58 protein-coding genes (1 of these 58 running past the window's edge) are annotated in these 57,326 nt (G+C 44.3%); 21 read left to right on the top strand and 37 right to left on the bottom strand.

All coding sequences use genetic code 11. The annotated features are described in order from the left end of the window. Together ABHN01_RS09655 and ABHN01_RS09650 are read right to left on the bottom strand one after the other, a co-directional pair. Positions 1-701: the 5' portion of an ABC transporter permease gene (locus ABHN01_RS09655; RefSeq protein WP_290401348.1), read on the bottom strand. It extends 91 nt beyond the left edge of the window; only the first 701 of its 792 coding nucleotides appear in the window; the start codon lies at positions 699-701; its stop codon lies beyond the left edge, outside the window. Beyond that, a complete protein-coding gene (locus tag ABHN01_RS09650; RefSeq protein WP_429875363.1) occupies positions 694-1,710 on the bottom strand; it encodes an ABC transporter ATP-binding protein in 1,017 nt (338 codons plus the stop codon). The genes ABHN01_RS09655 and ABHN01_RS09650 overlap by 8 nt, the downstream gene beginning before the upstream one ends. Before the next feature lie 179 nt (positions 1,711-1,889). On the opposite strand from ABHN01_RS09650, the gene ABHN01_RS09645 reads away from it, so the two are divergent. From ABHN01_RS09645 to ABHN01_RS09635, 3 genes are all read left to right on the top strand, one after another. Next, a complete protein-coding gene (locus ABHN01_RS09645; protein WP_429875362.1) occupies positions 1,890-3,185 on the top strand; it encodes a glutamate-1-semialdehyde 2,1-aminomutase in 1,296 nt (431 codons plus the stop codon). Positions 3,186-3,455: 270 nt separating this feature from the next. Continuing rightward, positions 3,456-7,916, top strand: coding sequence for a glutamate synthase-related protein (locus tag ABHN01_RS09640; protein ID WP_429875361.1), 4,461 nt, complete (start codon positions 3,456-3,458; stop codon positions 7,914-7,916). A gap of 149 nt (positions 7,917-8,065) precedes the next feature. Beyond that, positions 8,066-9,142 (top strand): FUSC family protein, encoded by a 1,077-nt coding sequence (locus ABHN01_RS09635; RefSeq protein WP_429875360.1) that lies wholly within the window; start codon positions 8,066-8,068, stop codon positions 9,140-9,142. Positions 9,143-9,187: 45 nt separating this feature from the next. Here the strand turns inward: ABHN01_RS09635 and ABHN01_RS09630 are convergent, their stop codons facing one another. From ABHN01_RS09630 to ABHN01_RS09595, 8 genes are all read right to left on the bottom strand, one after another. Continuing rightward, positions 9,188-10,099: an ABC transporter permease gene (locus ABHN01_RS09630; protein ID WP_290401343.1), complete on the bottom strand. Its 912-nt coding sequence runs from the start codon at positions 10,097-10,099 to the stop codon at positions 9,188-9,190. Positions 10,100-10,114: 15 nt separating this feature from the next. Then, a complete protein-coding gene (locus ABHN01_RS09625; RefSeq protein ID WP_429875359.1) occupies positions 10,115-11,116 on the bottom strand; it encodes an ABC transporter permease in 1,002 nt (333 codons plus the stop codon). A 98-nt stretch (positions 11,117-11,214) separates the two neighbouring features. Then, complete coding sequence (locus ABHN01_RS09620) at positions 11,215-12,819, bottom strand: ABC transporter substrate-binding protein (RefSeq protein WP_429875358.1); 1,605 nt, start codon at positions 12,817-12,819, stop codon at positions 11,215-11,217. A gap of 57 nt (positions 12,820-12,876) precedes the next feature. Next, on the bottom strand, positions 12,877-13,842 hold the full coding sequence (locus ABHN01_RS09615; protein ID WP_429875357.1) for an ABC transporter ATP-binding protein: 966 nt from the start codon (positions 13,840-13,842) through the stop codon (positions 12,877-12,879). Further along, complete coding sequence (locus ABHN01_RS09610; RefSeq protein ID WP_429875366.1) at positions 13,823-14,830, bottom strand: ABC transporter ATP-binding protein; 1,008 nt, start codon at positions 14,828-14,830, stop codon at positions 13,823-13,825. The genes ABHN01_RS09615 and ABHN01_RS09610 overlap by 20 nt, the downstream gene beginning before the upstream one ends. Before the next feature lie 243 nt (positions 14,831-15,073). Then, a complete protein-coding gene (locus ABHN01_RS09605) occupies positions 15,074-16,822 on the bottom strand; it encodes an ABC transporter ATP-binding protein (protein ID WP_429875356.1) in 1,749 nt (582 codons plus the stop codon). A 308-nt stretch (positions 16,823-17,130) separates the two neighbouring features. Further along, on the bottom strand, positions 17,131-17,658 hold the full coding sequence (gene ntdP, locus ABHN01_RS09600) for a nucleoside tri-diphosphate phosphatase (RefSeq protein ID WP_290401337.1): 528 nt from the start codon (positions 17,656-17,658) through the stop codon (positions 17,131-17,133). A 394-nt stretch (positions 17,659-18,052) separates the two neighbouring features. Beyond that, positions 18,053-18,259, bottom strand: coding sequence for a gamma-type small acid-soluble spore protein (locus ABHN01_RS09595; protein ID WP_429875355.1), 207 nt, complete (start codon positions 18,257-18,259; stop codon positions 18,053-18,055). Between the two features lie 193 nt (positions 18,260-18,452). On the opposite strand from ABHN01_RS09595, the gene ABHN01_RS09590 reads away from it, so the two are divergent. After that, positions 18,453-18,677 (top strand): cytosolic protein, encoded by a 225-nt coding sequence (locus ABHN01_RS09590; protein ID WP_429875354.1) that lies wholly within the window; start codon positions 18,453-18,455, stop codon positions 18,675-18,677. A 44-nt stretch (positions 18,678-18,721) separates the two neighbouring features. On the opposite strand, the gene ABHN01_RS09585 is transcribed toward ABHN01_RS09590, so the two are convergent. From ABHN01_RS09585 to ABHN01_RS09575, 3 genes are read right to left on the bottom strand one after another with little or no spacing between them, the layout of a single operon-like run. After that, entirely contained in the window at positions 18,722-19,483 is a 762-nt protein-coding gene (locus ABHN01_RS09585; protein WP_429875353.1) for an SDR family NAD(P)-dependent oxidoreductase, read from the bottom strand. Beyond that, the gene (gene mutY, locus ABHN01_RS09580) at positions 19,480-20,577 is read right to left on the bottom strand and encodes an A/G-specific adenine glycosylase (RefSeq protein ID WP_429875352.1); all 1,098 of its coding nucleotides are present in this window, start codon (positions 20,575-20,577) and stop codon (positions 19,480-19,482) included. The genes ABHN01_RS09585 and mutY overlap by 4 nt, the downstream gene beginning before the upstream one ends. A 4-nt stretch (positions 20,578-20,581) precedes the next feature. Beyond that, positions 20,582-20,893, bottom strand: coding sequence for a hypothetical protein (locus ABHN01_RS09575; protein ID WP_429875351.1), 312 nt, complete (start codon positions 20,891-20,893; stop codon positions 20,582-20,584). A 63-nt stretch (positions 20,894-20,956) separates the two neighbouring features. Between ABHN01_RS09575 and ABHN01_RS09570 the strand changes: the two genes are divergently transcribed. Continuing rightward, positions 20,957-21,955: a metal-dependent hydrolase gene (locus tag ABHN01_RS09570; RefSeq protein WP_290401331.1), complete on the top strand. Its 999-nt coding sequence runs from the start codon at positions 20,957-20,959 to the stop codon at positions 21,953-21,955. A 29-nt stretch (positions 21,956-21,984) separates the two neighbouring features. Here the strand turns inward: ABHN01_RS09570 and ABHN01_RS09565 are convergent, their stop codons facing one another. Next, on the bottom strand, positions 21,985-22,239 hold the full coding sequence (locus ABHN01_RS09565) for a YfhJ family protein (RefSeq protein WP_429875350.1): 255 nt from the start codon (positions 22,237-22,239) through the stop codon (positions 21,985-21,987). 101 nt (positions 22,240-22,340) lie between these two features. Between ABHN01_RS09565 and sspK the strand changes: the two genes are divergently transcribed. After that, positions 22,341-22,496, top strand: a complete 156-nt coding sequence (gene sspK, locus ABHN01_RS09560) for a small, acid-soluble spore protein K (RefSeq protein WP_053355666.1) — start codon at positions 22,341-22,343, stop codon at positions 22,494-22,496. Between the two features lie 118 nt (positions 22,497-22,614). Here the strand turns inward: sspK and ABHN01_RS09555 are convergent, their stop codons facing one another. After that, positions 22,615-22,926 carry a YfhH family protein gene (locus tag ABHN01_RS09555; RefSeq protein WP_429875349.1) on the bottom strand — a complete coding sequence of 104 codons (312 nt, stop codon included), beginning with the start codon at positions 22,924-22,926 and terminating at the stop codon, positions 22,615-22,617. Positions 22,927-23,003: 77 nt separating this feature from the next. Here ABHN01_RS09555 and ABHN01_RS09550 point away from each other — a divergent pair, with 77 nt between their 5' ends. Further along, on the top strand, positions 23,004-23,672 hold the full coding sequence (locus ABHN01_RS09550; RefSeq protein ID WP_429875348.1) for an SDR family NAD(P)-dependent oxidoreductase: 669 nt from the start codon (positions 23,004-23,006) through the stop codon (positions 23,670-23,672). Here the strand turns inward: ABHN01_RS09550 and recX are convergent. From recX to ABHN01_RS09535, 3 genes are all read right to left on the bottom strand, one after another. Beyond that, the gene (recX, locus tag ABHN01_RS09545) at positions 23,659-24,471 is read right to left on the bottom strand and encodes a recombination regulator RecX (protein WP_429875347.1); all 813 of its coding nucleotides are present in this window, start codon (positions 24,469-24,471) and stop codon (positions 23,659-23,661) included. The two genes, ABHN01_RS09550 and recX, sit on opposite strands and share 14 nt — an antisense overlap. Before the next feature lie 104 nt (positions 24,472-24,575). Next, on the bottom strand, positions 24,576-24,785 hold the full coding sequence (locus ABHN01_RS09540) for a YbdD/YjiX family protein (protein ID WP_290401326.1): 210 nt from the start codon (positions 24,783-24,785) through the stop codon (positions 24,576-24,578). Beyond that, positions 24,785-26,887: a carbon starvation CstA family protein gene (locus tag ABHN01_RS09535; protein ID WP_429875346.1), complete on the bottom strand. Its 2,103-nt coding sequence runs from the start codon at positions 26,885-26,887 to the stop codon at positions 24,785-24,787. The genes ABHN01_RS09540 and ABHN01_RS09535 overlap by 1 nt, the downstream gene beginning before the upstream one ends. A gap of 102 nt (positions 26,888-26,989) precedes the next feature. Here ABHN01_RS09535 and ABHN01_RS09530 point away from each other — a divergent pair, with 102 nt between their 5' ends. The 5 genes from ABHN01_RS09530 to ABHN01_RS09510 all read left to right on the top strand — a co-directional run bounded on the left by ABHN01_RS09530 (position 26,990) and on the right by ABHN01_RS09510 (position 30,308). Next, on the top strand, positions 26,990-27,886 hold the full coding sequence (locus tag ABHN01_RS09530) for a TIGR01777 family oxidoreductase (RefSeq protein WP_429875345.1): 897 nt from the start codon (positions 26,990-26,992) through the stop codon (positions 27,884-27,886). Between the two features lie 45 nt (positions 27,887-27,931). Further along, positions 27,932-29,074, top strand: a complete 1,143-nt coding sequence (locus ABHN01_RS09525) for an amidohydrolase (RefSeq protein WP_429875344.1) — start codon at positions 27,932-27,934, stop codon at positions 29,072-29,074. A gap of 189 nt (positions 29,075-29,263) precedes the next feature. Further along, positions 29,264-29,830: a GNAT family N-acetyltransferase gene (locus tag ABHN01_RS09520; protein ID WP_429875343.1), complete on the top strand. Its 567-nt coding sequence runs from the start codon at positions 29,264-29,266 to the stop codon at positions 29,828-29,830. Between the two features lie 103 nt (positions 29,831-29,933). Beyond that, entirely contained in the window at positions 29,934-30,077 is a 144-nt protein-coding gene (locus ABHN01_RS09515) for a YfhE family protein (protein WP_429875342.1), read from the top strand. Positions 30,078-30,137: 60 nt separating this feature from the next. Then, positions 30,138-30,308, top strand: a complete 171-nt coding sequence (locus ABHN01_RS09510; RefSeq protein WP_429875341.1) for a YfhD family protein — start codon at positions 30,138-30,140, stop codon at positions 30,306-30,308. Positions 30,309-30,680: 372 nt separating this feature from the next. Here ABHN01_RS09510 and rlmD read toward each other — a convergent pair whose 3' ends face one another. The 4 genes from rlmD to ABHN01_RS09490 form a co-directional block, all read right to left on the bottom strand. Beyond that, entirely contained in the window at positions 30,681-32,084 is a 1,404-nt protein-coding gene (rlmD, locus tag ABHN01_RS09505) for a 23S rRNA (uracil(1939)-C(5))-methyltransferase RlmD (protein ID WP_429875340.1), read from the bottom strand. Between the two features lie 95 nt (positions 32,085-32,179). After that, positions 32,180-33,001: a delta-lactam-biosynthetic de-N-acetylase gene (gene pdaA / locus ABHN01_RS09500; RefSeq protein WP_429875339.1), complete on the bottom strand. Its 822-nt coding sequence runs from the start codon at positions 32,999-33,001 to the stop codon at positions 32,180-32,182. A 156-nt stretch (positions 33,002-33,157) separates the two neighbouring features. Further along, positions 33,158-34,702 carry a fumarate hydratase gene (locus tag ABHN01_RS09495; protein ID WP_429875338.1) on the bottom strand — a complete coding sequence of 515 codons (1,545 nt, stop codon included), beginning with the start codon at positions 34,700-34,702 and terminating at the stop codon, positions 33,158-33,160. A 95-nt stretch (positions 34,703-34,797) separates the two neighbouring features. Then, complete coding sequence (locus ABHN01_RS09490; protein WP_290401317.1) at positions 34,798-34,995, bottom strand: SE1561 family protein; 198 nt, start codon at positions 34,993-34,995, stop codon at positions 34,798-34,800. A 170-nt stretch (positions 34,996-35,165) separates the two neighbouring features. Between ABHN01_RS09490 and yfkAB the strand changes: the two genes are divergently transcribed. Then, on the top strand, positions 35,166-36,275 hold the full coding sequence (gene yfkAB, locus ABHN01_RS09485) for a radical SAM/CxCxxxxC motif protein YfkAB (protein WP_429875337.1): 1,110 nt from the start codon (positions 35,166-35,168) through the stop codon (positions 36,273-36,275). A gap of 119 nt (positions 36,276-36,394) precedes the next feature. Continuing rightward, a complete protein-coding gene (locus ABHN01_RS09480; RefSeq protein WP_429875336.1) occupies positions 36,395-36,724 on the top strand; it encodes a winged helix-turn-helix transcriptional regulator in 330 nt (109 codons plus the stop codon). Between the two features lie 27 nt (positions 36,725-36,751). Here ABHN01_RS09480 and ABHN01_RS09475 read toward each other — a convergent pair whose 3' ends face one another. Continuing rightward, on the bottom strand, positions 36,752-37,534 hold the full coding sequence (locus ABHN01_RS09475) for a YfkD family protein (protein WP_429875335.1): 783 nt from the start codon (positions 37,532-37,534) through the stop codon (positions 36,752-36,754). Between the two features lie 202 nt (positions 37,535-37,736). On the opposite strand from ABHN01_RS09475, the gene ABHN01_RS09470 reads away from it, so the two are divergent. Next, a complete protein-coding gene (locus ABHN01_RS09470; protein ID WP_429875334.1) occupies positions 37,737-38,921 on the top strand; it encodes an MFS transporter in 1,185 nt (394 codons plus the stop codon). A 139-nt stretch (positions 38,922-39,060) separates the two neighbouring features. Then, positions 39,061-39,510, top strand: a complete 450-nt coding sequence (locus tag ABHN01_RS09465; protein WP_290401313.1) for a TlpA family protein disulfide reductase — start codon at positions 39,061-39,063, stop codon at positions 39,508-39,510. Positions 39,511-39,603: 93 nt separating this feature from the next. Here ABHN01_RS09465 and ABHN01_RS09460 read toward each other — a convergent pair whose 3' ends face one another. From ABHN01_RS09460 to ABHN01_RS09450, 3 genes are all read right to left on the bottom strand, one after another. Next, entirely contained in the window at positions 39,604-40,086 is a 483-nt protein-coding gene (locus ABHN01_RS09460) for a VanZ family protein (RefSeq protein WP_429875333.1), read from the bottom strand. A gap of 167 nt (positions 40,087-40,253) precedes the next feature. Then, positions 40,254-41,129 carry a YihY/virulence factor BrkB family protein gene (locus tag ABHN01_RS09455; protein ID WP_290401311.1) on the bottom strand — a complete coding sequence of 292 codons (876 nt, stop codon included), beginning with the start codon at positions 41,127-41,129 and terminating at the stop codon, positions 40,254-40,256. Positions 41,130-41,182: 53 nt separating this feature from the next. Beyond that, positions 41,183-41,692 (bottom strand): hypothetical protein, encoded by a 510-nt coding sequence (locus ABHN01_RS09450; protein ID WP_429875332.1) that lies wholly within the window; start codon positions 41,690-41,692, stop codon positions 41,183-41,185. Between the two features lie 166 nt (positions 41,693-41,858). Between ABHN01_RS09450 and ABHN01_RS09445 the strand changes: the two genes are divergently transcribed. Beyond that, positions 41,859-42,113, top strand: coding sequence for a GlsB/YeaQ/YmgE family stress response membrane protein (locus ABHN01_RS09445; protein ID WP_290401309.1), 255 nt, complete (start codon positions 41,859-41,861; stop codon positions 42,111-42,113). A 41-nt stretch (positions 42,114-42,154) separates the two neighbouring features. On the opposite strand, the gene ABHN01_RS09440 is transcribed toward ABHN01_RS09445, so the two are convergent. Both ABHN01_RS09440 and ABHN01_RS09435 read right to left on the bottom strand, forming a co-directional pair. Continuing rightward, positions 42,155-42,586, bottom strand: coding sequence for a GNAT family N-acetyltransferase (locus tag ABHN01_RS09440; protein WP_290401308.1), 432 nt, complete (start codon positions 42,584-42,586; stop codon positions 42,155-42,157). A gap of 13 nt (positions 42,587-42,599) precedes the next feature. Next, positions 42,600-43,070, bottom strand: a complete 471-nt coding sequence (locus ABHN01_RS09435) for a low molecular weight protein-tyrosine-phosphatase (protein ID WP_290401307.1) — start codon at positions 43,068-43,070, stop codon at positions 42,600-42,602. A 116-nt stretch (positions 43,071-43,186) separates the two neighbouring features. On the opposite strand from ABHN01_RS09435, the gene ABHN01_RS09430 reads away from it, so the two are divergent. Continuing rightward, positions 43,187-43,909 carry an SIR2 family NAD-dependent protein deacylase gene (locus ABHN01_RS09430; RefSeq protein ID WP_429875331.1) on the top strand — a complete coding sequence of 241 codons (723 nt, stop codon included), beginning with the start codon at positions 43,187-43,189 and terminating at the stop codon, positions 43,907-43,909. Between the two features lie 53 nt (positions 43,910-43,962). On the opposite strand, the gene ABHN01_RS09425 is transcribed toward ABHN01_RS09430, so the two are convergent. From ABHN01_RS09425 to ABHN01_RS09400, 6 genes are all read right to left on the bottom strand, one after another. Further along, complete coding sequence (locus ABHN01_RS09425) at positions 43,963-44,364, bottom strand: secondary thiamine-phosphate synthase enzyme YjbQ (RefSeq protein ID WP_429875330.1); 402 nt, start codon at positions 44,362-44,364, stop codon at positions 43,963-43,965. 141 nt (positions 44,365-44,505) lie between these two features. After that, positions 44,506-45,567 (bottom strand): ribosome small subunit-dependent GTPase A, encoded by a 1,062-nt coding sequence (gene rsgA / locus ABHN01_RS09420; protein WP_429875329.1) that lies wholly within the window; start codon positions 45,565-45,567, stop codon positions 44,506-44,508. Positions 45,568-45,937: 370 nt separating this feature from the next. Beyond that, positions 45,938-48,382, bottom strand: a complete 2,445-nt coding sequence (locus tag ABHN01_RS09415) for an immune inhibitor A domain-containing protein (protein WP_429875328.1) — start codon at positions 48,380-48,382, stop codon at positions 45,938-45,940. A gap of 162 nt (positions 48,383-48,544) precedes the next feature. Then, positions 48,545-50,944 carry an immune inhibitor A domain-containing protein gene (locus ABHN01_RS09410; RefSeq protein ID WP_429875327.1) on the bottom strand — a complete coding sequence of 800 codons (2,400 nt, stop codon included), beginning with the start codon at positions 50,942-50,944 and terminating at the stop codon, positions 48,545-48,547. Between the two features lie 235 nt (positions 50,945-51,179). Further along, on the bottom strand, positions 51,180-51,962 hold the full coding sequence (locus tag ABHN01_RS09405; RefSeq protein ID WP_429875326.1) for a hypothetical protein: 783 nt from the start codon (positions 51,960-51,962) through the stop codon (positions 51,180-51,182). Positions 51,963-51,996: 34 nt separating this feature from the next. After that, positions 51,997-52,854, bottom strand: a complete 858-nt coding sequence (locus ABHN01_RS09400; protein ID WP_429875325.1) for a hypothetical protein — start codon at positions 52,852-52,854, stop codon at positions 51,997-51,999. A gap of 160 nt (positions 52,855-53,014) precedes the next feature. On the opposite strand from ABHN01_RS09400, the gene ABHN01_RS09395 reads away from it, so the two are divergent. Then, positions 53,015-53,323, top strand: coding sequence for an Mpo1-like protein (locus ABHN01_RS09395; RefSeq protein WP_429875324.1), 309 nt, complete (start codon positions 53,015-53,017; stop codon positions 53,321-53,323). A gap of 21 nt (positions 53,324-53,344) precedes the next feature. On the opposite strand, the gene ABHN01_RS09390 is transcribed toward ABHN01_RS09395, so the two are convergent. Then, positions 53,345-55,243: an ABC-F family ATP-binding cassette domain-containing protein gene (locus ABHN01_RS09390; protein ID WP_429875365.1), complete on the bottom strand. Its 1,899-nt coding sequence runs from the start codon at positions 55,241-55,243 to the stop codon at positions 53,345-53,347. A 177-nt stretch (positions 55,244-55,420) separates the two neighbouring features. On the opposite strand from ABHN01_RS09390, the gene ABHN01_RS09385 reads away from it, so the two are divergent. Next, complete coding sequence (locus ABHN01_RS09385; protein ID WP_429875323.1) at positions 55,421-55,651, top strand: hypothetical protein; 231 nt, start codon at positions 55,421-55,423, stop codon at positions 55,649-55,651. Between the two features lie 162 nt (positions 55,652-55,813). On the opposite strand, the gene ABHN01_RS09380 is transcribed toward ABHN01_RS09385, so the two are convergent. Both ABHN01_RS09380 and ABHN01_RS09375 read right to left on the bottom strand, forming a co-directional pair. After that, positions 55,814-56,593, bottom strand: coding sequence for a TIGR00266 family protein (locus ABHN01_RS09380; protein ID WP_429875322.1), 780 nt, complete (start codon positions 56,591-56,593; stop codon positions 55,814-55,816). A gap of 169 nt (positions 56,594-56,762) precedes the next feature. Next, on the bottom strand, positions 56,763-56,927 hold the full coding sequence (locus ABHN01_RS09375; RefSeq protein ID WP_156316262.1) for a hypothetical protein: 165 nt from the start codon (positions 56,925-56,927) through the stop codon (positions 56,763-56,765). Between the two features lie 117 nt (positions 56,928-57,044). Between ABHN01_RS09375 and ABHN01_RS09370 the strand changes: the two genes are divergently transcribed. Then, the gene (locus ABHN01_RS09370; RefSeq protein WP_053355702.1) at positions 57,045-57,230 is read left to right on the top strand and encodes a hypothetical protein; all 186 of its coding nucleotides are present in this window, start codon (positions 57,045-57,047) and stop codon (positions 57,228-57,230) included. Positions 57,231-57,326: the final 96 nt, after the last annotated feature.

Genomic DNA, 57,326 nt, shown 5'->3' with positions numbered 1-57,326 from the left:
AACAGCCCGTGGATGACTCCACTTCCCTGGAATCCTTCCGTAAAGATCATGCTCGGGATATAACTGATTCCCTGAAACGGCAGATAGCCCATAATACTTTGTGCCCAGCCGGGAAAGAAGCTGATCGGAAGGATAAGCCCGGAGAACAGATCGATTACGACACGCTTCGCCCGGATCAAGCCATCATTATTAAATAGGAAGAAGGTTGCAATTCCTGTCAGCAAATTGATCTGAGTATTTATAACGAAGCTTAAAATAATAGATACCAGGAAATACAGCCATGTAGCCGGATGGCTAGTAAACTGGATCGGAAAGATAAAATAGACGATGACCATGCCAGGTACTGAGAAAAAGAGAATCCGAAATATGCCTTCTCCCAAGCCCTGCATCATTTTCATACTAAGGTAGTTATAAGGCCGGATCATTTCGATGGCTACTTTTCCTTCCTTGATCTCAAGGGCAATCTCCCGGTCGATATTATTAAAGTAGAAGGCCCTTGCCATCCAGGCGACTGCGATGTATGTTGTCATCTGGACAATAGAGAGGTGCTGGATCGATGGTTTGTCCCCATAGATTGCACTCCACAAAAAGTAGTACGCTCCGATATTGATGCTATAGATCAGAATACCGCTGTAATAGTTTGTCCGGTAGGCCAGCATCATCAAGAAGCGGATGCGGATCATTTCTAAATATTTACCCATTCCGGACTGCTCCCTCTTCGTAAATATTGCGAATAATTTCTTCTGTCGTAATCTCTACAATCTTTAAATCTGCAATTCTCTTTGCAGCAACCACCTTGCCGATCACCGCAGAAATGATTTCTTCATCATTTTCCACACTCGCCGTCCAAGTACTGGCGTTGGTGACCTGCTCCCACACAACAAGGTGTTCCTTCGTTAATTCCTGAAGTTCATTCATAAATACATCTTCAGTGAAAAGGAATTGAATCTGCTTGCCCTCTCCCCAGTTTTCACGAAGCTGCTGAAGGGCGCCATCATAGATGATTTTACCTTCATCGAGCATGATAACCCGTTCACACAGCGCTTCGATGTCTGATAAATCATGGGTAGTTAGTAGAATGGTCGTACCGTATTTTGCATTAATTTCTTTTAAAAACTCACGGATCTTCAGCTTCACCAGAACATCCAGCCCAATGGTAGGTTCGTCGAGGAACAGCAGCGGCGGGTTGTGGATAAGGGCTGCTGCAAGTTCACACCTCATACGCTGCCCTAAAGACAGCTTCCTCACCGGCTTATCAAGCAGCGGCTCAATTGCCAGCGTTTTTATCACATCCGCCATATGCGTATTGTAAAATTCATCCGGTACATTATAAACCTTCTTCAGCAGACGGAAGGATTCCTGAACGGCAATATCCCACCATAACTGAGACCTCTGGCCGAACACCACCCCGATGCTTCGCACAAATTTCTCTCGGTCTTTATGCGGGTTCATTCCATTTACCCTGACTTCTCCTGAAGTAGGAGTCAGGATGCCTGTCAGCATTTTAATGGTCGTAGACTTACCGGCGCCGTTCTCCCCGATGTAGCCAACCATTTCGCCTTTGCGGATCTGCAGAGAAATATCGTCCACCGCTGTCTTAATCGTGTAGTTTCTTGTAAAAAGATCACGAAATGCACCTTTAAGCCCCGAACGGCTGGAGTGAGACGTGAATTCTTTGCGCAAATCTTTTACATCTATAATATAGTCCATTTTGTTTCTCCTCCGAAACTTTCTTCATGGTGCCAGGCACACCAGTTTTTCACCAGCATGAACTAGTTTATCCTAAGTCTCTCTGTACCTCAATCTATTTAGCCTGCCTAAGTGCATCGTCCTTCATCCACTCCAAAAACATGCTACAATATATGAGGAATTTCATAAGGAGGATTGCAATGAATCATCAACAGTCAGAGTTATTATATAAAGAAGCTCAAGAACATATTGTCGGCGGTGTGAACAGCCCTTCCCGCTCTTTTAAGGCAGTGGGCGGCGGGGCGCCAGTATTCATGGAGAGGGCACAGGGAGCCTACTTTTGGGATGTGGACGGCAACCGCTACATCGATTACTTGGCAGCTTACGGGCCCATCATAACCGGCCACGCACATCCGCATATTACAAAAGCGATTACGGAAGCAGCGGAAAACGGTGTGCTCTACGGTACACCCACGAGCCTTGAAGTAAAACTTGCTAAAATGCTGAAGGAAGCCATGCCTGCTATGGAAAAGGTAAGGTTTGTCAACTCCGGTACGGAAGCCGTCATGACGACGATCCGTGTAGCCCGCGCTTATACGGGGCGAGACAAAATCATTAAGTTTGCCGGCTGTTATCATGGCCATTCAGACCTTGTGCTCGTGGCTGCAGGTTCTGGCCCATCAACACTCGGTACACCAGATTCCGCAGGCGTACCAAAAAGTATCGCTCAAGAGGTTATTACAGTTCCGTTTAATGATATTGATTCTTATCGTGAGGCGTTAGACCGCTGGGGTGACCAGATTGCCGCGGTTCTCGTTGAACCCATCGTCGGGAACTTCGGTATCGTTGAACCGAAAGAGGGCTTTTTGGAAGCAGTAAATGACTTGACTCATAAGGCAGGCGCTCTTGTCATCTACGATGAAGTTATCACAGCTTTCCGTTTTATGTATGGCGGGGCACAAGATCTTCTTAACGTAAAACCGGATATGACTGCCCTTGGAAAAATCATTGGCGGCGGTCTTCCGATCGGTGCATACGGCGGCAGGAAAGATATTATGGAAAAAGTAGCGCCATTAGGACCTGCATATCAGGCGGGAACGATGGCTGGAAACCCGGCTTCCATCTCTGCGGGCATCGCGTGCCTTGAAGTTCTTCAAGAAGAAGGCGTATATGAAAGAATGGATGAACTCGGCAAAATGCTGGAAGATGGAATTCTCAAGCACGCCAAAGCCTATGGTGTTCCTATTACGATCAACCGCTTAAAAGGGGCGCTTACCGTCTACTTTACGGATGAGAGGATCGTGAACTACGAACAGGCGGAAAATACGGATGGCGAGCGGTTCGGAAAGTACTTTAAAGCCATGCTCGCCGAAGGAATCAACCTCGCACCGTCTAAATATGAAGCGATGTTCCTCACGACCGCGCATAGCGTAAATGACATTAATGAAACGCTTGAAGCGGTTGAACGTTCGTTTAAGAAAATCACTTCTATGTAAATTTATTAAACAGAGTGCATATGACACTCTGTTTTTTTACCTCTTCATGTAAGCGCTTACTTATTCGTCGGTCCTGCATATCCTCTTCCCCAACCTCACTCCTTATGCATCAAGTTGAATAAAAATAATTGACTGACTATTCTAACGATGATACTATTTAAATATATTGCTAATTTCTTTAAAACATCACATCGGTAAAGAGATAAAACCATTTCTCGCGATTTGGTTTTTTTATGTCTTATAAATAATTGGAGTAAGGGAGGCTTTCAGATGAGTAATTCATGGAGTCCTGCTTTGTTTAAAGATTATCGCAAGCAGGAGTTTGACAGCTGTGGAATCGTATCAGTAATCGAGAAAGAAAATGTGGCCACCAAGAAAAACGTGGATGACGCCATTCATGCACTAATTACCATGAACCATAGGGCGGGCTTCATCGAAAATGAAGGAGACGGGATCGGGATAAACATTGATATCCCCCGCCTTCTTTGGAAGGAAAAGCTGACAAGTAAAAGCCTTCCTTGTTCCGCTGTGGATTCTGAGCACTTTGTTGTCGGCCATTTCTTCATCGACAAAAAAGCCGACAGCACCGCGGAAATGGAAACGATTAAAGCTTGGTTTGATAAACACCATCTTGAGCTGTTATATGAAACAACAGATGTGACGAATTCTGCCGCTTTAGGCCCAATCGCCCGCGGTGAAGAGCCTGTCTTCTGGCAGGCGGCGCTTCTTCCGAAAAGGAATCATGAGGAGCTTGACCGGACATTGTACCACCTGCTGATTGATATCGAAACGTCGCCTTCAGTCCATGTAGCCTCTCTCAGCAATCATCATGCTGTCTATAAAGTGATGGGCTCAGGCGAAACGCTTCCAGCCTACTATGAAGACCTGACCCATCCTCTTATCGCATCAACCGTGACGTTAGGGCACAACCGCTATTCTACCAATACATTATCGACCTTTTTCAGAGTTCAGCCGTTCAGCGTTCTCGGACATAACGGCGAATTGAATACGATTGCCAAGCTCCGTGAAGAAGCGGAGATTATCGGAATACCGGTTACTGACGGAGGAAGTGATTCACAGGATCTAAACCGGGTGATCGAAACCTTAATTCTTCGTGAAGGATTTTCTTTGTTCGAAGCAATGGACGTACTGTTCCCTCCCATCATTCATGAAATTAAAGGTTATCCATCTCACTTGAAGGATTTGTATACCTATATACGAGAGGCTTGGGGGCACTATGCTCAAGGGCCAGCAGGAATCATCTCAAGATTCGGGAACGAAGCGGTATTCAGTGTGGATGCACTTGGACTCCGTCCAATCTGGCAGCTTGAAACCGAAACATCTCTCTACTTCTCCTCTGAGCAAGGAATTCTGTCCAACCATGATTTTACAGCAGAGCCGAAAAGCTTTGCTCCCGGTGAAAAGGTCGGATTGAAACGGGAATATGACGGCAGCCTTACTTATTACAATCACAACGATTACCAAGAGCAGGTCTATCTAAAGATGCAGGCAAGAATCTGCGTTGACGGGGCCAGACACCGATTGGAAACTCCTTCTCTTGAGACAGGGCAAGTGCGTGCTCCGCTGAAAAAGCACAACGGATGGTATGCCGCCTATGGCTGGGACCGTGAACAGATTCATCAGCTTGAACAGATGGCGGAAAAAGGAGTCGAACCGATTCAATCGCTTGGTCACGATTCACCACTGGCGGCTCTTCACCCTGAACGCCAGAATATTGCTGATTTTATTAAAGAAAGTGTGGCCGTTGTTACCAACCCTGCCATTGACAGAGATAGAGAGACCGAGCATTTTTCAACCCGGACAGTTCTGGGGAAGCGCCCTTCCCTCTTTAAAAAAGAAAAGGAACTAAAAACCATTGAACTGCTGACCCCGCTGCTCGTTGAAGGGATCGATGGGAAAAACCTGTCAGAGCAATTCAACCATCCTTCTTATGAGCAAGTGGCAGCTTACTTTGAAGCGAGAAGCGAAAAATATGTTCTTCACACGGTCATGCTCGCTAGTGAGACCGTAGAAGAAGCCTTAACCCGGCTTTCTGCTGAAGCAGCAGAAGCCACAGAAAATGGAGCTGCAGTCATCATTCTGGACGACAACCAGGCGCACAGAAAGCATCTTTGGCTGGATCCTCACCTCGTTTTGTCGGCGGTGGATCAAAGCCTTAGAAAGAAGTATCTAAGACGCAGTGTTTCATTGGTCCTCAGATCTGCTGCCATCCGTTCGCTGCATGATATCATTCTTGCTGTTGGCCTTGGTGCTGATGCTGTCAGTCCATATCTCCTGTTTGAGACTGTTGCCGAGCCTGGAAACCTGATCCCTGCAGCCAAGTTGTTTGAAGCCTTAAACAAAGGGCTTGAGAAAGTAATCTCCACCATCGGGATCCATGAACTAAGAGGCTATGACCGTCTCTTTTCAAGCATCGGGCTGAGCAGCGAAATTGCGGAAACATTGAATATCGTAAACTTCTTCGGCTCAGAATCGCTAGGATATAATTTTTCCAAATTAAAAGAAGACAGTATCGCAAGAAATGAAGTGTTCAGACAAAATGATGCAAGGGCAAGCAAAAGCTTCCGGCTCTTTCCAAGAATATGGAAATCGATCGGCGATATCGCCAGCGGGAAGTCCGATTACAGAACCTATGCAGAGAAACTGGAAGACCAAGAGAAGAGTAATCCGATCGCCATCCGTCATCTGACTGACCTGGCTTCTTCTGAAACGCCGGTTAATCCTGCTCATGTTGATATCGGTGTAAAAGATCATAGTCTTCCTTTCGTCATCAGCTCCATGTCTTTCGGTTCACAGAACGAGACTGCATTCCGTGCCTATGCTGAAGCGGCTGACGTACTGAATATGATCAGCCTAAACGGCGAGGGCGGGGAAATTAAAGACATGATCGGTAAATATCCCAAGACGCGAGGACAGCAAATTGCATCCGGACGCTTTGGTGTAAACATTGAACTGCTGAATTCTTCCAACTTATTGGAAATTAAAATCGGCCAGGGGGCTAAGCCTGGTGAGGGTGGCCATCTCCCTGGTTCGAAGGTTACCGATAAAATTGCAGAGGCCCGTAATGCTACCGTTGGATCAGACCTGATCTCGCCTTCCAACAACCATGATATTTACTCAATTGAAGATCTCGCACAAATGATCACAGAACTGAAGACGGCCAACGACCAGGCAAAAGTATCGGTTAAAGTACCTGTTGTTCCTAACATCGGCACCATCTCCGTCGGTATCGCGAAAGCGGGGGCAAATATCATTACGCTGAGCGGCTTTGATGGCGGTACAGGAGCAGCCAGGGTGCACGCTCTTCAACATGTTGGATTGCCTGCCGAGATCGGAGTGAAAGCCGCCCATACAGCTTTGCTTGAAGCTGGATTAAGGCATAAAGTGGAGATTTGGGCTGACGGAGGAATCCGCAGTGCGCTCGATGGCGTGAAGATGATGCTTTTAGGAGCAAACCGTATTGGGTTCGGCACACTTTCCATGGTGGCGATCGGCTGTACGACATGCCGCGGCTGCCACCTGGACACCTGCCATGTAGGGATTGCCACTCAGATTGATACCGAGCAAAAAGCAAAAGACCATGGACTCCGCAGGTTTGTTCCAAGGCAATTTGATCCTGCTGTCCAAGGCCTTGTCAGAATGTTTTCCGCATTTGGTGATGAACTGCGGCAGCTAACGGCCTCTCTTGGATTTACATCTGCACAGGAACTTGTCGGACGTTCCGACCTGCTCGTGCAGAACCGCGGCTTTGATCAGCTGGATCTCTCTGCCTTGCTGGAGAAATCGAGTGTAGAAGAGGTCATCCCAATGCCGCAAGTGCAGGAATCGCTCCTGGCTGCGGTCACAATGGCAGCCGGTGCAGAATATTTGGATGAGGATGTCGCCCAGCTCTCTCATTCAAGAGACTTTCAGTTTGTCACGGCTGAACAGCGTGTCTTGGGAAGCCGCGTTTCCGGACATAAGACTCGTTCACGCCGAACCGGGAAACAGCCGGATATCCACCTCCATTTTAAAAATGGCTCGATCCCTGGAAACGGTCTAGGGGCATACACTTCAAAAGGGATTAAAATCAAAGTAGATGGCGGAGCACAGGATGGCCTGGCAAAAACCGCATTCGGCGGATCCATCACCATCCTAAAATCAAAAGCGAAAAACGGCCAGTATTACAATGGTTCTGTTGGAAAGGGATTCGCTTATGGGGCTCAAAAAGGACTCTTTATGATTCAGGGGAATGCTGATGCAAGAGCCGGCATCCGTTTATCAGGAGCAGACCTCGTCATCGGCGGCAAGCTTGCTGCTCCGGTCATTTCCAACAGGGGGAATATCGGTACAAATGCTAATATAAAAGGATTTGCCTTTGAATATATGACCAATGGGAGAGGGATCGTACTTGGTGATCCCGGCCCATGGATCTGTGCCGGGATGACTGGGGGCGTCGTCTATCTCCGCCTGCAGCCGGAGATGGGACTCACGATAGAAGTATTGAAGACAAGAATTGCAAAAGGAGCCAAAGTTTCATTGGAACCGATAGGCTTTAAAGGCGCTGAAGACATCAACGAACTGCTGTCCAAATATACAGCGGCACTTGTAAAATCCGAGCAGTTTGAAGAAGCCGCTGAAATTAAATATCTGATGGAGCATCCGCTTGAACACTTCGTTCAAGTCATTCCTGTAAAAGAACAGGCGGATCCTGATGTTTCTACAGAATAAAAAGCCTTACGTTTAGAAAAGATCTCTGTTATAGAGATCTTTTTTTTCGTTCATATTTTTGTTATAAATGAATACTTGATTATTAGAGGGAATCATTGTATAGTTGTCAAGATTATTATCTTACTTATAGAAGGGAAAACCTATTTAAGATGAAATTTGGAGCCCGAATGATAAAAACGGGATTAGCCATCACCATGGCGATTTATCTAGCCATGTTCTTTCACCTGAGCACGCCTGTCTTCGCTGCGATCGCAGCCACATTTGCGATACAGCCATCCATATACAGATCTTATCAAACCATTATTGAACAGGCCCAGGGGAATATAATCGGTGCTTTTTTTGCCATCGTCTCTGTACTTTTGCTGGGGAACAACCCGTTTGTCATCGGTTTTGTCGTCATTATCGTCATTGCAGTCAATTTAAAGATGAAAAATGAAAAGACCATCCCCCTTGCGATTGTGACGGTTATCGTCATTATGGAAAGCCAGACACCGAATTTTGTATCGTTTGCGATGGGGCGTTTTTTACTCATCATGCTCGGCGTCGTATCTGCTTTTCTCGTAAACCTGATCTTTATGCCGCCAAAACATGAAACCAAGCTTTACTTCAGCATCGCTAATCTGACAGACGATATCATCAAATGGATTCGTATGATCATCCGTCATGCCTCAGATTATTCCGCCATAAAAGATGATATCGGAACGATGAAGGAAGACAGCATTAAAATGGATCAGCTTTATCTATTATACAGAGAAGACCGCACTTATTTTAAAAACAATCAGTTTACGAAAGGCCGGAAACTTGTACTCTACCGCCAGATGATTTTTACGACGAAAAAATCTCTTGAACTTCTTAGAAGTCTTCATCGCCATGAGAATGAAATGCTCTGCATGCCCGAAGACCTTCAGCAGCTGATCACTGAACAGCTTGACTGCCTGACCAACTATCATGAACAGATCCTGCTGAAATATACAGGAAAAATTCGTTCCCAGCATTCTGTAGGCATGCTTGACGAGCTCTGTGAGAATAAGAGTTCATTAATGAAATCGTTCATGAGCTATTATACGACTCCTGACGATGACCAATGGATGCAGCTGTTTCCTGTTTTCGCCTTGATCATTGATTACAGTGACCAGCTGGAACACTTGAATCGCCTTGTTGAAAGTTTTAAGAACCATCATATGGACGACAACGAGCTAACGATAAAAGAAGAAAAAACAGATTAGTTTTCAATAAAAAGGCCTGACATTTTCATGTCAGGCTTTTTCCTATTAGTTTTTCATTCTAGGATCAAGAGCGTCACGAAGGCCATCACCCATCAGGTTAAAACCTAGTACAGTAAGCATTATTGCTATCCCCGGGAAGATGACGGTCCACGGTGCCTGTATAATAAAGTCCCTGGAGTCCGCAAGCATTTTCCCCCATTCAGGTGTAGGAGGCTGTGCTCCAAGACCTAAGAATCCGAGGGCCGCTGCCTCAATGATTGCGGTTGCGACCGCCAAAGTGCCTTGAACGATGATAGGCGCCATGCTGTTTGGGAGCACATGGTGGATCAATATCCTGGAATCCTTCATACCGATGGCTTTAGCCGCTGTAATGTACTCCTCTTCCTTCACACTCAGAACCCTGGAACGTACAAGACGTCCAAATATCGGTACATTGATGATGGCAATCGCTATAAGCGCATTTCTTAAGGATGGCCCCAATACAGAAACGACCGCAATAGCGAGAAGTATGCTGGGAAATGCCAGCAGGATATCAAAGATTCTTGAGATGATCCCATCGATCACCTTGCCATAGTAACCTGCGATGATTCCAAGTGCAGAGCCAACAATAACGGAACCAGCTACAGAAACGAAACCGACCCACAATGAGATCCGTGCTCCGTATAGTACCCTGGTAAAAATATCGCGTCCGAATTCATCCGTTCCAAACCAATGCTCACCAGACGGCGCCAGATGCTTGTCCGCCAGGCGCTGGTCCGAAAAACTGTATGGCGCCAAAACCGGAGCCAGAATGGCGATTAGGATGAAGAAAATAACAATTCCGAGTCCAACCATCGCTAATTTATTCTTCTTGAAAGAACGCCACGCATCTTTCCAGGGAGAGATGACTTTGTCGTCACCTTGCTCCACTGCGGGCGGGTTTGATAACGGTGGTGTAGTTCTTGCTAATTCAGCCATAATAAACTCCCCCTATCAGTATTTGATGCGCGGATCGATGGCCGCATACAGAATATCCACAAAAAGATTAATAAGTACAAAAAGTGTAGCCACTACTAAAATTCCAGATTGGATGACTGGATAGTCCCGGGACTGAATGGCTTCATAGATATAGGTGCCGACTCCAGGCCATCCAAAGATGGTCTCTGTCAGAATAGCACCGCCTAGAAGCAGTCCCGTCTGAAGACCGATAACTGTGATAACAGGGATCATGGCATTTTTCAAAGAATGCTTGTACACGACCCAGAACATCTTTAACCCTTTCGCCTTGGCAGTACGGATGTAATCCGAACGCATCACTTCAAGCATGCTTGACCTTGTCATCCTCGCGATGATTGCCATTGGAATAGTGCCGAGGGCAATTCCTGGAAGGATTAAATGCTTAACGACTTCTATGAACTGGTCAAACCTTCCCTCCAATAGCGTATCCAGCAAGTAGAGATGAGTGATGGCCTCAACCGGCATCCTGATATTGTCCCTGCCTGTTGTCGGCAGCAAGTCCCATTTGATGGAGACAAAATACTGTTCCATTAAACCCAGCCAGAAAATAGGCATTGATACCCCGATTAATGCAATGAGCATCACTGCATAATCGAACCATGAATTTTGGAACCATGCGGAGATGATGCCGGCGTTGACGCCGACTACCACCGCAATCAAAATCGCAACCAGTGAAAGTTCGATTGTTGCCGCCAAATACGGCCATAGTTCATCACTGATCGGTGTTCTAGTTTTCAGTGACGTTCCAAGATCTCCTTGAAAAAGGCCTGTCAAATAATGCACAAATTGGGAGTACCATGGCTGATCCAGCCCCAACTGCTTCGTTAACGTTTCAATAGCCTCTTTGGTTGCCTGCTGGCCAAGAATCAATTGAGCAGGATTCCCCGGAATCGCCCGGATCATCATGAAAACGATAAACGTCATTCCGAGGAGCACAGGGATGAGCAAACCAATCCTTCTAATGGTATAAGAAAACATGTCCACACCTCATTTACGCGTAGTTGTCGTTACAGCACCCTGATGTTTTTTTATCCAAAACAAAAGGGGAGCATGCAAGATACTCCCCACTTTCTTCATCACTTCATGGAAACATCAACAAATGACTGAGAGCCTTTTGGATGCGGGTAGAAATCTTTAATGGAATTTACACCTGCAAGCTGCGGCTTAGCATGTACAAGAGGAACCCATGGTGCATCTTCATGGATAATCTCCTGTGCTTTTTTGTAAAGCTCTTCACGTTTTCCTTCATCGGCTGTGGATTGTGCTTCAATCAATAGCTTATGGACCGGTTCACTCTTATAGCGTGCATAGTTGTTAGAATCAATCGTGTCTTTATCAAGAAGAGCATATAGGAAGTTATCCGCGTCTCCATTATCTCCTGTCCAACCGATCAAGAAGGCAGGTGATTCACCTTTGCGGAGTTTTTCCAGATACGTACCCCACTCAAATGTAACGATGTTCGCTTTGATTCCAACCTTAGCAAGGTTTGCCTGGATGGCTTCAGCAATTTTTTGTCCATTTGGCATGTATGGACGTGATACCGGCATCGCCCAAAGATCCATTTTGAAACCATTTGGATATCCAGCTTTTTTCAGTAATTCTTTAGCTTTTGCTTCGTCATACCCATAATCCTGGATGTCCTTGTTTTGTCCTGCGATGGAAGAAGGAAGCGGCGTTGCAGCCGGTTCAGCTGTTCCGTTATAGAAGTTTTTGACCAGTTCGTCTTTGTTTACAAGATGGCTGATCGCCTGCCGTACTTCTTTTTTATTAAACGGCGCTTTTTCAACGTTAAAGCCGAAATAAGCAACGTTCATAGAAGGACGCTCAAAGATTTGAAGATTTTTATCGGATTTAATCTTATCCAGATCACTTGGGTTTACTCCGTCAATCAAGTCCACTTCACCTTTTGTGAGTGCATTTAAGCGTGATGAGTTATCTTTGATGACTTTAAAGGTTACGCCATCTAATTTAGGAAGGCCCTTTTGCCAATATTTTTCGTTTTTCACAACTGAGATGGTATCTCCGCGTTTCCACTCTTTAAACTTGAACGGCCCTGTTCCTACAGGATGCTCACCGTATTTGTCGCCGTACTGGTCAATCGCAGCAGGGCTGGAGATCGCAAATGGGCTCATTGCAAGGTTTTTCAGGAATGGGGCCTGCGGGCGCTTCAAAGTAAATTCAACTGTGTTTTCATCAACGGCTTTCACTTCTTTAATGACGTGCCCAGGATCATTTTTATAACCGCCGAACATGGATGCATAATAAGGGAACTTCGCAGCATCACCGTTCATCCATCGGTCAAAGTTCTTAACAACCGCATCTGCGTTGAAGTCAGTGCCGTCATGGAACTTAACGCCTTTTTCCAAAGTGAACGTGTACGTCTTGCCGTCGTCTGAAATCTTCCAGCTCTTCGCAAGTTCAGGAACGACATCTGTGTTCTCTTTTTTGTAGCCCGTTAGTGTTTCCATCACTTGCTCAGTAACGATGAACGATTCACCGTCTGTTTCATGCGCAGGGTCCAATCCGACGGCATCACCTCCGCGTCCGTAGATCATGACGCCGCCTCCGTCTCCGCCGGAGCTTCCTTTCCCGCCTGTGCTTTCGCTTGAGGATTTACAGCCCGCCAGCCCTAATGAAAGGACCAGGATTAACGCTAGAGCCGTGAGTATACTTCTCTTCATGTTCTTTCCCCCGTTTTCATATGAATTTTTGCCTCTATTTATGTGTACGAGCTGCCATCAATAAAGATGACAGGCAACGTAATGGCCCTTCTCAGCTTCCTTAAAATCCGGACGCTCTGCGGCACATACATCCATTGCTTGAGGACAGCGAGTGTGGAACGCGCAGCCTTTTGGCGGGTTGGACGGGCTTGGGACATCACCTTTCAAGATGATGCGCTCCTTTGTAACTTCCACATCCGGAACCGGTACGGCAGAAAGCAACGCTTGTGTGTAGGGATGCAGCGGATTGTCATAAAGCTGTTCGCTGTCTGAAAGTTCTACAATCCTCCCAAGATACATGACACCGACCCTGTCGCTGATGTGCCTGACGACCCCAAGATCATGGGCGATAAAAAGATAGGTAAGTCCGAATTCTTCCTGCAGATCCTGCAGAAGGTTCAGCACCTGGGATTGAATCGATACATCCAAAGCTGATACCGGTTCATCTGCAATGATTAGCTTGGGATTAACCGCCAACGCCCGGGCGATTCCAATCCTCTGCCTTTGTCCTCCGCTGAACTGATGCGGATAGCGCTTCGCATGATAACTGCTGAGCCCAACAACTTCAAGAAGCTCCTTAACCCGTTTCTTTCGCTCCTTCGAATCCTTTACACCATGGACAATGAGCGGCTCTTCTAATATTTTTTCAACGGTATGCCTCGGATTGAGCGATGCAAAAGGATCCTGAAATACCATTTGCATTTCTCTTCGCATTTTGCGCATTTCGTTGGGAGAAAGTTTGGTCACATCCTGCCCTTCGAAATAGACTTTGCCGTCACTTGGTTCGAGGAGCCTGAGGAGCATCCGGCCGGTGGTGGATTTTCCGCAACCGCTTTCCCCGACAAGTCCGAGTGTCTCGCCTTTTTGAATGGTAAATGACACACCGTCAACCGCTTTTACTTCCCCGACGGTTTTGCCGAATACACCGCCTCTAATCGGAAAATGCTTTTTTAAGTTCTCAACTTTAACTAATGGTTCTGCCAACGATGTTTACCCCCTTCTGATCCTCATACAGCCAGCATCTTACCTTTTGGCCGCCTTCCAAGGTATCCAGCGATGGTGTCTCGCTCAGACAGCGCTCATAGGCGTGTGCACATCTCGGGGCAAACTGGCATCCCTCTTTCACAGATCCGGGTTTCGGCACGTTTCCTGGTATGGAATAAAGACGGTCTTTTTTCTCCCTCATATCGGGGACGGATTGAATCAAGCCGACCGTGTAGGGGTGTTTCGGATTTGTGAAAATCGTTTTTACATCCGCTTCTTCAACGACTTTACCCGCGTACATGACGACGACGCGCTGACACATTTCTGCCACTACGCCCAAGTCATGGGTTATCATCATGATGGCGGTATCCGTCTCGTTATTCAGCTTTTTCATGAGCTCGAGAATCTGAGCTTGAATGGTCACATCAAGTGCGGTGGTCGGTTCATCGGCGATCAGAAGTTTTGGGGAACAGATCATCGCCATCGCAATCATGACACGCTGGCGCATCCCCCCTGACAACTGATGCGGAAAGTCCTTCATCAGTTCTTCTGCCCGTGGAAGCCCAACCATCTTCAGCATATCAATGGCATGTGCCCAGGCCTTCTTTTTTGGCCATTTCTTATGTATTTGCAAAGCTTCGATCAACTGGCTGCCGATAGTAAATACCGGGTTCAGGCTGGTCATCGGCTCCTGAAAAATCATGGCTATTTCATTTCCGCGGATTTCACGCATCCTTTTTTCAGATACTGAAGTAAGATTTTCGCCTTTAAATAATATATCTCCTTCAACTTTTCCCGCAGGTGAAGGAACGAGTCCCATGACAGATAATGATGTAACACTTTTGCCGCAACCGGATTCTCCTACAATTCCAAGCACTTCCCCGGAATTGACTTGAAAATCGATGTGATTGACAACTGTTACTTCTCCATCATCCGTCTGAAAAGAAGTCCTTAATCCTTTTACTTCCAAGACTGGACTGCTCACTATCCCACCCCTTTCTTCATGATGACATTTACTTGCAGCGTGAACAATTTGTAGGACACTCTATTGAAATTATGACACTAGTCTGATTATTTGACAATATTAAAATTTCTAAAAACTTTAAATAATAATGTCGATTCCTAGGTTTTGCAGGTCTTTTTTAACACAAAAAAGAACGGAGACGCATCAATGCTCCCGTTCTTTTTTCATATTCTTTGATTGGCTTTGCAACTTTCTGCCTATCCACATTCAATCTCCAAGCTGCTGAACTGTAAACAGGTTATAGTATACTGCCCTTTTTTCCATTAGCTCCAAGTGGGTACCGCTTTCTGCAATCTCACCATTATCGACAACTACGATACAGTCAGCATGAGTGATGGTCGCCAGCCGGTGTGCAACAATAAATGTCGTACGGTCTTTCGCGAGTTTTTCAAGAGATTCCTGAATCAGGTGCTCACTTTCCAGATCAAGAGCAGAGGTAGCCTCATCAAGGATCAAAATCGGCGGATTCTTCAAAAAGACTCGCGCAATCGCCACCCGCTGTTTTTGTCCTCCTGAAAGTTTAACTCCCCGCTCACCGATTTTCGTATCGTATCCTTCAGGCAGATTCATAATAAACTCATGCGCATTTGCGGCTCTGGCCGCTGCCATCACTTCTTCGTCCGTTGCTTCAGGGTTTCCCATCAAGATATTGGCTTTGACAGATTCACTAAATAAAATGTTATCCTGTAATACCATTCCGATTTTATCCCTGAGTGACCGCACCTTGTAGCTGCGTATATCCTCGCCGTCAAGCAGGATACTGCCCTTCGACACATCATAAAACCTCGGAATAAGACTGACCAGGGATGATTTCCCGCCTCCGCTCATCCCGACAAGCGCGATGGTCTGCCCTTGTTCAACATGAAGGTTGATTCCTTTCAATACGTGGGGTTCATCCTCATTGTACCGGAAGTACACTTCGTTAAAAGAGAGCTCTCCCTTAACATACTTAAGTTCCCTTGCCTCAGGCTGATCTTTAATATCATATTCCTCATCCATAAATTCGAATACCCTGTCCATGGACGCGAGCGATTGTGTAAGTGTTGTCGATGAATTGACAAGCCTTCTGAGCGGATTATAAAGCCTGTCCATATAGCCGGCAAACGCTACAACTTCCCCAACCGATATATGTCCTCCGATCGCCCTGTAGGCAGCAAAACCGATAACAAGAAGAGGCGCGATGTCTGTAATCGTATTGACCACAGCAAACGTTTTAGCGTTCCAATTGGTCTGATCCATCGCTTTGTTGAGAAAATGAGAGTTCCTTTTATCAAACTGAACTTGTTCATAATCCTCCAGAGCAAAGCTTCTGATAACGGACATCCCCTGAACCCGTTCGTGAAGATGACCCTGCACTTCAGCGAGCGCCTGGGAACGCTGTTTCGTCAGCCCTCTAAGCCTTGTATAAAAGAATTTGACGGAGAGTCCATAAAACGGAAGCATCGCCAAAGCAACGATCGTCAGCCACCCATCCATCGTTGCCATGATCACAATCGCTATCACGATCGTAAACATATCAAGCCATACGTTCATCAGACCGGTAATAACAAAATCCTTGGTCTGCTCAACATCATTGATGACTCTTGAAATGATTTCCCCCGACTTATTATTGGAGTAAAATCGTAAGGAGAGCCGCTGAATATGCCCGTAGAGCCTGTCCCTGATATCGTAAAGGATTTTGCTTCCGACCCACTGGGCATAAAATTGCCGGTAGTATTCGATCGGCGGCCGGAGCACTCCAAAAATAACGAAGGAGCCTCCCATCAGCCAAAGAAGCTTTCCAAGTTTTTCCCCGCTCGTCAAACCATGGCCATTTATAATGTTATCGACAACATATTTTAAAATCAGCGGGATGAGCAATGGTATGCCAAACTTTAAGATCCCTATGACAATCGTCCATCCAATTTGTTTTTTATACGGCTTTACAAAGCCCAGATACCTTCTGATACTATCCAAAATTACACCCTCTTATATGAAATGCTGAAGGAGCTGTTTATCTCCGAAAGCGGTGGAAACCCTGAAGAACAACACGCTTTTTGTGTTGTATTGAAGGAGGGAAGCGCTCGAGGAGGGACGAAAATCGACCCTTTTTTCGTCCTAGATAGCTCCTGAAGCTGGATCAAGCAATCTTGAAGGAACCTTTAAACGCTTAAAACGCCTCTTATAGGGACGATTTAAGACTTTCCCGTGCAGGCGTTTTATCGGCTCACTTTATATTATTTGCAGAAAAACCTGTTGAACTCCATTATTCAACAGGTTCCTTCTTATCTAAACTCCAAATACCGCTCGTACCATTGCTCGATAAAGCCTGGTTCGAATGGGCCTTTTCTTTGATTAATCATAGATATTAACTCATTCAAATTCTTTTTTATAATGTAATCGAGTTCATGGGGATAATTCATTATCTGCCTATGCAGGCTGTATTCATCTTCATCTAATAAAATATATGACATGTCTGGAAAAACCTTTATATCCAGATCATAATCGATATATTTAAGGGCTTCATTATCCCAGATATAGGGTGTGCCTAGATTGCAGTAATAATAAAATCCATCCTGACGAATCATGCCGATTACATTAAACCATTGCTTAGAGTTGAAATAGCAGATCGCAGGCTCTCTCGTTCGCCATTGCCTGCCATCTGATTCCGTTACAAGGATACGATCATTTCCTGCTATAACTACAGACGAACTCCCCTTGAGGATAACCGTATCTTCCCAGGTGCGATGGAGTGATCCGTTATGTTTATAGCTTTGTATATCGATAATACTTCCGGGTGTGGGAAAACTCATATGCCTCTCCTTTCCTTCGCATTTCCGGAAGCCAATGGGTTACCAGGTATGTGCGAAACTCCTTTCCAATTAAAATAAGATCATTTAGGTAATTCACCAGCTTCGTTGTACAAAAAAACGTTCATTGTATCGTCTCATCACTATTCTAGCCCTGCCCGGCCTTCATCATCCCCAAGAAACAGTTACTTTACGTTATTTTCTCTCCTATATTATATCGTTTTAAGAATAGTTTGGAAATGATAGTTACCCTGTTTATTGAAAAAAAGCTCGCCCATTTTTTCAATTTCCATAGTCCTTCTTCTTTTTCCCTTAGTATGTATCCTGGAAACCTTGTTGAATTTGCGCAAACCAAAAATGCCCCCTGCGTAGAGCAGGGAGCATTTCGGATAGAGGGTTACTGTTGGTTTTGGCTACCTTGGCCTTTTCTTTGCTGAGATTGAGCGTTTTGTTGACGAACTTGCTGAACGTTCGTTTCGCTTGCAAACTCAGTCCCGAATTGGCCAGATTGACCAGATTGTCCAGCTTGTCCAGCTTGAGAAGCTTGAGACTGTTGGTTTTGGCGTCTAACTTGTTGTGCGTTAGTTTTTGACTGGTTGTCCATGTGTATCACCTCCACAAAAATTAATTTAACCCGCTGCATATGGTTTTATGTGAACAAAAAATAATTTTTTTTTGCATATTTTCAATGGTTGCCGGCTCATAAGACAGGGTATAGGATTGCAAATGGTTTCAGAAACTAAAAACGATTCTTTTTCGGTGCCTGGCACCTATACACGCAATGGGAGGTCGATCTGATGTACGTAGGAAGAGATATGACTAAGTTGGATATGATTGCAAAAAACGAATGGAAAGACAGTGAGTTGGCATATTTTCACCAGTCTTTCCAGCAAATTGCGCCTTACCTTAATGAAGAAGGTACAACCATACATCGTGAAATTATTCAGGAAATTGAAGCCAGAGGCGGGCTATCCAGGGATGAAGCCAGCTGGGCAAAAGGAACGACCCCGAAAGCGGATTAAAAAAGCTGAGCCTTTAATTGAGGCTCAGCTTTTGTATTTTTCCATTAAAAATTACTATAGGATTGTCCGCCATCAACGTTTAGTGTGGCTCCCACGACCCACGATGCCCGTTCTGAGGAGAGAAACACCACCGTGTTTGCGATTTCTTCGACCGTTCCGAACCGCTGTGCAGGGATGTTTTGCTGGACATACTGGTTGATCTGATCCGGGTTTTCCTGCAACCGCTTCTGCCAATTTCCTGTAGGATGAAGAACTGACCCAGGGGCAACTCCGCTTACCCGGACGCCATGCCGGATCATCTCATCGGCAAACGACTTCGTAAAGGAAATGAGCGCAGCTTTGCTGGCATTGTAGGTTGGCTTACCCCCAGACTCCCTTCCAAAGATAGAAGAAATATTAATGATGGTTCCCTTCTCATTTTTCATCATATGTTCAGCTGCAAGCTTGCTCATTCCGACAGCTGATAGGTAATTCAAGTGAACGGCCACCTCAAACTCCTCCATACTCGTTTCCAATACTGCCGATCCATTGCTGCCGCCAGCATTATTTACCAATATGTCAATGCCGCCATATTCCTCCGTGAATTCTCGGAGGATCCGCTCCCTGTCCTCCCGGGAAGTAACATCTCCTTGAAGAATGAGAAGTTCGCTGCCCAACTCACCTCTCGTATGTTCAAGGGCTTCCTGGCTGCGTCCGCAGATGCCTACAGAAGCACCTTCTTCCATAAACAGCTTGGCGATGCCCTTGCCCAAACCTTTAGAACCTCCAGTTATCAGTACTCGTTTATTTTCCATATATAAATTCATGCTGTCACCTCTTTTGCCAATTTTTTGATTTTCTGGTGAGATACAGGGAAAGGATAGGTTTCCATTTCTTCAAGCGTCACCCACTTTAAATCACATGCCTCTATTGTTTTATTGCTGCAGTGTCCTTCAAAAAGCTGTATGTCCCATTTTAAATGAGAAAATACATGTTCAATGTTACTTACATGATCGCCGACAGCAGCTGAAATACCCCATTCGGCTTGAAGAAAAACCTTCAGGTCTTCTTTTTCACTTACTCCCCTTTTTTTGACCGGGATGTTCGGAAATTCCCATAGGTTAGCAAGGAGCCCTTCTTTTGGTCTTTTATGAATTAAAAACTTTCCTTCATGATTGCGTAAAATAACAGCAGCCATATCAACGTGTTTCACCTTTGTCTTTTTTTCTTTTACTGGAAGTTCTTTCTGTCTGCCTTGATCAAAAGCCCTGCAGTGATCCTGGACAGGGCAGATCAGGCATGCTGGTGATTTTGGTGTGCAGATAAGAGCCCCCAGCTCCATCATCGCTTGATTAAACGAAGAAGGATCTTCTTTTGATATCAAAGTCCGTACGGCATCTTCAAACAATGTTCTAGTTTTGGCTTTTCCAATATCTTCATAGATGAGCAGTACCCTGGAGAGGACGCGCATGACATTTCCATCAACCGCTGGCTCAGGCACTCCATAAGCAATACTTAATATGGCTCCCGCCGTATAAGGGCCTACCCCTTTTAGCTTTGATATTTCCTCGGCTGTATCGGGCACGATTCCGCCGTATTGCTCAGCCACTTCTTTTACTGCGGTTTGCAAATTACGAACGCGGGAATAATAACCTAAACCCTCCCATGCCTTTAATACCTTTTCTTCCTCTGCTTCAGCCAGATCTTTAAGGGTGGGAAATAACGACAGGAACCGGTTAAAATATGGAATGACCGTATCTACGCGGGTTTGCTGCAGCATGATTTCAGAAACCCATACTCTATAGGGATCTTGATTCAACCTCCACGGGAGATCACGCTGATTCTCTATGTACCAGTTAATCAGATCCTGCTGAAAGCCTTGAATGGGAAAGTCTTGAATATAATCTTCAGAATGATTCAACGTGCTACTCACCTTTCTTTTCAAATGCCCAGCAATGGAGTTTGGCCATTCCGCCCGAAATGAACTTCTCAAGCGGGCCATAAACCGGATGGCTTTCTGAGAGCCTGAGCTGCTTTAATGAATGATAGGAATCACGACTGCCAACATCAAAGCTTTCAACATAGAGAGCGTCTTGATCCAATGCTTTTAGCCAGGAGATATTGCCGGCTCCGTCTTTCTTTAATTCAACTAGCACATTTTGCATTTGATGTTCATATTGTTCAATTATGCCCGGTTTTACTTTATACTCAATGAAAACCGTTAATTTTTGATTCATGATTGATCCTCCAAATTAGAAAATTTTGGTCATCATTTTAATAAAAGTTAGGAGGTGTGTGTATTGGATACTGGAACCCATGTCGTAATGGGATTAGGACTCGGCGGATTAGCCATGCTCGATCCGGCTGTTTCAGCAGATCCAATAACCGCCCATGCAGTACTGCTCGGTACATTGGTTGGTTCACAAGCACCCGATTTTGATACTATTTTAAAATTAAGAAACAATGCCGTCTATATTCGAAACCACAGAGGAATAACTCATTCTGTTCCAGCCCTTTTTATATGGCCGGCCTTGGTCTCACTGATTATTTATATGTTTGTCCCATCCGCAAACGGTCTTCACTTATGGCTGTGGACATCCTTGGCCGTATTTTTACATGTCTTTGTTGATATATTCAATGCTTACGGCACGCAAGCTCTTTATCCCTTCTCCAAAAAATGGGTAGCACTTGGCGTGATCAGCATTTTTGATCCATTTATTTTTTTTATTCATATTGCGGGACTGCTGTTCTGGTATGTCGGCTTTGATCCCGGAAACGCATTTGCCGCTGTATATATCATTATGGCAGGCTACTACCTTCTCAGGATCTGGAACAGGTACAGAATCGCGCAGATCGTACGGAGGAATATCCCGGAAACGATTGAAGTCATCGCTTCACCCACATTAAAATGGAGCCAATATCATCTTGCCATAAAAACAAAGCATCAATTTTTCGTCGCCAATATTAAACAAGGCCGGCTGAAGGTTCTTGACACGTTTGACCGGGTAGAAGTTCCTGAAACTGATGTGATTCACGCTGCGAAAAAGGACAAAAATATTTCAGCGTTTCTCTCCTTCTCTCCGGTTTACAGGTGGGAAGTAGAAAAGAACAATCACGGCCATGAAGTGCGATTTATCGACCTCCGCTATAGGAGCAAGGGACATTATCCATTCGTTGCCCTGGTCCAGCTGGATGAGGATCTAGAAATCATAACCTCCTATACCGGCTGGGTGTACAGTGAGGATCGGCTTCGGAAAAAGATGGACTTCACTCCATCCAAGCTGCTAAAAAATGAGTGATGAAGGAATAAATACCTTCATCACTTTTTTTATCGCTTTTTCTTCAAGTGTTGGAATTTCGGATTCATCGTTTCGTATTCATGCAGTTTGGGTCCGTAGCTCTTGATCCACTGAACGACCATTTCTTCTGTCCGGTTTTTGCCCCCATATTCATACCCCGCTTTAGCTCTTGTTGCCTCAAAGTCCTCCCAGAGCCCTTCGATCCAGCCTCTCGCTTCCTCATAGGTTAAGTTTTGATTCTTCTCTAATAAATTACGGGAAAGCCGGCCAAATCTATCCTCCATTTTTACTTCCTCCTTATCCATTATTTTGCCGTTTCCGGTTCACATTAAAGCGTTTTTTTCAAACCATACTAGGTGGGAACCGATTTTAAGGAGGGTAATCCATGCGAAACAAAGCTAAGAATTTCCCTAATCGGATCTCCTTCTCAGGTGAGCCGAGAGCCAAAGAAGAGTTTTCTTCCAAACGGCCAGATGGATCCATTCAAGACCGACCTCAGGAACGAATGTTTTTATCCAATCGACACCGAGATGATCAATAATTCTTGCGGTTATGATGGACGCCATTCAAACGGCAAAGCCGATCAGGCTTACCTTCAAACACGCAAGCATTATTAGTGCCGGAAAAAGAAGCGGCTCTTGCCGCTTCTTTTTTCATTACTATTGGTGTGTCAGCATTGCAATAGGAAACGCCTCTAGTTCATGGGATCCATTCCGATAACCCCAGGCGAAAATTCCGTTCATATACAATATTTTAAACGTCGATCCCGGATCTCCCTGGATAGGATACGTTTCACCGGCTTCAAAGTCAGATGGATCGAGCAGATACGATTTTGCCATCGTGATTTTTCGTTCATAGACAGAGAACTCACTGACCATCCCCATCTGTTCTGCTTTTTGGGCTTTCGCATGAAGATCCGCTATTTCGGCTGTCAGTTCTGTTTTTGTCATTTCGCTATATCTTTTTTCCATGGTGCGCCTCCGTTCTACTGTGCCTTTAGTATAATAAACATTGGTTAAGAATCCAAACGTATCGGAGTGGTGAATTTATGAAATCAGTGGTTATAACAGGAGGCGGTTCAGGTCTTGGAGCTGCACTAGCCGAAGAATATGGAAAACAATATAAAGTCATCTTGATCGGACGTTCAATCACGAAGCTCAATTCTGTAGCTGACAGGTTGAATTCTAAAGGCTATAAAGCAGATTGCTTCGCTTGTGACATTACCTCGATCGATGAGGTTCAGCATGTTTTCGGACAGCTGCTTCAGCGTGAAGATGTACATATGCTCATCAATAATGCTGGTTCCGGCAAATTTGGTCCATTGGAGGAACTGAGTGTGGATGAGATAGAGGCCATGCTGGATACAAACGTCAAAGGAACGATTTTTACGACAAAAATTTCCTTGCCTTACTTTAAAGATCGGCAAGAAGGAAAGATCATGAACATTATTTCCACTGCCGGACTTAGAGGAAAAGTAAATGAATCAGTATATTGCGCCAGCAAGTTCGCGGTTAAGGGGTTCACCGAAAGTCTCGTTAAAGAACTGGAGGGCACAGGCATTCAAGTAACCGCCGTCTATATGGGAGGAATCGATACACCGTTCTGGGATCACTCGGAACATATAAAGGACAAATCCCGCTTCAAAACACCAGAGCAGGTTGCATTTCAAATCGCTGAAGAAGATCAGGGGCAGCCGGAAATTTTCATTGATCGGTAAGGCCGGACTCTAATAGTTCATCGATCATACCAACCGGAAAGCCTTTGCTGTATAAATGCTGCTTCATCTTGTTTTTGTATTGTACGCCGGAAAATTTTTTATAGCGTCTGTGGGCTTTATTGGCATGCTTTAGCAAAGCCTCCCTCTCCTCCTCATCAGAGCTCTCAAGATCGACCGTTCGAAAAGCCTCTTCTATCACTTCCCAGGAGTATCCTTTTTGCAGGAGCTGCTGGGAAATTTTGTTTTTCCTTTCGTTGTTCGAAATCCCTTTGCTTTGGGTTGATTTCTTTGCAGCAAATTTAATGGCCGACTCGACTTGTTCTTCATATGGAAATTCTTTTAAGGCTGCTTCCGTGTGTCCAGAAGAAATCCCTTTTTGAACGAGTTCCCTCGCTATAACACCTGTTCCCTTGGATGTCGTGTTCTTTCTTGTCCTGACAAACATCCTGGCAAATTCAGCATCATCCAAATAGTTATATTCTTTAAGCCGTTTAATCACTTCTTGAATGACATTTTCCTCATACTCGTTCTTCTTCAAATAATCGTTTACTTCTTTTTCTGACCTCATTCGAAAAGACAGAAACTTCAAAGCCTTGTTAAATCCTTTTTTGATCTCATCATCATATAAAACAGAGCTTAATTCCTCTGTATTGATTTCCAATCCCTTTTTCAGCTTATATTTTATGAGTATGTCAGTATCCACACTGAAACCGAACTCTTCCCCATTTCCATGATCAATGAAAACATTGAAACGGTCGCTGTTCTTTTTTTGCGTCGTAATCTTTGTTATTAAAGCCATTTGGCTCTTCACCTCATTTTCTATAGTTTAGCATAGCCCCTGCGATCCTTACATTTATAGAGCTCTGTAAAAAAAGCCCGCATCAATCTATGCGGGCTTCCCTCCTAACAGCATCTCTTGGCCGATGCTCCGTATTTTTTATTAAGAAAATCATTAAAGAACTCAGCCTCTGTCGGCGGCACAACCTCTGGATGATGCTGCCGAATGTGCTCCACATAAGAATCGTAATCGGGCAGGTTGGAGATTCCTCTTCCGATCTTACGAATGGCCGCCGCCACGCCGTTGATCTTCCTTAGTATGGAGAACTGATTCATCAGGACACCTCGCTGATCGTTGTTTCTTTAAACGGCTCCTCACTTGTTGGGAGTTCTTGTTTTTTAAACCACACTTTGCCCCAAATCCTCATTGCATCAATCAATACTCCAAGAATAAGAAGCATAAAGATACCTGTCAGCACGGCATTCAGCTGATTGTTGAAAATAATCTGCTTGGCCGCTTCAACAGTTGGAATCGTTGGCGGCAGTTTTCCTGCATCCAAAGCCTGCTGAGTGACTTCAGCTTGTTTTAAAAAGCCGATCTTCGGCAGTGCAGAGAAAATTTTCTGCCAGCCAGCGGTTACCGTGACAATCATCAGCCAAGCAAGCGGAGCCAGTGTTACCCAACAATACTTTGTTTTCCCCATTTTTATGATAACTGTCGTTGCAACGATTAAAGCAATGGCTGCAAGCATCTGGTTCGTAATTCCGAATAGCGGCCAAAGCGTATTGATACCTCCCAGCGGATCGGTTACACCTACAACCAGGAAGTAACCCCATCCCGCAACAACAAGTGCGCTGGTTATATATACTGCCGGCATCCAGTCTGTCCGGCCCAAAGGCTTCCAGATGTTGCCCAGCAGATCCTGAAGCATGAATCTGCCTACCCTCGTTCCGGCATCAATGGTGGTTAATATGAAGACGGCCTCAAAAAGAATCGCAAAATGGTACCAGAACGCCATCAGTTCAGGCCCTCCTACAATTTTAGAGAATATATGAGCCATCCCTACAGCCAGCGATGGCGCGCCTCCTGTCCTTGAAAGGATTGAATCTTCATCTACCTGCTGGGCGACCGTATTAATCTCGTCAGCACTCACCGAAAAGCCCCACGAAGAGATAGTTGTTGCTGCGGCGCTAACTTCTGGCCCGATGGCAGCTGCAGGTGAGTTGATCGCAAAATAGATCCCTGGCGATAGAAGCGTTGCTGCGACAAGTGCCATCACTGCAACAAATGATTCCGTAAGCATGCCTCCGTAGCCGATCATGTTGGCATGCCTTTCATTAGCGATCAGCTTAGGAGTCGTCCCGGATGAGATTAAAGAATGGAATCCGGAAACCGCTCCACAGGCAATGGTAATGAATAAGAACGGAAATAGATTGCCTGAAAATACAGGCCCTGTGCCATCAACAAATTTCGTGAGTGCAGGCATTTTAATTTCTGGCATAACAATAAAGATGCCGATAGCAAGCATAGCAATAACGCCCACTTTTAAGAAGGTGCTTAAGTAATCCCTTGGAGCAAGGAGAAGCCAGACTGGAAGTACGGAAGCAAGAAAACCGTAGACAATCATCATGATAGCGATCGTTTTGCCTCCAAATGTGAACATCGGAGCGAGGGTCGCTGAATCTGCTACCCATTGTCCGCTCAGCAAAGCGATCAGCAGAAGGACAAACCCGATGATCGATGCTTCTCCTACTCTTCCCGGCCGGAAAAATTTCATATAGATCCCCATAAACAGCGCGATGGGTATCGTCATGGCGATTGTGAACATGCCCCAGGGACTAGCTTTTAAAGCGTTTACAACAACAAGCCCCAAAACAGCAATCAAGATGATCATAATGGCAAATACGCCGATAAGAGCAAGATATCCGCCGACAGGCCCGATCTCTTCTCTTGCTATTTCTCCGATTGACTTTCCTTTTCGGCGCATAGAGATGATGAGAATAACAAAATCCTGGACACAGCCCGCAAGCACTGCTCCTGCTATAATCCAGATTGTTCCTGGCAGATAGCCCATCTGAGCAGCAAGCGTCGGCCCAACAAGCGGCCCTGCACCAGCAATTGCTGCAAAATGGTGCCCGTACAGCACCCATTTGTTAGTAGGAACATAATCCTTACCATCACTGTATCTTTCAGCTGGTGTAGCCCGTTTTTTGTCCAATCCAAAGATTTTATTTGAGATAAAACGGGAATAAAACCGGTATGCAACAGCGTACGTTGCCAGTGATGCCACAACAAACCATATGGCGTTGATGTGCTCGTCCCTCTGCAGGGCAATTACAGATAAACTTAATCCTCCCGCCAGGGCAATCGCAATCCAAATCATTGTCTTTGTGATTGGATTGCTTCTCTTTTTAATCGTACTCGGCTGTGTTTCCATTAGGCTCCCCCTTAAAAGATTGATATAATTACAAAGTAATTATACCAAATATTCTTAATATTTAAATAAAATAACGGGAAATTAGGAAATGGAGGATATGGCATGAAAATCGCGATTACAGGAGGCACAGGGCTGATCGGTTCAGCAGTAACGGATCTTCTGCTCTCAGATCATAATGAAGTGTACATCTTAACACGTTCAAGAAAAGTGACTGATGACGATAATCTTCATTATGTGGAGTGGCTAGGCTCCTCCAGCTCTCCCGAAAAAGAACTGGATGGTATGGATGCCTTTATTAATCTTGCGGGTGAAAGCATCCACGGCCGATGGACGGAGGAAAAAAAGAAAAACATAATGGAAAGCCGCCTGCAAGCAACAGAAGAAGTCTTGCGCATTCTTGGTAAACTTCCCGAAAAACCATCCGTCCTTGTCAACGCTTCAGCTGTTGGCTATTATGGGAGCGCTGAACAAGAGCGCTTTACCGAACGATCATCACCTAAGAATGAAAATTTCTTATCTGCCGTCGCACAAAAGTGGGAACAAAAAGCGAGTGAAGCAAAAGAACTGGGAATCAGAACAGTCTTCACACGATTCGGGGTAGTCTTAAGCAAAAAAGGCGGTGCTCTTTCTCAAATGGAGATGCCGTATAAGTTATTCGCCGGCGGAAGGATCGGATCTGGACGGCAGTGGATCTCATGGGTTCATCTGGAAGACGCTGCAAGGCTTATTGCATATGCTATAGAATCAGAAATCGAGGGTCCTTTAAACGTCACTTCCCCCTTTCCTGTTCAAAATAACGATTTCGGAAAAGAACTGGGAGAAATCATCCGAAGGCCTCATTGGCTGCCCGCTCCTGCCTTTGCCATAAAAACCGTACTTGGTGAGATGAGTGTACTCATTCTTGAAGGTCAGCATGCCTACCCAGAAAAAGCACTTCAGAGTGGATTTAAATTTCGTTTTCCCAGGCTTCAGGAAGCATTAAAAGATTTACTGAAATAAGTTACAATAGAACTAGAAAAAAATAGAAAATTAGGTGAATGCAGATTGAAAATACTGATTAAAGGAGCTCAGATTTACCCGATTGCCTCTCCCGTTTTGCAAAGGGGGGATCTCTTTATACAAAACGGTAAAATCGTCCGGCTTGCACCCTTCATTGAAGCAGCCTCGGATATGGAGATCATCCAGGCTGAAGGAACTCACCTTATGCCAGGTCTCATCGACGTCCACACACATTTGGGTCTTTATGATGAGGGCACGGGTTGGGCCGGGAACGACGCAAATGAAACAAATGAAGTACTCACTCCTCATATCCGGGCAATCGACGGCTGCCATCCTCTGGACAGCGGCTTTCAGGATGCCATCAAGCATGGCATAACAGCGGTCCATATAATGCCGGGAAGCGCCAATGTAATCGGCGGAACAACATCCGTTATCAAGACTGTTGGAAAAGATATTCGAAAAATGCTGATCAAGGAGCTGGCTGGCCTAAAGCTTGCACTCGGCGAAAACCCAAAAAGAATTCACAGCGGCAGAGAAAACAATTCCATCACTCGAATGGGAATCATGGGAATGCTCCGAGAAGCTTTTTATCACGCCAGAAGCTCTTCTTTTTCAGGAGATTTAAGGATTGTTCCCCTGATCGCTGCCTTAAACCGTGAAATTCCTGTGCGAATACACGCCCACCGAGCGGATGATATCCTCTCTGCTGTCAGGCTGGCCGATGAGTTCAATCTTGATCTCCGTATTGAACATTGTACAGAAGGCCATCTAGTAGCCGAAGAGCTGTCTGGACGGGGGCTCCAGGTTTCAGTCGGCCCAACCCTTACGAGACGATCAAAGATTGAATTGAAGAACAAAACATGGGATACGTATAGAATTCTCACAGACCATGGTATAGAAGTATCGATTACAACCGATCATCCCTATACACCGATCCATTATTTAAATGTGTGTGCAGCTCTTGCCGTCCGCGAGGGCCTGAGTGAAGAGAATGCATTGCGGGGAATTACAATCAATCCAGCAAAAAATCTTGGTGTTGCTGATCGAATCGGCAGCCTGGAGCCCGGTAAAGACGCAGATATCACTATCTGGACAGCGCATCCTTTTCATTTTTATTCTCTTCCGGTGATGACCATGATTGAAGGAAAAATCGTGTATAAAAATAACCAATATTTTCACAAAAAATAAACAAAAAACCTATTTTCTTTTTATAAAAAATAGCATATGATTCAAGTATAAATGAATACGCAAAACCTTAGGGAAGGCAATTGGTGCGCCACCAGAATATCTGGTCCTAGTGGGTTCGATTCCCACCCCGAATTAATTTTTATTCTTAATTCGAGGGTGGGATTTTTCTGCCCTCTAGGAGGGGTTAAATTGTTAAAAAAGCGTGATTTAAACGACTGTCATGTTCTTTTCAATTTAATGGCACACCCTGATGTCTTTCCTTTTGTTCGTCAAAAAGCGGACTCCCTTGAGGAGTTTATGTTTTTGACCAAGCAGACGATCGAAGAAGAAGAACGAGGGGAAACGATTTCCAGAACCATTCTGGATGAGTGGTACAACCCGATCGGAGCCATAAGCTTGTATGACGTTCAGGATGGCTGTGGATTTCTGGGCACCTGGTTAGGACAGCCTTATTTTGGCAAGGGCTACAATAAGCTTGCGAAAGAAAGTTTTCTTTCCGAATTATTTTACGAAAAAGATATTCAGACGGTTTTTATGCGAATACGCAAAAACAATATCCGGTCTCAGAAAGCCGCAGAGAAAATTCCGTATGTCACTTTGGCCAATGAGTCACGGGCCGACATCTATGAGCAGCTGAACCGTGAACGGGATCTTTATAACCTGTATCAGATTGAAAAAGATAACTACATGCTTCATCAGTTAAGGAATCAAAATCATGTGGAAGGTTATGAAGAAGATCAATTGAAAGAAGCTTAATAATTGACGCTGTTTAAGCCAAACTATAAAGGGGATGACTCAGTACAGAACGTTTAACTTGCTGGGTTATCTTCTTTTTTATTATCCAAAAGGGGGAACGGCCTTGAAAAGCAAAAAACGACAGGCTGAAGAACGGAACGCAGACCTTACCAAGACACAGGAGATCCTCTACAAAGAGGAGTTTAAGGCCGCAGACGGCAGGGAAAAAAATGAATACAATAACCATTTATCTTCCCAAACAAAGTAGATGAGTCTTCAATAGGGGCCAGTCAAGTTTCTGCGAAAACTTGCGAAGGAGGAATTTACTGTGGAAAACGAAAAGAACCGATTAACTAATGAAAAGGACGGTCTGACAGAAGCTGATCAACAGCAGCCAGAAGGTGTAGATGTACAGTATTCATCCGAGGTAGCTGACCAGGATGACCGTGAAGCATTAGAGCGTGCAGAAGAAGCCGATCGCCGCCAGCTTAATCGATAAAGAAGAAAAAGCCCTTCTCTATAGAGAACGGGCTTTTTCTGAAAAAATATTATGACTAACTTTATTTCTTGTGGGTAACTTTATCCACAGTCTGTTAATATCGTGGATAACTTTTGTCCTTTTTATAGACTTTGTAAATTTTCAGTCAAATAAATTGGTCTTTATAAAATTTTTATTATTTTGTATATTCACAAGCAGTGGATAACATTGTGGATTGTGTGAATATGTCAGAAAATATCGATTAATAAAATACTTTTCAACAATCATTGTGGATAGATAAAGTTTTTTTCTGTATTGAAGGAAGGAGGTTGATTCTTGATGCAACATAGGGTATCCACATGAAAAAGAAAGGGAAATGGCTCCCTTTCTTTTTTATTTGTCACGAACAAGTGAACATACCACTTCGACATGAGCCGTATGTGGAAACATATCCACAGGAGTAAGGCTTTCCACTTTAAACCCTTCACTTATCAACATGTGGACATCTTTCGCTAACGTGGATGGGTTGCATGAAACATAGACCATTCTTTTCGGCTTGATTTTTCCTACTGTTTTTAAGAAGGCCTGATCACAGCCCGTTCTCGGGGGATCAACCACGATGACGTCCGGCTGCCATCCTTCCTTCAGCCATTTAGGAAGAATTTCCTCTGCTTTGCCTGTCTCATAATGTGTATTAGCAAATCCATGCCGTTTCGCGTTTTCTTTAGCGTTTCTTATAGACTCAGCGAGGACGTCCATCCCTCTGACTTCACGTGCGTCTGGAGCAAGCCAGAGGCCGATTGTTCCAGCACCGCAATACGCGTCCACTACTTTTTCAGTTCCGCTTAACTTCGCCGCTTTCTTCGCTTCATCATACAATTTTACCGTTTGCTTAGGATTCAGCTGAAAGAAGGCGCGAGCCGACAGATCAAAGGACAGTTCTCCTAATTTCTCACCGATGGTTTCCGGCCCTTCCAATGGAAGAGTTTTATCACCGAAAATAATGGATGTTTTCTTATCATTAACGTTTTGAACAATGGATGTAATATAGGGAAGACGTTTCTTGATTTCGGAAACCAGTAATTCTTTACGTGGAATCTTTTGTTGGGCGGTCACTAATACCAACTGTGTTTCCTCTGTTTCAAAGCCTGTCCTGACTACGATCGTTCTGATAATCCCCGTACGTTTTTTCTCATGATAAATGGGGATGTTAAGGTCCTCAAGATTTTTTTTGACAGCATTTGTTACGCGAACCGTCTCAGGGTGCTGTACCATGCACTGATCCAGGTCGATGATGCGGTGTGAATTTAATCCATAGAGCCCCGCAATCACTTTTTCTTTATCTTTGGCTGTTTGAAGCTGGCTCTTGTTGCGGTATTCCCAAGGATGTTCCATTCCGATCGTTGTTTTTAGGGGCAGATTTTCCGGCTTTATCTTCGTATACCGCTCAAAAGCCTGACGGACAACGTCCTGCTTCTCTTTCAGCTGTCCTTCATAGCTCAGGTGCTGTAGCTGGCAGCCTCCGCACTGTTCGTAGATCGGACAGGGCGGAACCACCCGGTCTTTTGATTTTTTGCGGATGCTTTTTACTTTTGCTTCCGCACGGTTGGGATATACTTTTTCTATCTGCGCAGTTATTTCTTCACCAGGAAGAGCACCTGGAACAAAAACAACCGTCCGTTTATAAAAACCAACTCCCTCCCCATTAATGCCAAGGCGTTTAATTTTGAGCGGGATCGTTTTTCCTTTATTTAGTGCGTTTTGTTTGTGGTTGGCTGTTTCTTTTGCCATAGCCATTCACTTCTCTCAAAATAATTTTTTCGATCCATTATAGCATTGTTTACACTCCTGTTCCCACTAACATGTCCAATAACGATGAAAAAAAGCCTTGATCAAGGCTTTTTGGGTGATTCCTTCACTTGTTCATTCTGGATGCTTGAAGCCGGGTCATCCAGGCTTTTGAAAGTATATCCTCGCTTCTTAAGATCATCTATTGCTTTTCCGAGGGCTTCCGCATTATCTCGTGATACGGTGTGCAGTAACAGAATACACCCAGGATGAATTTGTTTCATGATGTGGTTATAGGAGTATTGCCATCCTTGCTGACGGTCAACCTGCCAATCAACAAATGCGAGCGACCAAAACACATGGGTATATCCCAATTGCTTAGATATAGCGATGGACCGTTCACTGAAGACGCCTCTTGGCGGACGAAGATAATGCATCTCTTGTTTTCCAGTGATTTGTGTATATTTCTCTTTGACTGCCGTCAGTTCTTCTTTCATCCGCTGCTCGCTGATCGTCGTCATATCTGGATGATGATTCGTATGGTTCCCAACAGTGTGGCCTTCATTTGCCATTCGTTTAATCAAATCAGGGTGTGTGTTGATAAAGTGCCCCGTAACAAAAAATGCCGCCGGAACTTTTCTGCTTTTTAATGTATCAAGGACATCGTCCGTAAAGCCATGCTCATAGCCGTTATCAAATGTCAAATAAATATCTTTTCGTTTGGGGTCACCAAGAAACAGGCCATCATACTTTTTTAACAGCTGCAAATAGCGCTGATCCGTTGTCGGCGGCATTTCATTTCCTCTCTTCTGGAAATACCATTCGTACCTTGTATTAGACGAAATGACGGGTCCCGCTTGTACTGAATTGGTGGAGATCATGAAAAAAACTGCCGCAATGATTAGACGGATTTTCCATTTTTTCATGTCGTTCACTCCTTTCCATGCTTTATATATATCATGTACTTTTAGTTTCTTTATCTGATATAAACGCATACGAGGGAGTATCTGCCATAAGGAATGTTGAAGCGCCCAATAACGAAAAAAAATGGAGCCGGCCGTACGAGCCAGCTTCCACCACCTTTACTTGAATACAGGTTCTTTAAACTGAGAAAGACGTTCGAGTGATGAGGCCTCGACATCCTGATGCAGGCTGTTTCCATGTGAATCCATTGTAACAACCGCCGTAAAACCTTTAACGTTAATATGCCACATCGCTTCAGGAATACCGAATTCCATCAAGTCTACGCCTTCTACCTTCTGCATACATTCAGCATAGTATTGGGCGGCTCCACCGATGGCGTTCAAGTAAACGCCGCCATGCTCGCCCAGTGCTTGAAGGGTCTTCTTGCCCATTCCGCCTTTACCGATAACCGCACGGATGCCAAATTTTTTCATGATGTCGCCTTGATATGGTTCTTCACGAATGGAGGTTGTAGGGCCTGCTGCTTTCACGACCCAATTTCCTTCTCCATCCTTGGCCATCACCGGACCGCAATGGTAAATGATCTGGCCGTTCAAATCAACCGGTGCATCATGGTCCGTTAAATATTTATGGATCGCGTCACGGCCAGTGTGCATCATTCCATTGATGGTAACCACATCACCGACGCGAAGTTGACGGATTTGTTCTTCCGTAATCGGTGCTTCAAGCGTAACCTGGCGAACCTCGGATTTTTCTTCAAGTGCAGCTGCCGCTTCCTCTTTCATTTTTTCAAAATCGACTTCTTCGCCTTCTTGGTAGAGCCATTCTTGAATCTCACCGCAAACCGGATCAATTTTTACGCCCAAGCGGCGGTAAGCCCAGCAATTATAGGCAACAGACACGAAAAAGCTTGCCGGGATCCGATTGATCACTCCCACTTTACAGCCCAGAAGCGTTGTTTCTCCGCCAAAGCCCATCGTTCCAATCCCAAGCTTGTTGGCGTTTTCCATAACGTATTCTTCAAGTTTGCGAAGATTTTCGTTAGGGTTCACATCATCCGCTGAGCGGAAAAGCATTTCTTTGGCGAGTTCATATCCACTCGTGCGGTCTCCGCCGATGCCGACACCGATGAAGCCTGCACTGCAGCCTTGTCCCTGTGCCTGGTAAACGGAATGCATGATGCACTTTCTAATGCCATCAAGGTCGCGCCCGGCACGTCCAAGTCCCTCGAGCTCAGCAGGAAGGCTGTATTGAATATTTTTGTTTTCACAGCCGCCTCCCTTTAGGATCAAGCGGACATCAATGTAGTCTTCTTCCCACTGTTCAAATTTAATAACGGGAGTCCCTTCACCCAGGTTGTCACCACTGTTATCCCCAGTAATGGAGTCTACGGAATTGGGACGAAGCTTAGCATCACCGGTAGCTTCAGCTACCGCCTTTTTGATTGCCTTTTTCATTTCAATCTGATTAACGTTAACTGGAACTTTAATCTTAAACGTCGGTAGCCCAGTATCCTGACAGATCGGTGAGACATTGTCGTCGGCCATTTTAATGTTCTTCGTAATCGTATCTAAGGACATTGCCGCACGAGTCCCTGAATTCTCCCTTATTTTTGCTGCTGCTATTGCTCTCCGTACATCTTTTGGCAAGTTTGTGGATGTTTCCACGATCAGCTTATACATGCTCTCCTGAAACTTTTCCATGCTCTAACCCCTTTTATTATAGAAGAATAATTTTATCTCATTAAAACCATCTCCATTATAACAAAAAGGATAAAACAGCGCTTACTTTTGGTTCTTTATCTATTTTTTTCTTCCCAATTATTGCGGAACTGTTTGCACTTCAACTCAAGGTCATCCAGCATGCCGATGATCCGGTCGATCTCTTCGACACCCGCCGTTTCAGCATCAATGGAATCCAGTACCTGTAGCAGCATATCCACCCGCTGCACAATATACTCTTTCTGAGATGATCTATCTTCAATGGATTTACCCACGGTAACCTCTCCTTTCCTTCATACTGTAACAAAGGATCATTTGTCTGCCAATTTAAACTTGAAATATAGGCTCTTTTTCTTTGCCTCGGATTGAGTTATCATATGGTGTATTTATAGGTTATCGTAACCCTTGATTTTTACCCGTTTATTTAAAAAGGAGTTTTTCAATAATGATGGTAAAACAACCAATTTCCGTTCAATATGACCCTTGGGAAGCCTACATGGATGTGGAACAGTACGGAGCGATGAAACTTACCAATATCGAGGTAACGACCACTACCCTTTGCAACATGAGATGCGCCCATTGTGCTGTCGGATATACCCTGAATGTGAAGGACCCTGAACCGCTTCCGCTCGAACTTCTCATTCGCCGTCTTGATGAAATCCCCGATTTGCGTGCTTTTTCAATTACAGGCGGAGAGCCGATGATGTCCAAAAAATCAGTAGATCAGTATGTGGTGCCTCTTCTTCAATACGCTTCAGCACGAGGAGCACGAACACAGATCAATTCAAATCTAACACTCGATCTCAACCGGTATGAGCCTATCCTTCCATACTTGGATGTTCTTCATATTTCTCACAACTGGGGAACTCCAGAAGATTTTGCTGAGATCGGCTTTGCGGTGATGGAGCGCAAACCCTCCATGGAACAGAGAACCGCTCTTTTTGACCGGATGGTCCATAACGCGCGGGAACTCACAAAAAGAGGTGTCATCGTTTCGGCAGAGACCATGCTGAACAAGACGACACTCCCGTATCTGGAAAAAATTCATGAACATATCCAGGAAATGGGATGTCAACGCCACGAAATCCACCCGATGTATCCCAGCGACTTTGCTAGCTCTCTCCAAGTCCTTTCCCTGGCTGAGACACGCACTGCGATCCATCGGCTACTGGATGTGCGCAATGAGGACGTCTGGATGCTGTTTGGAACACTGCCTTTCTATGCATGCTCTGCCTCCCTTGAAGATCAAGAGCTCCTAAAGCGGTTGTATGCGGAAAAGAACGTTACGGTGCGCAATGATCCGGATGGAAGGTCCCGGCTCAACGTCAACCTGTTTGATGGAGACATCATCGTCACTGACTTTGGCGACACCCCTTCACTCGGAAACATTAAAGACACAACTTTTTTAGAGGCCTATAACAAATGGAACAGAACTGAAACGGCGAAATCACTGAGCTGTCACTGTCCTGCCGTAAAATGCCTCGGTCCTAACCTGCTTGTGAAGGATACGTACTATAAAGATTGGGATTTCCCTCTACTTTCTTCCAAAATATAACTATTTAAAAAGTTATAAACTTTACATTAGTAAGTTTTGAGAGTATTATCAAAGGAAAGACTATATCTAACAGGCTTTTTCAGTCACAAAAAGATCAATGCAATGAGGTGAATGATTGTATGGATTACAATACCATGTGTCCCAAATATGAAGTGACCATAGATATTATCGGAAAAAAATGGACGGGTTTGATCATCCGTGTCTTATTGGGAGGATCGCGAAGGTTCAAAGATATAAAAAAGCAGATTCCTGAGATGAGTGACCGAATGCTCACCGAACGGATGAAAGAACTCGAAGCAGTAGGGATCGTTGCCCGCCACGTCTATCCCGAAACACCTGTTCGGATCGAATATGATTTGACCGAAAAAGGAAAATCCCTTCGTTCTGTCATTGATGCGATTCAATGCTGGAGTGAAGAGTGGGTTGAGGATTGCGAACTGCAAAAATAAAACAGCTCCTTAAAAGGAGCTGTTTTTTTACATATTGGAAGAATGAAATTTGAACGATACATGTTCTTGAACCGGAATCCAAGCCCCAATTCCCTGCTGGGTAACATTTTGCACTTCAAGCTTTCTTTTGCTGCCTTGCAATACAATGTATACTTCCCCATACGTCACTCTTCCTCTTTCATTTACAGCCGGTACATAGCTTGCCAAGTATCCGACCTGCTTAGGAGCAATGTTATACACATTGCCTTTTCTTGTTCCAGCCCCCACATTTGTCTGGAAAGACAGGGGGAGTTTTGTTTTATCTCCTGCCGTAATCAGCATCATTTTCTTCACTGCATCACTGTTCGGTATTTCAGCCGTCAAACCTCCCGTTACCCGCTTATGGGCCTGCTGCTGATACCGGAGTTGTGCCAGCGATTTTCCGCCGCGGTTATCAACACGGTTTAAATTAATCTGCTGATACTCCCAGTTCACCGTTGTTTCAGTTGACTGATAGGACAACGGCCATTGACCAAGGAAAATTCTCGCTCTGTACCCGATTGCCAATTTGGATGGATGAATCACAGATTCGTTTAAAATGCGAATTAAATCTGGATTGGTAATAGCTACATTCGAGGTTTTCAGCATGGACTTAGCCAGCTTGCTCGGCTCTAAATAAGGCAGATCCTGAGCGGAATTGGGATACGTATTTTCTTTTGAGATGCTGACAACAGAGTTAGGTATTCGGGCTGGGGACGCTGCAGCGGCATCCGTTTGGGCCAGCAAGGAAAAAAACATGATTATAACAAGAAATGTGCGGTTCCATTTCATAAGATTTGCCTCCTTTTATACCCCTATTTTTTTCTTGTTGAAGAAATTTATCCATACACGAGGAATAGCAATTTTTTACAACAAAAAAGAAACCTGGAAACGGGATTACAGGCTGTTTTTTACAAAATTCACAGTTTAAAAAGGCATAAAAAGGATATTCATTGTAGAATAGGAGTACATTTGAAAAAAAGGATGTATTGCTATGGCTGTTTTAACAAGATCGAAATTCTCTGTGTTGGTAAGTATCGTTTTCATCTCAGGGTTTTCGCAGGGGATGCTCCTCCCCTTAATTGCGATTCTTCTGGAGGAATCAGGAACGTCTTCTACGTTGAATGGATTAAATGCAACCGCCCTCTATATCGGTATTGTTCTTGCCTCGCCATTTATTGAAAAACCGATGAGGACATTCGGGTATAAAAAAATTATTGTAACGGGTCTGATCTTGGTTACTGTTTCTTTATTTTTATTTCCATGGTGGAAAACGTTCTGGTTCTGGTTCGCGCTGCGCATGATCATCGGAGTGGGCGACCATATGCTCCATTTTTCTACCCAGGTATGGGTGACCTCCAACAGCCCTGCCGATAAAAGAGGCCGGAACATCGCACTTTACGGGATCGCATTTGGTGCTGGATTCGGGATCGGTCCATTGATGACACGTTTAGCGGATTCAAGTGAAGCTTTTCCTTTTTTGGTTTCGGGAGGTTTCTGCCTGGTCTCCCTCTTCGTTATGTCCTTTATCCACAATGAATACCCGGTATCAGCCAGTTCTAAAGAAGCTGGCATGAATACGGTGAGCCGCTACCGGGAAGTCATCCGCTTATCATGGGTTGCTTTGCTTCCGGCATTTGGCTACGGGTTTCTTGAAGCCACACTAAACGGTTCCTTTCCTGTTTATGCACTAAGGCATGGAATTCCCATTGATTGGGTATCCATCTTGCTGCCTTCTTTTATTATCGGAAGTCTCGTGTTTCAGCTTCCACTCGGATTATGGAGCGACCGATTTGGCAGAAGGAATGTTCTGCTCGTCTGCCTTCTCATCGGATTTGCCGCATTCACTGCAACCTTGTTTGCCGGAGGGAGTATGCCGGTATTCCTGATGCTGTTCTTTATCGCCGGTATGTTTGTCGGATCCTTATTTTCTTTAGGCATTACCTATATGAGCGATTTGCTCCCTATGCATCTTCTTCCGGCAGGCAATATTCTAGCAGGTATTGCGTTCAGTGCAGGAAGTATGAGCGGCCCTCCCATCGGTGGATACTTCATAGAAATATTTGAATCCGGTGCGTTTGTCTACGCTATCAGCGGCATGCTGCTCACCTTATTGGTCGTCACCTCTATTCACAAGGGATCCGGCATTCGTTCCGCTTCTGAAAAAAACGTGTCCTGAAAGGCCAATAATTAAAGCGCTGGGAATACATACTATAGAAAGCAATATTTTTGCATTCTCGGCGAAAATTCCTTATACTATAATTGAAATCAAATAATAATTATTATAAATAATTTTGATAAAAAAGGAGCTATTATTCATGAGATTACGTGATGAAATGCCTGAACTGAATGGTGCAACTGAATGGTTAAATGGAGAAGTAACCAAATCCGACCTGATCGGCAACAAACCTACACTCATTCATTTTTGGTCTGTAAGCTGCGGACTCTGTAAAGAAGCAATGCCAAACATCAATCAATTCCGTGATGATTACAAAGACGAACTAAACGTAGTAGCTGTTCATATGCCTCGTTCCGAAAAAGATCTGGACCTCGAGCAAGTAAAAGAAGTTGCAAAGGAACACGATATCACTCAGCCGATCTTTGTCGATAATCAGCACAAGCTCACCGACGCATTTGAAAACCAATACGTACCTGCTTATTATGTATTCGATAACGAAGGCAAACTCCGCCACTTCCAAGCTGGCGGCGATGGCATGAAAATGCTAACTAAACGTGTGAACCGTGTACTCGGAAAAGAAACAAAATAAGCGTTTAAGATACCCTCTTGCTGGTCCTTCGAGCAAGAGGGTATTCTTTTTGCCCATATGAGCCCTATTAAAAAAGGCAGCCGTCTTTCCCGGCTACCTTTTTCTTTTCAGTATGTTATTTTCAATAATTCGGTAGATCAGCGCACATAGCTTAAACACAGCGAGTCCGACCATTGTTCCAAACCCGTTCAACAGAATATCATCAATATCGAAAATTCGATGAGCGTAATTATATTGAATGACTTCAATTATAGAGCTTGTCCCAAACCCAATCACAAACATGAGTCCCCACTTAGACAGCGACCGGTTGATCAGCGGCGGCAGAAAGCCTAATGGGAAGAATAGAATAACGTTGCCGATTATATTTTTAAAAATCAGCCAGTAATCCCGGCTTTTCCACATTAATCGGATGCTGTCAAAAAGCACAAGGTTCATGGATTTCCCGTACACGTAATGGTTGTAAGTAAACAGGGTCGCATAGATCAGAATCGCCAAATACCCGATGAACATAAGCCAGCCGATATTTCTCCATTTTATCCTGGCTCTTCTCTTGTTGAGCTTTTTGTTCTTCTTCATCATCATTCTCCATTCACGTGCTTAATGCCGGCCAATGGCATGACAAATGTTGAGTCAGCTCAAAAAGCCCCGTCCATTATACCATATGATATCAATAAGTATTCATGCATGAAGGTGTCTTTTTGTCCAACAAAAAAACCGCCAAATGGCGGTATCCTTCTCAATCCTTATTTGGTTTTCGTCAATAGGCCTCTTTCATACGCCCGGTCGATCTTGAACTTATGAACCGTTGCATTGATTACTCCTCCTAGGATAATGACAAGTCCGGTTAAATAAAACCAAAGCATGAGAACGATGATGGCTCCAAGGCTTCCGTATGTTGCGGAATAGTTGCCGAAGCTGTCTACGTAGAAGGCGAAGCAAAGTGACACAATGAGCCAGGCAACTGTGGAAAATATGGCGCCATACCATACTTCACTATATTTAAGCCGCTTGCATGGCCCCATAAAATACAAGACTGAAAAAACAAGAGCGATAACGACAAAACTGATCAGCCACCTGAGCAGCGCCCACATGCTTAAAAAGAATTGATCTAATCCAAGGTAAGAGAAGATAAACTCTCCGAGCATTTTTCCGAAAACAGGAAGAATCAAGGAGACAACGATCGAGATGATCAATCCAATGGTAAGAAAAATTGCTAAAGTTCTTGCCATAACAAATGAGCGGCATTCTTCGACTCCATAAGCTTCATTTAATGCTTTAATCACCGCGTTGACTCCATTGGATGCTGACCATAGGGTAGCGATGATCCCAAAAGATAGCAGTCCGCCTTTTTTTGATTCCATCACTGTTTTAAGATTTTCTCTGATTAAATCCATCGATTCACCAGGTACGACGTTATTCAGAACTTTAACAGCCTCTTCCGGAGAAATAAAGATTCCTCCCAGGGTTATTAAAAAAATCAGAAAAGGAAAAAGCGACAGCAAAAAATAATAGGCAAGCTGCGCAGCCAGATCGGGAACATTACTCTTTTTAAAACTGTGCAAAAATTCAATGCCGAATGACTTTGGGGATATATACTTAAGTTCATGGAACAATTTCATCCGTTTCACCTCGCTGCATCAAACGATCCATATACTGAAAAAATAAGGGCAACTTAATAGCTGCCCTCGTTTGGAGTAACGACATGCGGTTTGTTTTGAAGGTCGGAATAAGATGGGGCTGTATTTGCATCCGTATCACTTACTTCACCCACCACATCTTTTCCATGCTCTTTAACATCCTGGCCCGCATCCTTCAATTTACTTCCTATTTTTACCAGCTCGCTGCTGGCTCCTCTTACTTGCTGCATAGCTTCAATAGAGGTATTTTTCACTTCTTCCATTGTCGACATGAGCTGTTTAATATCATCCATCACATCGCTTACGGCTGAAGATGCGGATTGGAAAGTTTCTTTTACCCCTCCAGCGAGCGATTGAGGATTTTCCCTCACATTTTTTGCGATCGTCACTGTCTGGTCTTTTACATCCAATGTTTTACGTTTTACCGTTTGCCGTGTAGGACGGTCAAGCATAGCAATTGCCGCTCCCACTGCTGCTCCAATGAGGAGCCCCTTTACAAGTTTACTGTCGTTTCTTTCATACGTATCAAATGTTTTGTACGCCATAAAAACATCTCTCCCTTATATTAAAGTACCTTTTAGTATGTTTTACATTCCCTGTGGTTGGAACAAAAAAACATTTTTTTGTTTTTGTTTATTTTTTTAAAGGGATGGGTATCTTAACGGTACAACACAATACCAAAACAAAATTTTCAAAGGAGGAACACACGAAATGAGTTTTCTTTGGGCACTTATTATAGGTGGTATCATTGGTTGGTTAGCAGGAGTGATTACAGGACGTGACGTTCCTGGCGGAATCATTGGAAACATTATCGCTGGTTTTGTCGGTGCGTGGCTTGGAGGATTAATCCTGGGAGATTGGGGTCCTGATGTAGCAGGTTTCGCCATTGTTCCAGCCATTATTGGTGCAATCGTCGTAGTATTGATCGTCAGTGCCATCCTTCGTGGTATGAGACGAAACGCATAACTATAAAAAGAAACGGTACGCCCTATGGGCGCACCGTTTTTTTATTTGCCGAAATCCTTTTTAAATACAAAACTCACCCGTCGGTATTCCATTTTGTCTTCATAAAAGCGATGGGCATCTTCCCTCGCCAAACCTGAGGATAGCGCTACACAGTTACAGTTGTTGTGAACAGCAAAAGACTCGATGAACGAAAGAAGTTCTTTTCCATGGCCTTTTGATCGAATATGTTCATCTGTCACCAGATCATAGACCCATACATGCTTGCCATAATAAAGGTTTGTCTGAATAGCAAATCCTGCAACTGCTGCCAGTTTTTCATCATCAAAACAGCCAAACAACGTATATCCGTTGGTCTGCATCTCCTCATACAGAGAAACAAATAATGGCTCAGTTAAATGCGGACGAAGCTGCTTCATCACAGAAAAGGCTTCCTTAACTTCTGTTTCCGTCGAAAGCTGGCGTATGATCCCCATTCTTCCCTCTCCTCTACAATTTTTCGCGGGCTTCAATATCTTCAAGTAATTTACGGCAGCCCTCTGACACCAAGTCATAAACCTCATCAAAGTTTCCGGTAAAATAAGGATCTGGGACATCTTGCATTTTACTGTCAGAAACATAATCCATCAGCCTTGCCACATGGTTCACCGGTACATTGCCAGCCATCCGCTGAAGATCTCCAATGTTTTTAGCATCCATCCCGATAACATAGTCATATTCCGTAAGATCTCCAGCAACAACCTGCCTTGCTTTTAATCCTTCAAAGGATATGTTCTTCTCCGTCAATAAATTTCGTGTACCTTCATGCGGAGGTTCTCCGACGTGCCAGTTACCCGTTCCAGCTGAGTCTACTGAAATCTTTCCATCCAAGCCCTTTTTTTGTACCATATCCTTGAATATCGCTTCAGCCATAGGCGAGCGGCATATATTGCCAAGACAAACAAATAATACTTTAACCATAGATAATCCCCCATCTCTTTAGTTCTGCTACATTCAAGTATACCGTTAATAATGTAAAAAAATAAGGAGAACTCATCCGGCAGTACTATAATGAAATAAAAAAGGAGATGAGCGACATGGCAAAGCGACAAGTACTTGAACAGCTTGCTGAATGGATCAAAGGTTCATCCTACACCCTTCTGTTAACCGGGGCTGGAATGTCAACCGAGAGCGGCATACCCGATTTCAGATCCCAAAACGGTTTATGGAAAAATTACGACCCTGCCTATGTGTCGTCGGTTGATGCTTTGGAGGATCACTATAAGCTGTTTCACGAATTTTATACGCTAAGACTGCAGGACATTGAGACCCGTATTCCGCATCAAGGATATGAAGTATTATCCCGGTTACAGGAACAACGCCTGATCCATGCGATAGCTACTCAGAATGTTGATGGTTTTCATCTCCGTTCGGGCGGCCGGAATGTTCATGAACTTCACGGGTCTTTAAGCAGGATTTACTGCCACGCGTGCAGCCAAGAACATTCAATTGAAGCATTTAAAAAAGGAACTGCGTGTTCCTGTGGAGGGAAACTTCGTCCATCAATCGTTCTCTTCGGAGAGATGCTGCCGGAACCAGTCTGGGAGCAAGCGATTGCGGCCATAGAGCAATCTGATTTGGTAGTGGTCATCGGAACCAGTTTACAAGTCTATCCCGTGAATCAGCTTCCTTCTATGACAAAAGGAAGGACAGCATTAATTAATCAAGAGCCAACAGCAATGGATCATGTTTTTGATCTATCCATCTATTCGAGTGCAAAAGAATCATTAATAGAATTAGAAAAGCTTCTTGATCGCTAAATTTTCGTCAGATAAAATAAGGAAATCCTCTTAAAGAGGATTTCCTTTTATCTTTAATCAGGAATAACCTTTACAAAATAATTGCGGGAACGCGGACCGTCAAACTCACAGAAATAAATCCCCTGCCACGTGCCAAGGACAAGATCACCTTGATGAATAAAAACCACTTGTGAGGATCCGACTGTACTCGCTTTTAAGTGGGAAGCTGTGTTGCCTTCACCATGCCGGTACTTCGGATGCTCCCAAGGGTATACCTCATCGAGCCTCATCAGCATGTCTGACTTAACATCGGGATCTGCATTTTCATTAATTGTTATCCCGGCTGTCGTATGGGCACAATACACATGAAGCAGCCCTTCCTGCACGCCCTGCTCTTGAACGTAGGCACGCACCGTATCCGTGACATCCATCATTTCATCCCGTTTATGTGTCTGTATTGTGAATTTTTGCAGCAAAAATGATCACCTCGCTATGTTTTTCCGTTATCTTATAAACATTACCATTCTGGATATTTATCAAACCCCTTAAAAGGATAGGGACCACAGTCCCTTGAAATGAGTAGCAAATAAAAGAGCTGCCCATATGGCAGCTCTTTTCTATTTACGATTGACACGAGTACGGTCACCTGCGATTTTTTTCCACTTTGATTTTTCAGCGAGTGCCGCACGCTGATCTTCCTTACGTGCCAGGAAAGCCAGCTCTCTTTGCAGTTTAACATAGCTGTTATACCGCGCTTCATCAAGTGTTTCATCCTTGATGGCTTTTTGAACGGCACAGCCTGGTTCATTGCTGTGGCTGCAATCCCGAAACTTGCATTGCGCAGCAAGCCCTTCGATGTCCGAAAAGCTGTGTCCCACTGCTTCATCCGCTTCCCACAGCTGCAGCTCCCGCATTCCAGGGGTATCAATGACAATCCCCCCGTTTTTTAACAGAATGAGTTCTCGGTGAGTTGTCGTATGCCTCCCTTTATCATCGTCTTCTCTGATCGTTTTTACTTCCTGTTTCTTTTCACCGTAAAGCGCATTCGTCAATGTGGATTTTCCTACTCCGGAAGAACCGAGCAGGGCAACGGTTTTGCCCTCTTCCAGATAAGCGGAAAGCTGCTCCAGCCCCTCTTCTTTTTCCGCACTGATCGCATGGATGGGAACACCCATCGCCACCTCTTCCACTTCCCTGATTTTTTCATCGATATCATCACAAAGGTCAGCTTTACTAAGTACAATCACCGGGTTCGCTCCGCTTTCCCATGCCATCAGCAAGTATCTTTCTATCCGTCTTAAATTAAAATCGGTATTCAGTGCATTGACGAGCAGAACCGTATCCACGTTTGCCGCTACTATCTGCTCTTCTGTCGTATGTCCTGCCGCTTTTCTTGAAAATTTACTTTTACGCGGAAGAATCGCATGAATGGAAGCTTTGTTCTCCTCTGGCCTAGCGGCAATTACAACCCAATCCCCAACAGCAGGGTAATCCTGACGTTCAGATGCCAAATGGCGGAGCTTTCCCGTCACCTCGGCGAGGAGCTCCCCGTGCTCTGTGAATAAGCGGTACATGCCCTTATGCTCAAGTGCCACCTTGCCGACTGAAAAGTTTTCTTTATCAAATGCTGTGAATGGTTCTTGAAAAAACAGGTCCCAGCCTAATTGTTTTAAATTCAATTTGTTTTCCTCCAATGATTAAATGATTAATTTTAATAAAATAAAAAAGACCGGCGCACCGGTCTTGATGATTCTGCATAGTCACAGAAATCCAGATCAATAAAAACCCGCGAGCTGTCCACAGCCCACGGGTAAAATCACTTAACCATTGAAATCCTTCAAAGAAATTAAATGTCCATAATACCGGAGGGCTGAGATATGAAATTAACATAAATAGTGGCGTATTCTGTAACAATGCTCATATAACATACCTCCTTAAAGACTCTTTAATAATCTAACTATAGTATAAGTATGCAGGATTTGTAAATGGGTTATTCAAAAATTCAAAAAATAAACCTGAACAGCCTTAGCCATTCAGGTTATTTATGGTTTATCTGTGACGGATCCAGATGGCACCTGCAGAATTGTCTTTCGCTTCACCGATCACGTGGAACTGCAAGCCAAGGTTAGGAACCTTGCGCCCAGCGTCATCGATGACACCGTCTTCTGCGCTGCCATTATAATCTGTCATATCGATGTATTGTTTGGAATCATCGAATGAAGTTACGCCTTTGGAACCTTTGTAGTCAAAGATTCCTCTGGAAGGTGAGTTGATATACCAAGCCGGAGCTTTGTCAAAAGAGAATGCAGCATCTGCAACTTGGTAACGTGTAGAATCTTCAACTGTAGGCTTGCCGTTTAAAGTACCGACGATCGCTTTTGGATGAGAATCTACTACTCCTAAGAAACCTTCACCTGGATGCGGGCCGGTCCAGTTATCGGAGAAACTGTCATCTGCATACCATACAAGCATACCGGTATTGTATTTTACACCGCGGGCAAATTGAAGGGCTTTATCTGCTCCAGCGTAGTTTCTCCACTCGATGTAATAGTTGTTCTTCTTGAAGTCGATGCCGTCAGAGACCTTAGCACCACCGGAGAATGTTAATTTTGGAGTTCCTTCAGCGTCATCTGAAAGTACAACATTTCCATCTACATTTACAGCCAGGTTATCCATGGCAAAGCCGTTCATCGCAAGGCCGCCATCTGTAACATATTCAAATTGAACTTTAACTTTTTGGCCTTTATAAGAAGAAAGGTCATATGACTTGTCGACCCATTGGCCCTTCGTTGTATCAGCGCCATTGTCTTCATCTACAATTTCATCACCAAATGTGTCAATCGTTTCGGTTGTTCCGTCAGCTTTTACGACTTTAACATATAGGTAGTCATAATCTGCTTCAATTTCATAAAGTGTTTTAAAGTCGATTTTTGCATTTGTTGCATTAGTCAAATCAATCTCCGGCGTCGTCATCGCCGTATGAAGATCATCACCTTTTGTACTGTAAAAATATTTCTGGCCGAAAGCTGGTTTAATGCCTTGAACCCTTTTATCCGGCAAGTTTACTTTTACGATACCCGGATTGTTCGATTTGGTTACAGATTGATCCACCTTTGTAAGAACGCCAATTTTGTTGATCTTGCTGTAATCAACTTCCTGAATGTTGGCCCAGTTTCCGCCAATGGTTTTTTGGAAGAAATCTTTGTTTTGTGGTGAAAAACTTGTTGGTGTTGTTCCTGCAATATTTCCGTTCCAGCTTCCGCCGCTCATAATAGACCAGGAAGCTACCGGTTCACCGTCACCGGTATATTGAGTATCATACTCATCCGGGAGTCCTAGATCATGGCCAAATTCGTGGGCGAATACCCCGACTGCTCCATCTTCCGGTTCTACCGTATAATCAAAGGCAGCCATTTGCCCTTTCCAATAATCAACGCTGGCTTTTGTATCTGCAACCGGATACACGCTTCCAAGGTTCCAGCGGTGAGACCAGATCGCATTGTCGCCAAGCTTTCCGCCGCCAGCTTCCTGTCCACTGCCTGCATGGATAACCATCAAGTGGTCGACTAATCCGTCCGGTTCGTTAATGTTTCCATCGCCATCAATATCATAGATATCAAGATTGTCATAGTCTGCTAGATTGATTCCAGCCTTAACCGCCGCATTCAATGAGTCCTTAATGAAATCACGCGGCCCTAACGGCAGCTGATTATCATTGCCGCCTTTTGGTGAGTCATCACCATAATCAGCCGCTTTTCCAGGAACAGTGAGCCACGGAGATACCGTACCTTCTACTGTATAACTCCCGCCGGATTGCTCTTCGTAATATTGTTTAAATGTCTCTACCTTTGAACCGTCAAACAGTTCGAACGGCTTGTCCCCGAACAGCATGTCTTGATAGTGCTTCTGGTTAAAATCCTTCGCATACATATAACCAGGCTCTTGCTCGACGTTATTGTGCTTGAAATCAGAGTACTCGGCCAAAAGCACAAGCACCTTATCTTTTCGGACGGGTCCGTTGTATTTTTTCCCTTTAGCCGGGTCTACTTTTACAAACCCATTCGGAAGACCTTTTTGGATTGTAGAGTGGCTATTGTTCAATTTTTTTGATAGCTTCTGTTTTTGTTTATAAAGGAAATCTTTTGCCTTAAGGTCAAAATTTTTCTTGCTTGATGATGCAGAAGTGCTTACCTGCACTCCGCCAACTTTTTCATTTTTTCGTGCTATGTACTTCTGAACAGCTTTAGCGGTATCCACTTTTGAAGCATCTTTTGAAATAACCCCGCGGTCTTTCAAGGCTTTTGCAAGTCTGTCCTGATCCACAACGTTTAAATCGATGGGTGCAAATGCAGACGATTTCCCCTTGTCTGGCTGTGCATCGCTAGCAAATGCTGCAGGTGACATTAGACTCAGCGAAAGCCCGGCAATTAAGAGCGATGAGCCCAATTTCTTAGACCAATTTCCCAATTTAACCCCTCCTGTTTTGAACAGCATGAATTTTCTGTAATCTATCTTTCTAAACGTAACATATTACTTAGGTAAAGAGGATTGTACTATATTACTAAAATAGCAAATATTTCTTATAACTTATTAGGTCTAAAGTTCTACAAAGCCCTTCCATTTAAAAATAGAAGAGCTTTATAGATTACTTATAGATTACTTATAGATTACAATTGCTCCTACTGAATCATCAGATGCTTCCCCATTCACACGAACCTTCAGACCATAATTGCCTATATTGCGGCCCGCATCCTGCATAAATGGATTCGCAAATGATTTGCTGTCGTCAAACAATGATACTGCTGATTGACTTGGTGCAGACAACATTTGAACACCTGGGTAATCAATTTTCAGACCAGAAGTTTTATCCAGTCCAAAAGCTGCATCCGCAATATGAAAGCTTGTGCTTGCCTCTGCTCCAGTGTTCCATTTCAAATCATTAATATGAGAGTCGACTACGCCGAGGAATCCATCTCCAGGGTGAACGCCTGTCCAGTTGTCAGTATAGGTAGGATCCACATACCAAACGACAAGACCGCCATCATAGCTCATAAGAGAGCGTCCGCGTTTGATGTGGGCAAGACCCTCATCGACACCTTGATGATTTCTCCATTCCAGCAAATAGTAGTGATCGCTGTACTTGTTGCCGTCTGACTTTTCAAAGCCTTTCAGCGTAAATGCAGAAGGATCTTTTTCAGCTCCATCATCTACTAAAGCTGTTCCGTCAGCTACGACTTTAATGTTATCTGCGAAGAATCCGGCTTGGCTTGTACCCCAGTCTGTTGCCGAACGAAGGCGAAGCTGGATTTTCTTGCCTTTATATGCAGACAGATCAAAGGACTGGGACTGCCATCCGTTAGAGTTACCAGTAAATCCTGGCATAGAATTAAGAATGGTAGGATAGCCTTCAGGAACAACGTCAGAACGCGTGTTGTTGTTTCCTAGCGATTTCCATGTAGCCCCATTGTCATCTGAAACTTGTACAAAAGCAAAATCCCATTGTTCCTCAATGTCATACCAAGCATCAAATGTAAGAGTGGCAGATTGCTTGCCTGTCAGATCTACGTTCGTCACCATAGAGTTGTCGATCTCGTCTGCCTGGCCGCCCCAGAACTGATAAGAGCCTGTTTTTGGTGTGTTGATTGGCGTCTTTTTCTTCGGCAGATTCACTTGAATAGCCTGATGATTATCACCATTTGGTGTATTGGCCTGATCTAAAAGGAATTGTGCTCCTTTAGTCGACAAATCTTTCCAGTCAACAATAGTAGGATTTGTCCAGTTTCCGCCAAGGGTAGTTTGGAAATAAGATTTCGCCCATGGAGAGAATCCAGTCGGTTCTGTACCTGGCACTTTACCAGCCCAAGATCCACTTGACATGATGGACCAGTATCCAACCGCTTCGCCAGTTCCAGAGTAAATCGTGTCGTATTCATCCGGAAGACCAAGGTCATGGCCGTATTCATGTGCGAAAACGCCTGTCGCGCCATCTTCAGGCATCATGGTGTAATCGTAGAATCCAGGAAGCCCTTTTCCAAGTCCGTCCGGATCAAAAAATTTAGCAGAACGGTGGGACCAAATCGCGTTGTTACCGAGTGAACCACCGCCAGCTTCCTGTCCCATACCCGCATGGATAATCTGCAGGTGGTCAACAAGGCCATCCGGCTCCCAATAGTTACCGTCTCCATCTAAATCATGCGGATCTTCTAAATCATAGTCTTGAAGCGGTATTCCAGCATCTACAGCTGCCTTATACACGTCCACTACAAGCTGCTTAGAGCCGCCAGGTGTCACATTGTCATGGCCGCCGGATGCTCTATCCGCACCATAAAATTCAGCATTACCTGGAACCTTCAGCCATCCGTAAGCTTTACCTTCAATGGTATAGGAACCGCCGGATTGCTCTTCATAGTATTGTTTTTGCGAAACAAAATCTTCACCGTTAGGCCCTTTAACTCCATTTTCACCAAAGATCATATCTTCATAATGCTGCAAGTTATAGTCTTTGTAATAGTTATCTGTTTCGTTTGGCTTAATCTTATTATGAGGGGTATCTGCGTATTCAACAGTCAGTGTCAGCAGTTTTCCTTTCCTAATAACCTCTCCTTTTCCGTGGTCATTCACCGGATCAGGCTGCTTCTTGTATTGCCCTTTCTTTTTCCCGTTTCCATGAAGGAGGCCATTTGTGAATCCTTTGAACTCTCGCTGCTTATCAGCAGCTGCGGCTTTAGCTTTTGGAGCAAGAGGATCCTTCTCTTTCACAGCATCCTGTTTTCCTTTTAGTTCAAGGTAAGCATGAAGCGCCTTTTGTTTCTCCTTTTCAGAAGCATCCTTGGAGACGACTCCTTGTCTAACGAGCAAATCTATTAATTTATCAACATTCACAATCGCCGGATCTAGTGCTGAATGACTATTTCCATAATGATTTGAAACCGTTTCCTGCATCGCCGTTTTTGCTTTCGCGTCTAAAGACCCTGTAAACATGGATGTGGAAACTAAACCTAATGATAACCCTGTAATCGTTAGTGATGCTCCCAATCTCTTACTCCACTTTCCCAAATGTACCCCTCCTGATAGAAGATAATGAATATTTTGTTATTTATTTCTATATAAAAGTATCATACACCCGGTAATTTGAAATGCTACTAATTTACCATTGTTAGAATATTTTTACTAGTTTGAAAACACAATTGTGCATACAGAAAGGACTGCCGCCTCATAGGCAAGAGTTCACAAGGTTCTTATGAAGTATTATTGAAAAGAAAAAACCAGGGGAGTATCCCCTGGCTGATTATTACTCGTCTGAAGAATCTTGATCTTCAGTAGCAGTGCGAACAGTTGGCAGAACCACATTCTTATTCATATCGTCTGACTTCTGATCTTGATCTTCTTCTTGATCGGTTTCAGGCGCTACGGCTTTAACCGCAGATTGATCAGAAGCATGTTGTTTTGCTTTTCCGCTGGCTTTTTCAGATGCATTGGACTGGACTTTGTTTTCGATAGAGGCATTTACTTTTTCATCGACTCCATCGTTTTCGCCTTCAAGGTCTTCCGGAACGGTAACAACAATCTCTGTATCCGCTTCTTCCTGATCCTTGACCTGATGTTCTTCTGTTACAGGTTCAGAAGGTTTTACTGCAGGCACGGCATGAACTGCTGAGTTAGGGGCTGCATGTTCTTTTGCATTCTCAGCATGAAGAGCTGCTTGTGAAAAATGTTCCTTCTTTTCCTTCTTTTCCTTCTTTACTTTTACTTCTTTAACAGGCTTCGCCTTTTTAACTTTTTTCGGTTTAACTTTTACAGCTTTCACTTCTTTTTCTTCCTGTTTTTGCACTTTTGGCCTTTTCACTTTTTCTTCATGTTTAACACCATGGACTGCGGAGTGTGTGTTTGCTTTTTCTTTTGCTCTCTCGCTCGCTTTTTGCGGTGCTTGAGGTGTTGTTACATACGTTTTTACTGCTTTTTCACTGTGATGGCCTGGTGCTGCCGAAGTCGCTCCTCCTCCAGCTAATGCTGCGATAGAAAGTGTCCCTGCAAATACGAAAGATTTAATTAACATACCGTTCCATTTTTTCATGATTGATTGCTCCTTCAATTCTTTTTTTATTTTTTTATTTATAAAAGATTTGAAAGAGCATTTCGGGTGGCTGGGATGGAGGAGCATTCACCCATTGGCTTTTAAGAAAATCCTTGTTTAATGCACACAGCAGCATTGCTGAAGAGCCGGTTACCCGATCACTGTCCATTATGTATGCTTTAAAAGTAAACAGAGAGGATGCTTGCCCTCCGCTGTCCCCATTGTGGCCGGCATGGCCGGAAGACGGTGGAGCACCCGGCAGAATCACCTTCGAAGATGGGTTTACAGGAATCTTTTCCGAAAACGGTTTCAAAGGTTTACTCGGCACTTTTTTTCGATGAATCTTGGGTTCATCGTGCTCAGTAACCTTCGCTGTTTTATGGATTTCCCTTTTTACAGAAGCAGCAGACTCAACTTCCTTAAATACATCCACTTTTTCTTTGCCTACCGGACTCGCAACAGCACGTCTCATTTCTTTCTTTTTGTGCTGTACAGGTTGAACAGCCTTCTTGAAATCCCCTTTATTTCGTTCCGGCTCACGGCTGGCTTTTGTAGCTTGAGGAAGTGTATTGGTTTTCTGAGGAGCTCTTTTCACCGCCTTACCCGGACGGTGAGAAGGCAATGCCTTCTTATTTACCTTTTCCTTATGGCTCCTTACTGGTCTTGCAGGTGTCGTCTTTTCTTTCTGATGAGTTCTGGTTTTAACCGTTTTTCTGCTGTTCTTCGTTGGTTTATTCTTATCCTCATCCACTTTATTTACCTTTTGCACCATTTCCAGCTTATTAGGCTGCTTAAAGGAATGTTGATCTTCTTTCGCCGCCGATACTTGCTGCGGAAGGAAGAGCAGAGCCGCGGCAGCAGCTCCTGCGATAAAAAAGCTTATACTTTTCATCTTTTCACCTCCCTTCCTTTTTCTATTTAAAAGATACTGTCGATGGCCGCGTTTTTTGTCGGTGACTTGAAAAAATAGTCGATTATTCCTATAAATGACTTCAATAGGAGGAATGGGAAACACAATGCAAGAATAAAACTTAGAAAAGGAGGGATGAAAGATGGCTGCAAAATCTTTCGTTGAGAAGTATAAAGAAGATCATCAGCATCCCATGAATAAACTTACACATACGATAGGAATACCGATGATCGTTGTCTCGCTGCCGCTCTTATTCTGGTTGTGGAAAACGGCACTCACTCTGTTTATCCTCGGCTGGGTGCTTCAGTTTATCGGACACCTCTTTGAGGGCAAAAAGCCTTCTTTTCTCAGCAACCCCGTCTATCTTCTTGTCGGACCGGTCTGGTACGTTAAAAATATTCTTACAGGAAAAGCCTTTAAAAAAGACCAAACAGAAAAACCGCACCTGTAAAGGAGCGGTTTTATTCATTTTCTATTTACTTCGTTCGATAGCTTCGACAAGCTCGGAAAGCTCTTCCCAGCGGTTCATGGCTTCCTCCAGCTTAGCTGCTACTTCCTGCTGCTCACGGAACAAACCATCGATCGTGCCGAAATCGCTTCCCGCTGATGCAATCTGACATTCAATCTCCTCATGCTTCTCTTCCAATTGAGCAATGACATCCTCAATCGTCTCCCATTCCTTTTGTTCTTTGAAGGACAGCCTGCGTGGTTTTTCCTTCTTCGGTTTGGCCCCAGCGGGAGTCTCTGCTTTTACAGAAGAAGCCAGTTCCTCTTCCTGCCTCTTTTGTTCCAGATAAGCCTTGTAATCCCCGTCAAAGCGCCGGACCTCTCCATTGCCCTCAAGTGCGAAAAGATGTTCCATCGTCCGGTCAAGGAAATAACGGTCATGGGAAACCGTTATGACTGCTCCGGGGAAATGTTCAAGATAATCCTCTAATACCGATAGTGTCTCAATGTCCAGATCGTTCGTCGGCTCATCCAGGAACAGGACATTGGGCTCACCCATCAAAACCCGCAACAGATAGAGTCGCCGTCTTTCTCCACCTGATAATCTCGAAATATAGGTCCACTGTGCACTCGGTGGAAACAAGAACCGTTCAAGCATCTGGGAAGCGGTAATGGCCTGCCCGTCCTTCGTATAAATGACATCCGCCGCTTCACGTATATATTCTATCACCCTCAGATTCTCATCCATTTCCTCATGGTTTTGTGTATAGAATCCCAGTTTAACCGTTGGCCCGGTTTCAACTTGGCCAGAATCAGGCAGTATTTTGCCGGCAAGAATGTTCAGCAATGTGGTTTTCCCGCTGCCGTTCTTACCAATAATGCCGAGTCTGTCGTCAGGCATGACCAGATAGCTGAAATCGGAAAAGAGTGTTTTCTCTCCGAATGATTTTGAAATACCCTCGATTTCCATGACTTTCTTCCCCAGCCTTGCTGAGCCGATCGCCATCTCCATCTGGCCTTTTTGTGCAGGCCCTGTTTGCTCCTGAAGAGCTTCAGCGCGCTGAATTCTCGCTTTCTGTTTCGTTGTACGTGCTTTCGCCCCTCTTCTCAGCCAGGCCAGCTCACGGCGAAGCAGGTTTTGGCGTTTTTGTTCAGATGAGGCTTCACGTTCTTCACGCTCCGCTTTTTTATCCAGAAACATTTCATAGTTTCCTTCATAGCTGTAAAGGTTTCCGCTATCGAGCTCGATCATGCGGTTCGTTACCCGGTTCAGAAAATAACGGTCATGGGTAACCATGAGCAAGGCGCCCCGGTATTTCGCAAGGTAATCTTCCAGCCATTCCACTGTCTCGTTGTCAATATGGTTGGTCGGTTCATCCAAAATAAGCAGATCAGCAGGCTGAATGAGCGCCCTCGCAATAGCGACCCTCTTTTGCTGGCCCCCTGAAAGGGTACTTACCTGCTGTTCCAAAGACGTTATACCCAGTCTGGTCAGGACGGTTTTTGCTGTTGTATTCGTGTCCCATGCATCCATGGCGTCCATCTTCTGCTGCAAAGAAAACAGCTGATTCTGATATTTCTCATTTTCGGGATCGCTTTCCAGACGTTTAATCGCCGTCTCATATTCGCGGAGCAGCTGCATCAGGGGAGAATTTCCGTAGAAGACTGCATCAAGCACCGTCACTCCGTCATTAAAGACAGGAGATTGCGGCAGGTATTCTATATGAAATTCATTGGCGTGCACAATTTCCCCTGTATCTGCAGTCTCCATTCCCGCAATGATTTTAAGAAGAGTTGATTTTCCGGTTCCGTTTACTCCAATGATGCCGATTCTTTGTTTTTCGCTGATCGTGAAGGATATTTCTTTAAATAGCGTTTTGTCCCCATAGCTTTTTGATATATTTTCCACCGATAGTATACTCATTTTCATTCATACCTCATATCATTAGTTATCTGCCTCTATTGTATCAAAGATTAACAAGATGGCTCCAACTAAAGGAATTTTATCGGGTGAAAGGAAACAATTTCAAAAATATGGTTTAATGTAAAGAGATCACGGCAATTAATCTATTGTCCGATTATGGCGAAAGGGGGGAGAAATGTGATGAGGAATGATCCATTTGATGCGGTCGGTATGTTTTTCGGCTTGTTTGGTATTCTTTATGTGTTAGTGGCTTTATTTATGGTTGTATTAACGATCGTTTTTATCTTTAAAGCCATGGGCTTTATGAAACGAAAAAACGAAGCGGACCGCCTTACCAATGAAAGGCTTGAACGTTTGATTCAGCTTCAATCCAAACAGGAAATTGATCCTTATAAGGTTCAGGAATAGTACATAAGAAAAAGGATTACGCAATATAATGCGCAATCCTTTTTTATTGGCCTTGTTAATGCATATTGGTGATATTCTTTCCTAACGGACATCGCATACTGCTGCTTTAAAGAGGCCCTCAAGTCTTTTTTATGACTAACATAGCTTTTTTATTAAAGCTGATCAATCACCATCAAAAATATTAAAGAGGCCTTTGGCGAGGCTTCCTTCATCTTTGGACTGAGGAATCGCCGCGAATACCCTGCTCGCGAGTCTACTGAACGGCAAGGACTGAATCCACACTTTCCCGGGACCTCTTAAGGTAGCAAAGAATAACCCTTCACCGCCGAATAATGCGGTTTTTACTCCCTTTACCATCTCAATGCTATAGTCTATGTCCTTCGTCATCGCAACAAGACAGCCTGTATCCACACGCAGCACTTCTCCAGGCTCCAGTGTTTTTTCATGAATGGTTCCGCCGGCATGAACGAAAGCCGTTCCATCGCCTTCCAGCTTCTGCATGATAAATCCTTCACCGCCGAAAAAACCTGTACCAAGCTTGCGCTGAAGTTCAATTCCTACTGAGACACCTTTAGCGGCAGCCAAAAAAGCATCCTTCTGGCAAATGATCTTACCGCCATGTTCGCTCAAATCCATCGAAATAATTTTCCCCGGGTAAGGTGAAGCGAAGGAAACATGCTTTTTGCCTGAACCTTCATTCGTAAAGGTGGTCATAAACAGACTTTCACCTGTCAGCATCCGTTTACCGGCATTAAACAGCTTGCCCATTAACCCAGACCCTTGGCTTGATCCATCGCCAAAAATGGTTTCCATGCTGATGCCGTCTTCCATCATCATCAGGGCGCCTGCCTCAGCGACCACGGTTTCACTCGGATCAAGTTCCACCTCAACAAACTGCATGTCATCTCCATGAATCTTATAATCGATCTCATGATTGTTCATTTTGTCTTCCTCCTAAAGTATGTAAAAAAGTTACTGCCTCTTATACGGCTGATGACTTATTAAGTTTCACTTTAAGAATACTTCATTCTCCTCCTGTTTTCCTGTTTATAAAAAAACTTCCGAAATTAATAATCGGAAGCTTCCATATGTATCCCTATATGAATGAGTCTTACTGCGCTCCCTTTTTTGCGAGACCGGAACGCAAGGTATGACGAATAAACCATAAATTAATCAGTTCCACTTTCTTATTGTACTCTTTCATGTTCAAAGCGCCTTTCAGGTGTCTTTTTCGAATCAGAAAAAAGTACCTCTCGACAACCTGGCTGTAATCCATGTGATGCTCCTCCTCGCAAGTTACAATTAATAGTCTTCTGTACCCTTTATCGTTTTTTTCTAAGCTCGTTTTCCGCAAATTGGGGCAGACTATTGAAAAAGGAGGGATCATGTCGTTATGTCAGAAAAAGAAACAGATTATGAAGGCCGAAAAGAACTCTACCTCGATATCGACCGGATGATTAACGAAGGCATGGCTGGCGGTTCTGTCGCTCATGAATACGACTTAAAACAGATAAGTTATTCAACTGAAATCGGTGATGCAGAAGAACCCCCAATAAGACAGGATGAAGAAAACAAGTAAAAAAACAATCTGAAAAAGCAGGGTCAATTTGAAGTGACCCCTAAAAGTTAGACACGGTTATTTCATTAGGCAGCTCGCAGGGTATGAGTACGGTAT

The organism is Fictibacillus sp. NRS-1165 (assembly GCF_050468105.1).
GTDB lineage: Bacteria > Bacillota > Bacilli > Bacillales > Fictibacillaceae > Fictibacillus_C > Fictibacillus_C terrinigri.
This window is presented reverse-complemented; position numbering and strand designations above follow the sequence as displayed.

What these genes read in the sequence shown, in the direction of transcription:
- ABHN01_RS09630 (WP_290401343.1), bottom strand. Translation starts at nt 10,099, where the DNA reads ATGGCTGAATTAGCAAGAACTACACCACCGTTATCAAACCCGCCCGCA.
- ABHN01_RS09445 (WP_290401309.1), top strand. Translation starts at nt 41,859, where the DNA reads ATGAGTTTTCTTTGGGCACTTATTATAGGTGGTATCATTGGTTGGTTA.
- ABHN01_RS09645 (WP_429875362.1), top strand. Translation starts at nt 1,890, where the DNA reads ATGAATCATCAACAGTCAGAGTTATTATATAAAGAAGCTCAAGAACAT.
- ABHN01_RS09590 (WP_429875354.1), top strand. Translation starts at nt 18,453, where the DNA reads ATGTACGTAGGAAGAGATATGACTAAGTTGGATATGATTGCAAAAAAC.
- ABHN01_RS09625 (WP_429875359.1), bottom strand. Translation starts at nt 11,116, where the DNA reads ATGTTTTCTTATACCATTAGAAGGATTGGTTTGCTCATCCCTGTGCTC.
- ntdP (WP_290401337.1), bottom strand. Translation starts at nt 17,658, where the DNA reads ATGAGTTTTCCCACACCCGGAAGTATTATCGATATACAAAGCTATAAA.
- ABHN01_RS09550 (WP_429875348.1), top strand. Translation starts at nt 23,004, where the DNA reads ATGAAATCAGTGGTTATAACAGGAGGCGGTTCAGGTCTTGGAGCTGCA.
- yfkAB (WP_429875337.1), top strand. Translation starts at nt 35,166, where the DNA reads ATGATGGTAAAACAACCAATTTCCGTTCAATATGACCCTTGGGAAGCC.
- pdaA (WP_429875339.1), bottom strand. Translation starts at nt 33,001, where the DNA reads ATGAAAAAATGGAAAATCCGTCTAATCATTGCGGCAGTTTTTTTCATG.
- ABHN01_RS09435 (WP_290401307.1), bottom strand. Translation starts at nt 43,070, where the DNA reads ATGGTTAAAGTATTATTTGTTTGTCTTGGCAATATATGCCGCTCGCCT.
- ABHN01_RS09380 (WP_429875322.1), bottom strand. Translation starts at nt 56,593, where the DNA reads ATGAACAATCATGAGATCGATTATAAGATTCATGGAGATGACATGCAG.
- sspK (WP_053355666.1), top strand. Translation starts at nt 22,341, where the DNA reads ATGCGAAACAAAGCTAAGAATTTCCCTAATCGGATCTCCTTCTCAGGT.
- ABHN01_RS09470 (WP_429875334.1), top strand. Translation starts at nt 37,737, where the DNA reads ATGGCTGTTTTAACAAGATCGAAATTCTCTGTGTTGGTAAGTATCGTT.
- ABHN01_RS09450 (WP_429875332.1), bottom strand. Translation starts at nt 41,692, where the DNA reads ATGGCGTACAAAACATTTGATACGTATGAAAGAAACGACAGTAAACTT.
- ABHN01_RS09595 (WP_429875355.1), bottom strand. Translation starts at nt 18,259, where the DNA reads ATGGACAACCAGTCAAAAACTAACGCACAACAAGTTAGACGCCAAAAC.
- ABHN01_RS09465 (WP_290401313.1), top strand. Translation starts at nt 39,061, where the DNA reads ATGAGATTACGTGATGAAATGCCTGAACTGAATGGTGCAACTGAATGG.
- ABHN01_RS09400 (WP_429875325.1), bottom strand. Translation starts at nt 52,854, where the DNA reads ATGAAAAGTATAAGCTTTTTTATCGCAGGAGCTGCTGCCGCGGCTCTG.
- ABHN01_RS09375 (WP_156316262.1), bottom strand. Translation starts at nt 56,927, where the DNA reads ATGGATTACAGCCAGGTTGTCGAGAGGTACTTTTTTCTGATTCGAAAA.
- ABHN01_RS09585 (WP_429875353.1), bottom strand. Translation starts at nt 19,483, where the DNA reads ATGAATTTATATATGGAAAATAAACGAGTACTGATAACTGGAGGTTCT.
- ABHN01_RS09480 (WP_429875336.1), top strand. Translation starts at nt 36,395, where the DNA reads ATGGATTACAATACCATGTGTCCCAAATATGAAGTGACCATAGATATT.
- ABHN01_RS09440 (WP_290401308.1), bottom strand. Translation starts at nt 42,586, where the DNA reads ATGGGGATCATACGCCAGCTTTCGACGGAAACAGAAGTTAAGGAAGCC.
- ABHN01_RS09415 (WP_429875328.1), bottom strand. Translation starts at nt 48,382, where the DNA reads ATGCTGTTCAAAACAGGAGGGGTTAAATTGGGAAATTGGTCTAAGAAA.
- ABHN01_RS09620 (WP_429875358.1), bottom strand. Translation starts at nt 12,819, where the DNA reads ATGAAGAGAAGTATACTCACGGCTCTAGCGTTAATCCTGGTCCTTTCA.
- ABHN01_RS09535 (WP_429875346.1), bottom strand. Translation starts at nt 26,887, where the DNA reads ATGGAAACACAGCCGAGTACGATTAAAAAGAGAAGCAATCCAATCACA.
- ABHN01_RS09495 (WP_429875338.1), bottom strand. Translation starts at nt 34,702, where the DNA reads ATGGAAAAGTTTCAGGAGAGCATGTATAAGCTGATCGTGGAAACATCC.
- ABHN01_RS09430 (WP_429875331.1), top strand. Translation starts at nt 43,187, where the DNA reads ATGGCAAAGCGACAAGTACTTGAACAGCTTGCTGAATGGATCAAAGGT.
- ABHN01_RS09405 (WP_429875326.1), bottom strand. Translation starts at nt 51,962, where the DNA reads ATGAAAAAATGGAACGGTATGTTAATTAAATCTTTCGTATTTGCAGGG.
- recX (WP_429875347.1), bottom strand. Translation starts at nt 24,471, where the DNA reads ATGGCTTTAATAACAAAGATTACGACGCAAAAAAAGAACAGCGACCGT.
- ABHN01_RS09565 (WP_429875350.1), bottom strand. Translation starts at nt 22,239, where the DNA reads ATGGAGGATAGATTTGGCCGGCTTTCCCGTAATTTATTAGAGAAGAAT.
- ABHN01_RS09390 (WP_429875365.1), bottom strand. Translation starts at nt 55,243, where the DNA reads ATGAGTATACTATCGGTGGAAAATATATCAAAAAGCTATGGGGACAAA.
- ABHN01_RS09530 (WP_429875345.1), top strand. Translation starts at nt 26,990, where the DNA reads ATGAAAATCGCGATTACAGGAGGCACAGGGCTGATCGGTTCAGCAGTA.
- ABHN01_RS09370 (WP_053355702.1), top strand. Translation starts at nt 57,045, where the DNA reads ATGTCAGAAAAAGAAACAGATTATGAAGGCCGAAAAGAACTCTACCTC.
- ABHN01_RS09555 (WP_429875349.1), bottom strand. Translation starts at nt 22,926, where the DNA reads ATGGAAAAAAGATATAGCGAAATGACAAAAACAGAACTGACAGCCGAA.
- ABHN01_RS09575 (WP_429875351.1), bottom strand. Translation starts at nt 20,893, where the DNA reads ATGAATCAAAAATTAACGGTTTTCATTGAGTATAAAGTAAAACCGGGC.
- ABHN01_RS09640 (WP_429875361.1), top strand. Translation starts at nt 3,456, where the DNA reads ATGAGTAATTCATGGAGTCCTGCTTTGTTTAAAGATTATCGCAAGCAG.
- ABHN01_RS09475 (WP_429875335.1), bottom strand. Translation starts at nt 37,534, where the DNA reads ATGAAATGGAACCGCACATTTCTTGTTATAATCATGTTTTTTTCCTTG.
- ABHN01_RS09650 (WP_429875363.1), bottom strand. Translation starts at nt 1,710, where the DNA reads ATGGACTATATTATAGATGTAAAAGATTTGCGCAAAGAATTCACGTCT.
- ABHN01_RS09460 (WP_429875333.1), bottom strand. Translation starts at nt 40,086, where the DNA reads ATGAAGAAGAACAAAAAGCTCAACAAGAGAAGAGCCAGGATAAAATGG.
- ABHN01_RS09540 (WP_290401326.1), bottom strand. Translation starts at nt 24,785, where the DNA reads ATGAATCAGTTCTCCATACTAAGGAAGATCAACGGCGTGGCGGCGGCC.
- ABHN01_RS09635 (WP_429875360.1), top strand. Translation starts at nt 8,066, where the DNA reads ATGAAATTTGGAGCCCGAATGATAAAAACGGGATTAGCCATCACCATG.
- ABHN01_RS09455 (WP_290401311.1), bottom strand. Translation starts at nt 41,129, where the DNA reads ATGAAATTGTTCCATGAACTTAAGTATATATCCCCAAAGTCATTCGGC.
- rlmD (WP_429875340.1), bottom strand. Translation starts at nt 32,084, where the DNA reads ATGGCTATGGCAAAAGAAACAGCCAACCACAAACAAAACGCACTAAAT.
- ABHN01_RS09395 (WP_429875324.1), top strand. Translation starts at nt 53,015, where the DNA reads ATGGCTGCAAAATCTTTCGTTGAGAAGTATAAAGAAGATCATCAGCAT.